Here is a 55,222-nt window from a genome sequence, read left to right on the forward strand (position 1 = left end):
GGGGAACAGCCCCCGGCGCGCCGCCGCGCCCGGCGCGTTCCGCAGCCGTCGGTCCGGCCGCGCTCGTCGCACGGACTGCGCGCCCTGCCTCCCGCCCCCCGCGCCGTGGTCGTCGTCATCGGCGCGGTCATGCTGTACGGCGCGTGCGTGCACGTCGTCGAGCTCGTGCTGTGGGGCTTCCGTTCCCGCGCCTGGGCGCCGCTGTGGCTCAACGCCTTCTGGAACTCGCTGATCCTCTTCGACTCGCTCTCCGGCGCCCTGCTCCTCAAGGCCCGCCGCGGTGGCCTCTATCTCACCTGCCTGACGATGCTCGCGGACCTGGCGTCCAACCTGTACGCGGTGTACGGGGTGCGGCACAGCGGCCTCGGCACGGGCGCGGCCGATGTCGTCGCCCTGCTCGCCTTCGGCCTGTTCGTGTTCGCGACGGCGCCCTGGCTGCACCGTCATCTGCACCGCCGTTCGTCCCGCCATCCGTCCCGCCATCCGCACCGCCCTCCGTCCCGCACGGCCCGCGTGCCATGATCGAGGCATGTCACGGGATGCGCAGAACACCTCCAACACGGGCTATCTCCTGGACAATCGGCAGGCCGAGGCGGGGGAGCGGTTCACCGCGCTGTCCGCGCTCTTCGACCCGTCGACGTTCCGGCACTTCGAGAGGGTCGGGGTCGGCGAGGGGTGGCGCTGCTGGGAGGTCGGCGCCGGCGGGCCCACCGTCCCGGCCTGGCTCGCCGAGCGCGTCGGCCCGACCGGGCACGTGGTGGCCACCGACATCGACACCTCCTGGATGCGGGAGGCGACGGGCTTCGAGACGCTGCGGCACGACGTGGCGGCCGAAGCGCCCCCGGCCGGCGGGCCGTTCGACCTGATCCACGCCCGGCTCGTGCTGGTGCACGTCGCCGACCGCGACAAGGCCCTGCGGTCCATGGCCGCGGCGCTCCGCCCCGGCGGCCGGCTGGTCGTCGAGGACGGCGACCCGGCGTTGCTGCCGCTGATCTGCCCCGACGAGTACGGGCCCGAGCAGGAGCTGGCCAACAGGCTGCGCCGCGGCTTCCGCGAGCTGATGCGGCAGCGCGGCGCGGACCTGGCGTACGGGCGCAAGCTGCCGCGGCTGCTGCGCGAGGCCGGACTCGTCGACGTCGAGGCCGACGCCTACTTCCCGGTCGCCTCACCCGCGGCCACCGTCCTTGAGGAGGCCACCGTCCGCCAGGTCCGCGACAAGCTCGTCGCCGCGGGCCTGGCCACGGACGAGGAGATCGACCGCCACCTGGCCAACCTCGCCGCGGGCGGACTCGACGTGGCCACCGCGCCGATGATCTCCGCGTGGGGCCGCCGCCCTGAGGCGTGAGGCCTGAGGCCTGACGCGTGAGGCCTCAGGCCTGAGGCCGTGTACGGGGCCGCGGGGCTCAGGCCTCGCTGCGAGCGGTCACCTCGGCGGTGGGGTGAGGGTCGGCGGCGGGATCCGGGGCGACGTGCCGAGTGCACGCCCACAGCACGAGCCCGAGGCAGCTGAACCCGGCGCCCAGTGCGCAGACGGCGCCCCAGCCGGCCGCCGTGTAGAGGGAGGTCGCGGCGATGGCGCCGGTGGCGCTGCCGATCGAGTAGAAGACCATGTATCCGCCGATCAGCCGGCTGCCCGCGTCCGGGTGCAGTGCGTAGATCAGGGTCTGGTTGGTGACGTGGACCGCCTGTACGGCGAGATCGAGAAGGATCACCCCCACAGCCAGAGCCCAGAGCGAGCTGCGGGTGAAGGCCAGGGGCAGCCACGAGGCGGCGAGCAGCGCCAGCGCTATGCCGGTGGTCCGACCGGAAAGACCGCGGTCGTTCAGGCGGCCCGCCACGGTCGCGGCCAGGGCGCCGACGACACCGATCAGACCCAGCGCCCCGATCGCGGTGTGCGACAGGTGGTACGGGGCCTCGCTGAGCGGCAGCGCGACGCTGCTCCACAGCGTGCTGAAGGACGCGAAGATCAGCAGGCAGAACAGCGCCCGGAGCCGCAGCAGCCGTTCCCGCGCGAACAGCGTGACCGTGGAGCGCAGGAGCTCTCCGTAGCGCAGGCCGGCCGACGGAGCGGCACTGTGGCGCGGCAGTACGCGGTACAGGACCAGGGAGAGCAGCGCGGTGAGCGACGCCGAGGCGAGGTAGACGGAGCGCCAGCCCGCGAGGTCGGCGATGAGGCCGGACGCGGTGCGGGCGAGCAGGATCCCGATGACCACGCCGCTGGTGACCAGGCCCACGACCCGCCCGCGCCCGGCGGCGGGCGCCAGTGACGCCGCGAAGGCCACCAGGGTCTGCGTGACGACCGCGAGCAGCCCCGTCGCGGCCATGCCCACGAGCAGGAGCGCCGCCGTGTGGGCGGCGGCCACCACGGCAAGGGCCACCACCAGGAGCGCCAACTGGGCCACGATGAGCCGCCTGCGGTCGACCATGTCGCCCAGCGGCACCAGGAAGAAGAGCCCGAGGCCGTATCCGACATGCGTCAGGGTGACCACGCTGCCGACGAGAGCCGGGCTCATGGAGAGGTCGTGGCCCATGGTCACCAGGAGCGGCTGGGAGAAGTAGACGTTGGCCACCGCGGCCCCGCAGGCGACGGCGAACAGGAGGACCACGCCACGGGACAGGACGAACGCGGGACTTTCCTCGCTCCGGGTCTGCGTGCCGCCATCTTCGGTCCGTCGCGTCACAGCCTCACCGTTTCCGGGCATGGGCTCGCTCCTTCGCAATCTGGTTTCAAGTTGCTACCAATTACGTCGGCGACGGTAGCCCGTGTTGGTAGCATGTTGCAACCAGCATGGAGAGTGCGGGAGAGAGCGAGGGACGCCATGGTGACCAGGACGCGCTTCGACGACAGCGAATGCCCCGTCGCCCGGTCGGTGGACGCGATCGGCGACTGGTGGTCCCTGCTGATCGTGCGGGACGCCTTCGACGGAAGCCGGCGCTTCGGGGAGTTCCAGCGCAGCCTCGGCGTGGCGAAGAACATCCTCACGGCGCGGCTGCGCACCTTGGTCGCCGGAGGGGTCCTCGAATCCGTCCCCGCCTCGGACGGCAGCGCCTACCGCGAGTACGTCCTGACCCCGAAGGGCAAGGCGCTCTTCCCCGTCATCGTGGCGCTGCGGCAGTGGGGCGAACAGAACTTCTTCGCCCCCGGCGAACCGCACTCGGAGCTGGTCGACCGCAGAGAGGGACAGCGCCTGCGCGCGCTGGAAGTGCTGTCCGCCGACGGGCGACGGCTGCACCCCGACGACACCGCCGTCCACAAGCTCCCCGCCGAGTGATCCGAACGGGCGCTCCCTGAAAGGGGATTCCTCGCCCGGGCTGCGCCGTTCGACACGGGCGCGATGATGAAGTCATGGCGTTGTCGACGGAGTTGACGGAGCTGGTGGGCGTGCGGCACCCGATCGTGCTGGCGCCGATGGGCGGTTCGGCCGGGGGCGCGCTGGCCGCGGCCGTCTCCCAGGCGGGCGGCCTCGGGCTGGTGGGCGGTGGGTACGGGGAGCGCGCATGGCTGGAGCCCGAGCTGGCGATCGTCGCGGACGCCACCCGAAAGCCGTGGGGGGTCGGGTTTCTGACCTGGGGAATCGATGCCCGTGCGGTGGAGCGGGCGCTGGCGTACCGGCCTGCGGCGGTGATGCTGTCCTTCGGCGACCCGGGCCCGTTCGCCGAGCGCATCCGCCGGTCGGACGCACTCCTGATCGTCCAGGTCACGGATCTGGACGAGGCCCGGCGGGCCGTGGACGCGGGCGCCGACATCATCGTGGCGCAGGGGACCGAGAGCGGCGGCCACGGCGCCCGGCACGGGCGGTCCACCCTGCCGTTCGTACCGCTGGTGGTGGATCTGGCGGCGCCGGTGCCGGTCCTTGCGGCCGGAGGCATCGCCGATGGCCGCGGGGTGGCCGCGGCGCTGGCCCTGGGAGCAGCCGGAGCGCTCATCGGCACCCGCTTCCAGGCCACCGCCGAGGCCCTCGTCGACCCGTCGATCAGCAAGGCGATCGTCGAGGGGCGCGGGCAGGACACCGAGCGCAACGGAGTCCTGGACATCGCCCGCGGTGCGGGCTGGGCGACGGAGAAGTACACCGCCCGTGCGCTCAGCCACCCCTATGTCGACCGCTGGCGCGACCGGGAAGCCGAGTTGGCCGCCGACCCCCGGGCCCGGCGGGACTACCAGGACGACGTGGCCCGCGGGGCGATCCCGCCCCTGCCCGTCTGGGCGGGCGAAGCCGTCGACCTCATCACCGACCTGCCACCGGCGGCCGACCTCGTCACCACCCTGGCCACCCAGGCGGAAGCCGCACTGGCACGGGCCGGAAGGCACCGCCCGGACAACCGGTCCTGAACCGACGGGGCACACGTGTCCGGGCCTCCACCTCAAGGCGGACCCCGGCTCACTCCGGCGGCCGACCACGATGATCTTGCGGAGGGATGTGAGCCGGGGAGCCTTCCTCGAGTCTCGAGGTGATGCCCACGCCGTTCAGGAGACGACCGTGACCCTTGAGCACACGCCCACGACCAGTGCCGCCGTCGGCCCCCATCGCACTGCCGGCCCTACGGATGCCGTGCGCCTTCCCGTGCCGCGCTGGTTGGACCGGACCGCACGTGCCGTGCCGTTGGCCGTCCTGCCGTCGGGCCTGTGGCGGATGGCCATGGCCGTAGGAATCCCCGTCGGCTTCAGCGGGCAATTGGCGAAGGACTGGCGGCCCGGCTGGGAGACCTCCTCCTACATCACCCTGCTGACCCTCGTCACCGAAGGGCTCGCCTTGCTGACGATCGGCCTGGTCAGGCCGTGGGGCGAGAGGGTGCCGAGCTGGATACCGATCCTGCGCGGCAGGCGGATTCCGGTAGGGGCGGCGGTCGTTCCGGCGACGCTGGGGGCACTCGCGGTGACCGCGGTGACGCTGCCGATGTTCTGGGGCGGCCTGCCCGCCTCCGTGGGTGGCTCCGAGGCCCCGCAGGGAGTTGCCGCCTGGATCATGAACGCCTGCTACGTTCCCCTTCTGCTGTGGGGGCCGTTGCTCGTCGTCGTCACGGTCGCCTACGCCCGGCGGCGCCGGCGCGCCGCGTGAACGTCACTGCCGTCTCACGGCTACGTCTTCCATCGCGCACGCGGCACCGCGTTCGTCGTAAACATCAGGGCTCTGTCACTGAAGGCAATCGCCGCAGCGTGCGGAGGCCCTACAACACGAGGGTGAGCACTGTCTGCGAGGCCCGCACCGCCTCCCGGCGGTCCAGCGGCCCTCGTGGCCGCTGGACCGGGGACGCCTACGTTCCCGGTGGCGTACGACGCGGACGACGGCGCGTCCGAGGCGTGTTGTCCTCGGCGATCCCCGCGCGGGCACGCACCGTCTGCTCCAGCGTCCGCCGTGCGGGAGCGTCCAGGCGCAGTGTGTCCTTCACCGACCGGGTCTCGCGCCACGCCCAGCGCTGGTGGCGGTTGAGCAGCATCAGCGCCATGGGCCAGAACAGGCCGTCGGCCCCGACCGTCGTGGTGGCCACCACGACGACGGCGCCCACGAGGAGGCCGGTCGTGCCATGGGCGGCAGCCGCGACGGCGAAGGGGGTGCCCGCGGCGCTCCCACCGATCATGCCCGCCAGACGGTTCCTGCTGCCGCGGGCCATCACACGTACCGCCCCTCTGGGACGGCGGCGCGACCGGTGTGTTCCCGGTTCCTCGATGCGATGTCCATCATCTGTTCCCTCCTCGGGCCAGAGGCCGTGTGGAGGGGCGGGGAACGGGACCGGGAAATCTCCCCCCGAGTCGCGATGTTTCTTGAAGATTCTTTACGCACGTCTCTGCGCACGTCTCTGCGCACGTCTTTACGCACGGCTTTACGCACGTCCTTCTGCACGTCGTCGGCGCCCGTCCGGGCAGGCAGGGTGGGCAGGACAGGCCGGGCAGGGGGCGCGGCCATGACCGGGAGCGCGACCGGCGACCGGCACTGGGAGGACCGGCCCGACCGGGAGCTGGTCGAGGACGCCTTGCACGCCGAAGCCATGGCCGACCGCAAAGCGGCCTTCGCCGCCGTCTTCGCCCGGCACCACCGGGGCGTCCTGGCCTACTGCGGCGGCCTGCTGCAGGATCCGCACGCGGCCGCCGACGCCGCGGCACAGACCTTCACCGACGCCTTCACCGACCTCGCGACGCTCAAGGAACCGGACAAGCTGCGCGGCTGGTTGCTGGGCATCGCCCGCAACCAGTGCCGCAAGGAGTGGAAGCGCCGGGCCCGACAGGAACCGCTGCCGGAGGCCGAGGACGAGGAGGACGAGGCCGACGCCTACCTGAAGGCCAGCAGGGCCCGGCAGGTCGAGGTCGACCGGCTCCTCGACGCCGTGGTCGCGACCTTCACCACCAAACAGCAGCAGCTCTTCCGCTACGCCGTACGCCAAGGCATGGTCGGCAAACAGCTCGGCACCGTTCTGCACACCAAACCCGAAGAGGCCAGCCGCCGGACCGGCGAGATCATCACCCTCGCCTACCAGGGGTTCGGCGCGCTCGTCCTGGCCAAGGAAGGCCGCCGCCACTGTCCCAAGCTGGCCCGCATCCTCGACCAGGCCGCCTGGCGCGGCGACAACTTCACCCCGAAACTGCGCCAGCGCATCCTGCGCCACCTCAACACCTGTCTGCGCTGCGACAACTGCACCACCTGCAACACCCAGCGCGACCGGCTGCTCAAGCCGCTGGCCCCCGCGCTCGTCCCCGTCCTGGTCACTCCCGTCGTCACGGAGAAGGTCGACAAGGACATCAAGCAGCGCACCCGGACCCGGCTCCACCGCGTCCTCGGCGAGATCGGCAACGCCTTCCTCGCCGTGCTGTCCGTGGCGGTCGTCAGCGCACTCGTCGTCGGCGGCCTGTTCGCGTACGACGCCGTCCAGAAGCAGCAACAGAACAAGGCACCCTTCGGCACCACCACCACGCTGAACGTCTGGGTGGTGGACAGCAGCCTCACCGTGACGAGCTCACCGGCGGGCCTGAGCTGCAACGCCGTCTGCCATCAGCCGTTCCCCCGCGGGACCCGCGTCACCCTCAGCACCACCGTCCCGGACGGCAGCTTCCCCGTGAACTGGGTGGGCTGCGACACCGCCACCGACAGCGCGGGCACGCCCTGCACCGTCACCCTCAACCAGAACACGGCCGTCTGCCTCGCCCCCTTCGACCCGGCGCAGCCCAGCCTGATGACCCTCGACGAGTGCCGCAGCCGAGCCGGCGGCTGATCCCTCGGCTAGCGCACACGTGGCACACGGGTCGGAGGCAGGCCGCTGGTGGCCTGGTGCAGGGAGGAGTGCCACGTGCTGCCGGTGGCGCGGGCGAGGGACTCAAGGGTGCGCCGCTGCTCGGCGGTCCAGTGCGCGGGGCGGGGCAGGTGCACGGAGATCACGCCGACCAGCGTGCCGTCGGGGGCGGCGACCGGCAGCGAGGCCACCGCGGCGACGTTCGCCTCCTCGAGGACGTCCTGCGCGGGCGTGCCCAGGAAGACGGGGGAGGACCGGACCTCCTCGACGAAGACCCCGCGCTGCTCCTGGGCGGCGATGCCGCAGGCGGACTCCCGGTCCTCGACCGTCTCGAAATAGCTCAGGAACGGCCGGTGGAAGCCCTGTTGGGCCACGATGCGCAGCACGCCCGCGTCGGGGTCGCAGAGCTGGGCGTTGCCCATCGGGGCGTCGGTGAGGCGCAGGGCGAGGGAGAGCGCGTCGCGCAGCAGCTCGTGCGCGTGCGAGGGCTCCCCGTCGTGGGCCGGGCCGTGCGGTCGGGAGAGGAGCCCGGCGGGTTCGCGGCACAGGCGCAGGGTGTGCAGGACGGCGCTGTGCGCGCGGTGCACGGTGACGCTGCGCCCGGCGGCGGCCGCCCTGTGATGGGCCTGGACGAGGAGCTCCGCCCCGGCCAGTGAGCAGAAGGTGACGCGGCCCAGATCGAGCTCGACCCGGTGTCCGCGCCCTTCGATCCGGCTCAGGGCGTGGGCCAGGGCCGGTACCGACGCGGTCTGGAGCTCGCCGGCGACATGCAGGACGGTGCGGTCGGCGGCGCGGGAGACCGTCAGACGCAGATGAGGCGATGGCGCGGTCCAGACCATGGCCATCTCCTCTGCGAGCGTGAGGCGTTGACGCGACCAGTGTAGGGGCGCGATCCGGCCCGTGGGGGGCGCGCCGGTGGGGCCGGTGCGCCGACACGCACCGGCCCGCCACGGCGTACGTCGTCACAGCCGCAGGTGGGACAGGTCGACGGCGTCCGCCATGGCGCGGACACCCGCGTCGTTGAGGTGGAGGTGGTCGCCGCTGTCGAGGTCGGCCCGGATGGAGTCGGGCGCGTCCGGGTCCCGCACGGCCGCCGCGACGTCGACGACGGCGTCGAAGGCCGCCGCGGTGCGGATCCAGTCGTTGACCTCGCGGCGGACGGACCGGCCCTCGGGGGTGTCGACGCCGGGGTAGATCGTGCCCGCGTACGGGCCCATGGTCATGCCGATCGAGGTGAGGCCCGCGGCCCGGGTCCTGCCCGCGAGCGCGATGAGGCCCGCTATCAGGTCGTCGGCCGTGGCGGGCGGCTCGCCGTACGTGCCGGGCAGGCCGAGGTCGTTGAGGCCGAAGTGCAGCAGCACGTGCGTGACTCCGGGCACGGAGAGGACGTCGCGGTGCAGCCGGGCGAGCCCGTGCGGGCCGACCTCGTCGGTGAGGAGCCGGTTGCCGCCGATGCCCTGGTTGACGACCCAGCCCCGGTCGAGCCGCCGGTTGAGCTGGTTGGGGAAGCGCTGGTTGGCGCCGGTCGTGGTGCCGGTGCCCTCGATCCAGGAGTCGCCGAACGCGACGGCGATCGCGGTGCCTTCGGGGGCGAGGACGTCGACGCCGGTGACGTAGAAGCGTGCGTCCACGGCCTCGGCGCCGTCGAGCGCGGTCGCCGCGACGTGGTCGCCGGACACCACGTAGGCGTACTGCGACGCCGTCTGGGAGAACGTCGCGAGACCGGTGTCCTCCGGCAGATACAGGCTCACGACGAGGTCGGTGCCTGCGAGCACCGCCAGGTCGACCGGATCGCTGCGGACCACCGCGCCGACCGGGACGGTCACCTCGGTCGCGCCGTCGAAGCGCAGCACGTGGTCGGTCGCCGGGAGCACGGCGGTCCCGGCGGCGCCCTCCGCGGGGCTGCCGGACCCGGCTCCGACCGCGACCCGCGCGGCGCCGATCACCAGTGGCTCCTTGCCGTACTCGTTGCTGAGCAGCACCCGCACGGCCGCGCCGCCGCCGTCGAGGTGCAGGAGCTGGCGCAGCGTCTGGTCGCGGAAGCCGCGCGAGGTGTTGATGCGGACGGTCTCGTGGGGGCTGAGCACGGCGGAACGGAAGCCTGCGACCCAAGTGGTGGCGGTCATAGTGGTGAACTCCTTGATGGATGGGGGAGGGGGCCATGGGGCTCAGTAGAGCGCGGTCGTTCAGATTCGGGTGGACCGCGCGGTGGTGGCACGGCGGGCGCGGAGCCCGGCGATGGACAGGGCGGCGAGGGCGAAGAGCGCCGCGGCGGCCCTGAAGGCGAAGGCGTAGCCGTCGGTCGCCGCCTGCTGGGGTGAGCCGCCGCCGGTGTGGGCGTCGGCGAGCGACGTGAACAGGGCCATGCCGACCGTCGGGCCGAGGAGCATCGTGGTGTTGAACGCGCCACCGGCGAGCGCGGCCTGCGCGTCCGGCACACCGCGCGTCGCCGCGACCACCGCCGACGACGCGGTCAGGCCGATCCCGAGGGGCAGCAGGAGCATGCCCACGAGCGGGGCTCCGACGTACGACGAACCGGGGCTGAGCGAGGAGAACACCGCGAAGGCGGCGGCCATCCCGCCGAGGCCGAGCACGGCCGTCGGCCAGGCACCGAGGCGGGCGACGACGAGCACGCTGACGGCGCTGACCCCGACCAGGACGAGCGTGTACGGCACGAAGCCCAGCGAGGAGCGCAGCGCGGACCAGCCGAGGACGCGCTGGAAGTACAGGGACATCAGGAACGCGGCCGTTGACCCGGCGGCGGGGGCCAGCATGCCGGTCGCGAGGGCCGCGACACGCCGCTTCGTGGCGAGGAAGGCCGGTGGCATCAGCGGCGCGGCGACGCGCGCCTCGACGGCACCGAACGCGCCGAGCAGGAGCACGCCCGCGGCCAGCGGAAGCAGCACGGCGGACGACAGCCAGCCGTGGGCGCCGACGGCCACGAGGCCGTAACTGAGCAGCGCCACACCACTGGTGACGAGGCCCGCACCCAGGACGTCGACGCGCCCGCGCGCCGGGGCCGGCCCGGTCGGCAGCCGGCGCCCGCCGAGGGCCGCGACCGCGAAGCCGGCCACGGCGAGCGCGGCGAAGGCCCAGCGCCACGACGCCAACGTCGCCGTGGCACCGCCGAGTTGGATGCCCACCGCGGCGCCGATTCCGGAGAGCCCGCCCCAGACGGCGAGCGCTCGCCTGCGCTTGTGCTCGTCGGGGAAGACGGCCGCGACGAGCGCCATCGCCGCCGGGGCGGCCGCGGCCGCCCCCGCGCCCTGGAGGAGCCGCGCCATGATCAGCCACGCGCCGCCCGGCGCGAGCGCCGCCATGAGGGACGCCGCCGCGAAGAGCGCCGTGCCGCCGCGGAAGGCGGTGCGGCGCCCGTACCGGTCGGCGATCCGGCCGCCGAGGAGCAGCAGACCGCTGAAGGCGAGCGTGTACGCGGCGCTCGACCAGACGAGCCCCGAACTGCCCAGGCCGAGGTCGGCGGCGATGTCGGGCCCCGCCGCGGACGTGACCGTGACGGACGTGTTGAGCATCGCCTGCACGGCTCCCAGCAGCGCGAACCCGGTGAGCGCACGCCTCGGTGTCACGGCCCGGTGGCTCGTCGCGCGGGTGTCCGTGCCGATGGTGCGGGTGGCTGTGTCGACGGTCATGGCGCTGTCCTCCTCTCGTGCGGCGGCCCGTGTCCGGCGCCGCGAACTGAACTGAACTGAACCATACAGTACAGTCTAGATGTACTCAACGGTTCAGTTCATGTGTACTGATCGGACTGGTTCAGTCCCCGGTAGACTGCGGTCCACGGCAACGGGAGGAGACGACGACAGTGCGCGCCAGTGAACGGACCCCCAAGCGGATCCCCTCAGGTGACCGCGCGGCGGCCAAGCGCAAGGCGATCCTGAAGGCCGCGACCGAGGCGTTCCTGAGGGAGGGCTACGGCGTGGGCATGAACACCATCGCGGCCGAGGCCGACGTCTCGAAGGTCACCGTCTACAACCACTTCGCGAGCAAGGAAGCCCTCTTCACGGCGATCGTCGGCGACATCCTCGACGGCGCGCTCGCGGAGTCGACGCGGCTGATCGAGGAGCGCCTCGGCTCCTCGACGGACGTGCGCGCCGACCTCGTGGCGATCTGCGAGGCCTGGGTGGCGGGCCACGCCACGCCCCAGGTGCTCGCGCTGCACAACGCCGTCATGGGCTCGATGTCCCAGCTCCCCGAGCTCGGCCGCACCTGGCACGAGCAGGGCCCCGAGCGCTTCCACGAGGTGGTCCGCGCCGCGCTCACCGAACTCGTCGAACGCGGTGAGCTCGCCGTCGACGACGTCCAGTTGGCGGCGATCCAGCTCTCCGGCCTGGTTCTGATGCCGCACATCGCCTACGGCTCGTCCGGCACCGTGCTCGACGCCGACCTCACGCGGCGGCTCATCGACGGGGGAGTGGACATGTTCCTCGCCCGCTACGGCCCGGCGGCGTACGGGGGTCAGTCCGCGTAGGGCGGGCTCGCCGTCAGCTGTTCGCGCAGGTAGGGGAGCAGGCCGCGCTCCAGGAGCGCCTGGTGCCAGGTGGCGCGGGCCTGTTCGGCCTCCGGGTTGTGCACGGGCAGGCAGGGCGCGGCCGGCGGGCCGGTGCGCACGCGCAGCGCCGTGACCAGGAGCGCGCCGAGCCCGATGCAGGTCGTGATCGCCGCCATGAGGCCGCTGACCCACCCCGCGGTGATCAGCGTCGCGGCCACCTGGCTCTCGGGCGTGGCGAACTGGATGCCGTACCCCAACACCAGGAAGACGGTGGCCGCGATGGCGGAGATGACCGGCGCGAGCACTCCGAGCAGAGGGAGGAGCGCCCCGGCTCCGGCCCCGGCGCCTGTGCGGCTGGACGCGGTGGCGGAGGCGGTTCCGATTCCGGTTCCGGTTCCGGAAGAGGGCTCCACGGCGGCCCGGGCGCGCACATAGGCCCCGTACTCGGCGGCCGCGGCGGCCGCGATCAGGTCCGCGTCGGCCAGGACCTGGGCGCGGAGCCGGGACGCTTCGAGGGCGTGGGGGGCCTGGTTCCGGGCCTGGGGGCGGGTCACGGTGGTGCGGATATCGGTGACGTCCAGCGCCAGATCGAGGACCCACTCGAAGTCGGCCCGGTCCTCCGGACGGAGGCGCGGTTGACCGGTCACGCCCGCCCCTGGCCGACAGCGCGGGCCTTGCCCGGCGAAACTCCCATGCTCCACTCCCGAACCGAGACGACGAAGGCGCGGTCGCGCGGCCCTCGAACCCAAGAATCTACAGCACTGTAGAACGTTCGGGTGCGGCCATGGGCGGCCATGGGTAGCCATGGGCGGCCGCCGACGACCGAATTCGGCCGTCCCGGGCCTCGGTTGCCCTCGACCGCAAAGCTCCTGTGCCGTTGAGGGAGACATGTGACGCCGCACCTCGGGCAGCGTGCGGGATCTCAACTCATCGGCACAGGAGCATGGTTGGTACGCGGAGCGGGACGGGTCAGCGCACGGCGGGCACGCGGGGCTTCGCCGCCGCGGCGGGCTTGGGCAGGGTGCAGCCGGGCCGGTTCAGGTCGATCTTGTTGCCAGTGCCGACGCAGGCGGCGACGATGTAGGTCTGCTGGGCGTAACCGATGTGCGGACGCACGGTGACGTTGCCGTTCTGGTCGACCTCGCACGGGTTGTTGTCCGTGCAGCGCTGGCCGTCCTCATTGATGGTGTTGTTGACGGCGACGACCTTGCCGGTGGCGTCGTCGATCACCGGCGAGCCGGACGTGCCGCCGATGACCTGGCAGGGCTGGGTATAGCGCAGCGAGTCCTTCCAGGTCCAGCGGCCCTCCTTCAGGCGGTACGCGAAGCCGTCGACGCTGCACTTGTACATCCGCTTCCAGTAGCCCGACGCGACCGTGATGGCCCGGCCCGCCTGCGGGTGGGCGGCGTCCAGGTCAAGGGCCTTGATGCCGTAGCGGCTCTCGATGTCGCGGTAGGTGCTGGTGAGTTGGTACAGCGACACGTCGGTGTCGGTCATCGTGCCGTACGCGATCTTGCTGGCGCGCACGGTGCCCGCGTTGCCGCCGCTCGCGTTGAGAAGCGTGAAGCTGCGGGTCGAAGGCCGGTCGACGATGACCTGTCCGGGGCCGGGGAAGCCGGTCTCCAGGCAGTGGCCGTTGGACAGGACGAGTGCGGGGTCGGTGGGCTGCGAGTTCGGTACGCGCACGACGGAGCCGGAGCAGTTGCTGAGCGCAACGGTGCCCGCGAAGGTCACGGCCTTCGTCTTGACGTCGGACTTCGCCGTGGACTTCTGGGCCGCCGCGGCGGGTTGCGCCGCCGCTGCCCGCTTGTCGGAGGTCGGCGCGTCGTTGCTCACGGCGGCCGCGGGTATCGCCGTCGCGCCGAGGAGCAGCGCGGTGAAGACGGCACCGACGAGAGGCTTCTTCATGTGGGGGTCCCCTCTGATGACTCTGTGACCGAAGGTCCTTCGGTTATGTCATGCGCATTGTTGGGGCATCCCACCGGGCAGGACAAGACCGTGCGCCCGCCAAGTGCGGGGGTGACGCGCCTCTTTGGGCGCCGAACACCTCGGGGCCGGTGGATCCCGCGGGGCCGCGAACCAGATGTAGAGGGCCGCTTGTGCCGATTCGCGCCATCTACCGCGGAACGCTGTCTTCACTGTGTGAGGACGGTCACGATCTGAACGAATTCCCCGTTCGAATCGGCCAGATGGAGCGCCCATGACGCGAACTGCTGCCCATTCGCCCGTCCTCATCGAGAGACCCGACGTCAAGTTCTCCAGTGCCCCGCAGCGTCCACCGCTGCGGCACCTGGGCACACCCTCCCTGCGTACGTCGCAGTCCGGCACCCGGCGCCGCGCCCGCGGCGAGTCGCCCCGCGTCCTGCTCCTCGTGCCCTCGTACACCCGGGTCGTGGAGCCCTCCCCGCAGCGGAGCAGCTTCCGGGCCCTCGGCCTCGACACCTTCGAGGTCATGAAGCGGGCGGGCACCCCGATCGGCCTGCTGCGCATCGCGGCGAACGCCCGCCTCTCCGGCTTCGACGTCCGCATCGTCGACTCCCCCTTCGCGGGCTGGGAACAGGAACGCCCGCTCGTCGACCTCGGGAACGGCAGCAGCCTGGTCCGCTACGGCCTCGACGACACCCAACTGCGCGCCCTCATCGAGGAGTTCGCCCCGGACGTGGTCGGCGTCCAGTGCATCTACACCGTCCAGTGGGGCAACGCACGCGCCCTCGCCGACCTGGTCAAGGACATCGACCCGGGGATCGTGACCGTCACCGGCGGCGCCCACCCCAGCGGCGACTGGCAGTACGCCGTGCCGGACTCCCCGTTCGACCACGTGGTCATCAACGAGGCGGACCAGACCTTCACCGCTCTCCTGCGGGCCCTGACCGAGGAGGGCGGCGACATCGACGCCGTGCCCGGCATCGCCTACCGGCGCGCCGACGGGGCCGTGGTCAGAACGACCGCCATGTCGCCGTACATGCGGATCCTGCCCAAGCGGCAAGGCCTCGACCAGCGGCTCGGCATGATGCCGCTGCCCGACTTCGGGATGCTGGACATGGGCCAGTACGAGCAGGGCTACCACTCGTCGGGCAAGCGGGTGCGCGACCACGGAGCCTGGGCGCAGATCTTCTCGACCATCGGCTGCAACGTCGGCTGCGACTTCTGCTACATCCCCATGGTGAACGGCCCCTGGCGGGCGCTCGGGACCGACTGGTTCGACCTGCACCTCGCGGAGATCCGCAAGCAGGGCGTGACCGAAGTCCTCATCGAGGACGACCACCTGATGCACGACCCGCTGTACGCGATGGAGATCTTCAAGCTCTTGCGCAAGCACGACCTGCCGTGGGTCGAGGAGGGCGGCCTGAGCCTGTTCAACCTCGTCCTGCTGCACCTGGGTGCCGCGTTCGCGGACGGCATGGACGAGGCCGAGCGGCGCAACCCCAACTTCCGCAACGTCCTCGCGGCGATGCGGGCCGGACTCACCTGCCGGGACCTGACCAAGGCCATGGCCGACGGCGGCTGCTACAGCGTCTACCTCGCCGTGGAGAGCGCCAACGAGGACAGCCTGGTCGAGTCCGGCAAGCCCCGCCTCAACGCCTTCCAGCAGGCGACCGGCGAGATCGTGGAGCTGTTCACCGAGTACGGCATCCAGGTCACCGGCGGCTTCATGCTCGGCTTCGTCAACCCGCCCGAACGGCCCGGGGACGAGCCGTACATCGAGTCGTTGGACCAGATCGAGAAGACCATCGACTACGCGGTCACGCTCATGGGCCACGGCATGGCGTACGCCAACCCCTTCATCGTCACCCCGCTGCCGGGCACGAAGATGTGGGACTTCCAGAAGGACTACGTCGTACGCCACTACGACAACGGCTGGTCGCACGAGAAGGCGACCATGGCCACCGACAAGTGGAGCGCCGAGGACATCGAGCGCGCACGTCTGGAACTGCTCGTGCGTGCCAACGGCGCCGACAAGGTGGTGGAGATGGTCCGCCGGGGCACCTGGCCCGTGGACGCCTGATCCGGCCGGGCCCGGCCCCTTCGCGCGGGGGCCGGGCCCGGCTCAGCTGCGGCGGTACGCGGAGCGCAGGGCGTCCGCCGATGCCAGCGTGGCGCCGCCGGCGATCAGTACGCTGGCGACGGCGACGGGCCAGCTCGCGTCGGCCCGCCCGGTCGCGACGAGCAGCGCGGTGGACAGGAGCGGCGCGAAGTACGAGAAGGTGCCGAGGAGCCGGATGTCGCCGTGCTTGGTGCCGTGGTCCCAGACGTAGAAGGCGCCGCCGACCGGGCCGAGGCCCAGGGCGAGCACGGCGAGCCACTGCCAGCCGTCGGGCCGGACCGTGTCCTCGAACAGCAGGTGGCACACGGCCGCGAGCACCGCCGTGGCCAGGCAGAAGAAAGCGACCATGTCCGTGGGGACCTGCGGATACCGGCGGTTGGCCACCGAGTACGCCGACCACACGAGGGCGCAGACGACGGCCGCCACGTACCCGAGCAGGTACGCACCGCGCAGGTGCACCCCCTGACCGCCGGTGACCAGGACGAAGGTGCCGCCGAGCCCGAGCACCGCGCCCGCCGTGTGCCACCAGCGCAGCCGCTCGCCGGGCAGCAGCGCCGAGAACACCACGATCAGCAGCGGCCACAGGTAGGCGATGAGGCCGGCGTCCACCGCGGGGGCGTTGCGCAGGGCCAGGAAGTAGAAGAAGTGGTAGCCGAACAGACCGCCGATGCCGAGCGCCCAGGCGCCGCCGGGGAGCCCGCGGGCGAGCGCCGCGCCGCCGCGGACGGCCCGGGGCAGCCCGATGATCCCGCCGACCGTGAACGCCATCGCGGTGAGCTGGAACGGCGGGATGTGCCCGGTCATCGTGGTGAACAGCGCAAGCGACGCCCACAGCAGGACGGCCACCCCACCGATCCCGGTGGCCCTCAACTGAACCGCCGGGTGCGCCGCTTCGCCGCGCTCCTGCCCCGACGCGACGACGTCGGCCCGAGTGTCCCCCGCGTCCACCAGTCCTCCAGCCCGCCACGCCCGGTAACGGTGCGTCAGTCCGTGGCTACCGGGACATGGTACTGACGCAGGTCCAACGCACCCGTGCTTTCCGGACAGCGGCGACGCCGCTCCGGTGCGAGGGGCAAGAACGGCTCAGGCGAGCGCTGGTGTGTCGGTGCGGCCCCGCGTGGTGCCGCCCCGGACCCGGTAGAGGCCCGGACCGATCTCGTCCGACTGCGCGCGGGCCGCGGCCAGCAGGCCCGGGGGCCAGCGCGTCTGGAGGTTCCAGAGGATGTCGGGCGCGAGCGTCAGGAGGGTGGTGCCGGACAGGTCGGCGTCGGTGAGGATCGCCCCGTTCAGCTGGGCCCGGCTCAGGACCGCTCCGGTCAGGTCGGCGCCGTGCAGGTTTGTGCCGTTGAGCCAGGCGGCGTCCAGGAAGGCGCTCGTCAGGTCGGCGCCCGCGAGCTCCGCGCCGAGGAGCCAGGCGTGCGAGAGGCGGGCGCCGCGCAACTGGGCCCCCGTCAGGACCGCGCTGCGCAGGCCCGCCTCGATGAGATCGGCACCGGTCAGGCAGGCGCTCTCCAGGAACGCGCCGCCCAGATCCGCCTTGGCGAGGTCGGCGTCCACCAGGCGGGCGTGACTGAGGTCGGCGTGGGTGAGGTCCGCGCCCTGCAGCTCCGCCCCGGTCAGGTCCGCGAACGAGAGCAGCGCGTGAGCGAGCCGGGCGCGGGTCAGCCGGGCGCCGCGCAGCCGGGCGTGGGCCAGGTCGGCCGCGGTGAGCTTCGCGTACGCCAGGTGCGCGCCGTCGAGCATGCGCGGGGCGTCGTCGGGCGGCCGCGTCGAGGCGAGCTGTGCGGCCGAGGGCACGGACTGCGTGGGCAGCGGGTGTGCGGCGGAGCGTCGGGCGATGGCGTCGGCCGTGGCGTCCAGGGCGGCGGACGGGGCGTCGGGGCACGCCAGAAAGAGCAGACCGCGCAGGACTTCGGTCTGACGTCCGGTCTCGGTGTCGTCCACCACGCTCTCCAAAGTAGAGATGGGTCGGGTAGGTGCCGGGCGGCGTCGCCTTCGTGGCTGCTGTGTGCCGCGTACGGACGTCATGGGTCCGGCTCGCGGAGTCGGCACACCGGGCAGTGATGGCCCGCGGCCGGGGCGAGGGCGAGGAGCAGGCCGACGGCGGCGTTCTCCGCGCGGCGCTCCCGATGGCTCGCCCGGGAGCCCGCAGGGGCCTTGGGCCGCTGCATCAGCAGGATCTGCGACTGCCGGAAGTGGGCCTCGGCCAGCTTCCAGTCCGGCTCAGGACCCGGCTGCGCCGCATCCGGTGCGGCGCTGCCCGGCTTGGGGTGCAGCCGGCCGAAGGCGGACACCGCCACGGGCCGGTCCCCGCCGTGCCGGAAGAGCTCGTGCAGTGTGATCACGAGCCGGTCCCGGGGTCGGCGGGCGGTCTCGTCAGAACGCGCAACTCGTCGACCACGGCCTCGAAGTCGGGGTTGGGCTGGGGAGGCGGTGCGTGGGGCGGCGTCGGACCCGGCGCCGGGGGCCGGGGCGGTCGCGGGGGCGTGGACACGGGAACACGCTAGAACCCACACCTGGACCAGGAAAACCGAACAGGAGCAACCAGCGTCAACCCAGTGCCATGACCCGTAAGTCGGACCCGCGTCGACCGCCCTACGCCGCCGTCTGCGCCCCGGGCCGCTTGAAGACCTGGAGCCCGTGCCAGAGGACGAACTGCGGGTCCACCGCGGGCCTGCCGGGCCGGGGCGCCGTGACCGGCTGCCCGTGCAGGGCGTCGACGGCCTGCCCCGCCCGGCCGCGGGCCACGTACAACGGGGACACCTGGATCCGCAGATCGGGCAGCAGCCCCAGCGCCCCGAGGTCGAAGAGCGCGTGGTGCAAGGAGCACAGCGCGAGGCCGTTGTGCACCTCGTCCGGGCCGTCCTGGCTGTGCCAGCGCACATGCGCCGCCTCAAGACCCACGGGATGGCGGCCGAGGGCGCCGTCGAAGCCGCAGAAGGCACAGGCATACGCGTACGCGTGCAGCACCTCCTCGGCGAACCCGGCCCGCCGCTTGCGCCGCTTCCGCTCCGCCGCCCCGTACGCGGTCTCGTCGATCCCGGCCAGATCCAGGCCGACGGCGGCGCAGATGGGATCCTCCAACGCCGGGGTGAAGTGCTGCTCGAGCAGGAGCCGGGCGGCCGCCGCCAGCGTGCCCGGGTCGGCGAGGAGCGTCTCCACCTCCCGGTGCAGCCGTCCATGGGCCCCCGCGGCCCGGAGCGCACTGCCCCGCTCCGGGGCATCCGAGCCGATGGGCCGTCCGTCCCGGTCCCGCAGATCCCACAGGCCGCGCTCCAGGTGCACGAACGGCATCGCGGCCCGCTCCCGTGCCCTGGTCCGGCTCGTCACGGCGGGACCGAAGTCGTTGATCAGCCGGCTGACGGGCTCCTCCGCCTCGTCGTAGGCGACCGCGGTACTGCCCTTCTCCACGAACCGGCCCAGGAGCCACAGCACGAGCAGCGGCTTGTGGGGAGCGCGGCGGCGCCCGATCTGCGCCCGCCGCAGTCCGGACAGGGCGCTCATCAGTTCGTCGGGCGTCATCACGGGAGCCACCTTGCCACTCGGCGGGGCGACGGGTGGAGGCGGGCTCGAGCGAGAGCGGCGGGGCGGCGGCCGCGCCAAAACCAGTTCACCCTGAAACGACCAGCGTCGTACGGTGACGCCATGCCGCACATCCGGGAGATGAACGAGGCCGACGTGGAAGCCGTCTCGGCGATTCGGGTACGGGGCTGGCAGTCCGCGTACGCGGGGATCGTGCCGCAGCCGTACCTGGACGCGATGACCGTCGCGGCCGACGCCGCCCAGCGGCGCGCGTGGTTCACGCACCCCGGCAGACAGTCGACGGACCTGGTGGCCGTCGACGCGGGTGCTCCCGTCGGCTGGATCAGCTTCGGACCGTGCCGGGAGCAGCCGCCCGGCATGCGTGCGGCCGGGGAGATCTACGCGCTCTATGTGCTTCCGGGTCTGACCCGCCGGGGGACGGGCCGGGCGCTCCTCGCCGAGGCTCACAGTCGCATGGTGACGCACCCCTTCCCGCTGTCGGTCCTGTGGGTCCTCCGTGACAACGGCGGCGCCCGTCGCTTCTACGAACGGCTGGGCTACCGGGCCGACGGCGGCACCCAGGACGACGACTACGACGGCGTCGTGCTCACCGAACTTCGGTATCAGCGCCCGCTGTAGCGCGTGCCGGACCGCTGGGCGGATTGCGACGACGGCCACAAGGTGATCAACGGCCGGTAGAGACATCCTGATCTGCGATCACCGCGGCCTGATCCTGCTGCTCATGGTCACCCCCGCTGACGCCCAGGACGCGCTCATCGCCAGGGCGCTGCTGGTCCGCCTCGCTCTCCTGCATCCGGAGATCGCCATCGTCTGGGCTGATGCCGCCTGTGCCAAGAACGATCGGGTGCCCTTGTGCACGTCGCCGGTTCTTCACACCGGGTGGCCGTCCGGGGCCGGTGCCGCGGGGTTTGGGAACACGTGCTGGACCTAGTGTGTGGGGACGGATGTCCCTGAACCCTCGGCGGACACGGGCCGGGGGCAACTGCGCGGCCGGGGTGGGTTTCTCCTAGGTCGTGTCCGCAATGTGGGGGAGCCAGAGTTGTAGGCAGGCGAGGGTGACCAGGGCGCGGTAGTGACGGGCGCGTTTGTCGTAGCGGGTGGCCAGGGCTTTGTTGTGTTTGAGCTGGTTGAAGCAGCGCTCGATGACGTTGCGGCGCCGGTAGGCGGCCCGGTCGGGTCGGCAGCGGCTCTCGCCTGGGCGGAGACGGCCGTTGATCTGGTCGGTCCGCTCGGGAATGGCTGCTTTGATGCCGCGTCGTCGCGGGTAGGTGCGGATCTTCGCAGACGAGTAGCCCTTGTCCGCCGCGATGCGGGCGGGCCGGGTCCGGGGGCGTCCTGGGCCGGGCGGCACCAGCAACGGCGCGATCACCGCCCACGACTCATCGGTCAGCTCATGACGACGCACCATGACAGACACGACTACCCACCAACATTGCGGACACGACCCAGGGCAGTTGCCGCGGCACGGCCGGGTTCATGTCGCTGACCTGAACGTGACGGCTACGACACCTCACCACGAGCGGAAATAGGATCGCCACGAGCGGAGTTGGTGAGGGAAGTTTGCCGTTTCAGGAGGGGTCATGAGAGCGATTCAGATATCCGAAGTGGGCGGTCCCGAGGTGCTGCGACTGGTCGACATCGACCAACCGATGCCGGGCCCGGGCCAGGCGGTCGTGGAGGTCGCCGCGTCCGGCGTCAACTTCCTCGACGTATACCACCGCCAGGGCCGGTACACCCTCCCGCTGCCCTTCACCCCGGGCACTGAGGGCACGGGCACGGTCCTCGAGGTTGGCCCCGGCGTCACCCACGTCGCTGTGGGAGACCGGGTCGGCTGGGTGGAGATTCCCGGCACCTATGCCGAGCAGGCCGTCGTGGACTCCTCCCGGCTCGTGCCCCTGCCCGACGGCGTCGACTTCGAGGCCGCCGCCGCCGTGCTGCTGCAGGGCATGACGGCGCACTACCTCGTCAAGGACGCCTACCCGGTCCAGCCGGGCGACACGGTGCTCGTGCACGCTGCTGCCGGCGGCATGGGGCTTCTGCTGACCCAGCTCATCACCCATCTCGGCGGCAGAGTGATCGGCACAACCTCGACACCGGAGAAGGCCCAGCTGGCGCGGCGCGCCGGGGCCGCCGAGGTGATCCTCTACTCAACAGTGGACGATCTCGCGGCCGAGGTGAAGCGGCTCCATGGCGGCCAGGGCCTGCCTGTGGTCTTCGACGGCGTCGGCAGGGACACCTTCGATGCGAGCCTCGCCAGCCTGCGAACCCGCGGCCATCTGGTGCTCTTCGGCGCCGCGAGTGGTGCGGTGCCGCCCTTCGACCCCATCCGGCTCGCCCAGGGCGGTTCGCTGACCCTGATCCGGCCAAGCCTCGGGCACTTCATCGCCGATCGGTCCGAGCTGCTCCGACGCGCCGCCGACGTGCTCGAATTGGTGCGCACCAAGGCGCTTGAGACCACCGTGACGGCCCGCTACCCACTCGCCGAGGTCGCCCAAGCTCACCGCGATCTGGAGGCTCGGCGTACCACCGGCAAGCTACTCGTCATCCCGTAGGCACGGGGTAGGGAAAGCAGCCGGTAGCGGATGTCCCCAGGGAGACGCCTACCGCACCAACATCGGCTCCGAACCAGACGGGCCAGCACGACGGTCACGGTGGATCGTCACATACAGCTCAACCTTGGACACGGATACCCGCATGAGGGCTCCCAACGGGACAGCACACCGAAGCGACGAAGTGTTCTCGTGGGCGGTCTGGGGCTCCCTGAGCCGGGACAACTTCTCCCGTGCCGCAGGCCTCTGGGACAGTCCACACTGCCGCAATACCGCGATGAGGTGACGTAAATCGCCGTGCTTGTCCGGCCGTTGATGCCGCCGCATCTGAGCCCGCGTCACCTCGTCCAGCGGGTAGAGCCACGTCCACTATCCGTCCCGGCGCAATGGCAAGCACAAAGGTGTTCGGCCGTAGAGACCCCTGCCTGCCTGCACAGGCAACCCTTGCTTGTGTCAGGTCCTGGCTGAGCGAGTAGACCCGCCGTTGCGCTCGACGTACGGGCGCAGGCTGTTGACAAGGCCCTCCCTGTCAACGTCTTGCGGAATTGACAGGGGGGCGTTGTCCTCAACGAGGACATCGCGTGGACATCCGCCAGAACCATCGACCTGGAATGTGGTGACCAGCCTGGAAGTCTTGGCTTCGTACAGCCGATACGTGTACTTGGCTTTCTCAACCCACACTGTGAGGTCGTGTATGCCGGCGCCGGTGTAGCGGCAGTCTTCTTCCACCGTCTCACCTGTCAACTCGCCGTACTCGCAGAGCACGAGTTGAGTCGAGACCGGCCAGCTCTTGCCATCTGCTTCCCAGCCATCTGGAAGATGTCCAGCGGAAGGCTCCATGCTGTCGGTGCCCTGTTCAGGAGAGAAGCGCACGACGACCACCGGATGGGGGCCACGGCCGGCATAGGGCGGTGCCCGTTTGGTGAACTCCGTGGGATATCGCGCCTTCTCGTCGGCACGATTCATGGGACAGGGGTGTTCTGGGAGGTCGGACGGGGAGTCGGTGGTGCTGTGCTCATACGCGATCAGGACTCCTACGGTCACCGCAGGAATGATGATCAAGGGAGCAAGGACTGCCGGCCGTATCGCATGAAGCATCCGTATCGCCCCCAGCCATTGACTCGGTGTAAGGAATCATAGCCAGGCACCTGCACGCTAAGTAGCTCAGGCGAAGTTGTCCGCTGATCCTCGGATCTGGTTTCGTCGCTGGACCATGGCCTGGTGGACGGCTTCGCCGAGGGGGCGGTCGGCGAGGAAGCCGGCCGAGGCGTGGGGCGTAGCCCAGGCGCAGGATCACCTGCGGGGCTCGCCCCCCGGCGATCCCCGCCCGGACGCGCGCCCGCAGACGCGGCTGTTCGAGGGGTTGGGTAGGGAAGGCGGCCATGACCTGGTGGGCGGCCGCGTACAGCAGGACGCGCTGCAGGGCCTGCCCGGCGCGCAACCAGTCCAGCCGGTTGTCGTGCGCGGTGGTGAGCACACACACCAGACCGGTCCGCGGCGCGTCGTGCCACAGCGGTGGAAGGACGTCGCGGGTGAGGCGGGTGTAATCGCGTAGGGCGAAGGGCGTGCAGTCGGGGTGGAAGGCGCAGGCGTCGTCCGGGATCCCGTCCAGGCGCCGTTGGCCGGACGGCCAGGACCACTGGGCGAGTTCGGCTGTGTGTCCGGGCGTGGTCCGGTGCACGTGCTCGGCGGCCCGCACGATGTTCGCGAGCCTGTGTTCGTCCGGCCCTGCGAGGACGCGGAGGGCGGCACCCTCTGCGTGGGCCTGTTCGCGCAGCGCGCGGATCAGGGGTACGGGCAGGGGGTCGGGCCGCAGCGGGCCGCGGACGGTGTGCCGACGCGGCAGCGCCGCGAACATCAACGCCTCGTCAGCTGTGGGCGCGGCGCAGACACCCCAGCCGACTCGCGCCAGGAACGCCGGATCGCGGGGGCGCGGGAGGCACGCGACGCGTGGGGCGAAGCCCAGGCGCCGCATGGCCAGGCGGAGGGTGAACAGTGCGGCCCCGCAGCTGATGACCAGCTCACGCCCGTAAGGGTCGGTCAGCGGCAGCTGACGGGAGGTATCGGCGTGCAGTTCCAGGCCGCGGTCCTGTTCCTCGCCGACGAAGAGCCAGGGCTGGGTGTTGTGGAGTGAGGGCGCGGTGGTGGCCGCGCGCACCAGGTAGTACGCCGCGTGCCCCGGGTGAGCGAAGTCGGACATGGCACTGCCCTCTCTGCGGGCTTCCCGATTCCAGGGTGACCCGGTCGTCGTATCCGGTGCACAGGCCGGAAGTCCCGGGCTTGGGGCCACGCGGCACCCACCACGGAATCGCAGCACAGCATCGGACCGATCGGCCCTGCCTATGGGCTGTACGGCCTCTGGACCGGCCTACCCGTTCGCCCCGCTGCCCGGCCACAAGCGCGACGGCCCGCTGGAACTCCAAGCGAAGGTCACGCTCCACGACGATCTGTGCATCGAACAGGATCGGGCGTGTCCTGTCGATCCGACTGGCTGTGCAAAACCAGGTGCGGCCGGTCGCCTCGACGGTGTGAGATGCGGGACATGACGATCGTTCTGAACGAGCCCGGTGTCGACGGGCTGGCCGGGGCAGTGGATGCCCTCCGCGTATGGCAGGACGACCGCACACCCCTGCAACTCCATCCCGGAGACCTCGGCTGGGCCTGGGCGCTGGGCGCGGAGAGGCTGGCCGCGGCCGTCCGCACCTGGAGCGTGGACGGACGGATCATTGCCGTCGGATACCTGGACGCCCCTGATGTGCTGCGCCTGACGACCGCGCCGGAGCTGCGACAGGACGGTGATCTGGCGCGCCGGCTGCTGGCGGACCTCAATGATCCGGAGCGCGGGGTTCTGCCGCCCGGGAAGGTCGGCCTCGAAGTGCCGAACGGCGCCCTGCTCCGCGAGGTTCTCTTGGAGGCGGGCTGGAACCCGGATGAGCCGTGGACGCCGCTGCGCCGCGACCTCTCCGAGCCGGTGCAGGACTCCGGCCTGCGGATCGAGGTAGCCGGTCCGGAGACGGCGGGGGTGCGGACCGCGGTGCACCGGTCGGCGTTCGGCAGCCCGAGGTTCACCGAGGAGATCTGGCACGTCCTCGCGGCCGGGCCGGTCTACGCCGACGCCCGCTGCCTGATCGGCTACGACGACCAGGACAACGCGGTGGCCGCGGCGACGGTCTGGTCGGCAGGGCCCGGCAAGCCCGGCCTGCTGGAGCCGGTGGGCGTGCACGCCGACCATCGCGGTCGCGGTTACGGGACCGCGATCAGCGTCGCCGCTGCGGCAGCGCTGCGTGAACTGGGTGCGTCGAGCGCACTCGTCAGCACCCCGAGCTCGAACGCTGCCGCCGTCGCCACCTACAGGGCGGCCGGATACGAGCCGTCGCCCGAACGGCTGGACGTCAGCCGAGCCGCCTGAGAACGATCAGGCGGCGGTATCGGACAGGCCGCGTCGCCGACCCTGGCCGGGGCCGAACGCCCATGGCAATGGGACCTGGGATCGGATCCTCACGCAGGTCCAGGTGCACCATGATGCGGTCGGGACGATCGCGTGGGCGGTACCGGTCGACTCCAGCATCGTCCGGGCCCATCAGCATGCGGCAGGAGTCCGGACAGGGGGCACTGTGTCGACGACATCCGCCTGGCGGTCCCGCACGCGAGGATGGGGAACGCCCGTGGGTGCGTATCGGTGCCCTGACACCGGTTACGCACCCACGGCACCCGACTACTTCACTGTGATCTCGTAGCGGGCGCCACCGATGTCAACGTTCGACCGGTCGGCCTGCCACGCGTCCACGACGAACCGGCCGGTCTGGTCACCGGCGGTGAAGCTCAGCCTGGTCTCGAATTTCTCCCGCGGAGTGAGGGGCAGGTTCTTGATCCGCGCCTGCCCCGGGTCGACGATCTCCACCTGGGTGGCGCCGACCTGCCGCACTCCCACTCCCGGCGATCCGGCCTGCTTCCAGCGCGCGGCCAGGGTCGGGCCGAGGTCGACGATCACTCGGCCGGCGAACGGCTTGTCCGGCTGGGCGAACACGAGGTCGGTCAGCAACGTCTCGTTGCCCGGGTTGCGGACGGTGAACGGCCGCGTCTGCGCCGTGAACCTGTCCATCGCCACGGTGGTCAGGTTCTTCCAGGCGATGTTGTTGTTGTTCTTGGTGTTGGTCACCGTGTTGGCACCCTCGGCGAACGTCATCGGGTCGTCGTTGGAGACCCACCGCGCCAGTAGGCAGAAGTGGCCAGGGCCCGGCACATTCGGCCAGGGCAGGATCACTGTGGTCTGCCCAGGGGGCACGGTGAGGCCGGCGATGGTGTTGATGTCGTTCCAGTCGCCCGGCCAGTTCGCCGCGCCGCCCAGCGCGGTGTAGTACAGCTTCAGGTTGCCGAACACGTTGCCCGCCGGCGCTCCGGGGCCGGGGTTGTTGAGCGTCACGACGATGTAGCTGGTGCCGCCGACCTTGGGGTCGGCGGGTACGCACGCCGGGTTGGCGACGTTGCATACCTTGATGTCCGGGCTGTTCCAGACCGAGCCGTTGAACGGCTCGAATCCGAAGTCCGAGTTCTGGTCGCGCATGTAGACGTCGCCCTCGCGTCCGCCGGGGACCGCGCTGTTCGCCGGGACTGCCGCGGCGGTGAGCGCCATCACCACCGCACCCAGCACCGCCACGATCCTGCGTACCGCGCGAAACTGTCTGCTACGTCTGGCAAGCATGTCATTCCCTTCTCTGACGGTGCTCCTTGAAACGGGGTCTGGTCGGAATTCCGTGACGGTCACGATCGCAGCAGGACGCGGGTACGGAGGAGTGGGAAGGATCCCCGGCCATACATCTGCGAGCAAGCGCGATGGTCCGCCGAAGTGCCTTCACCCCGGGCATGGCGGGAGGTCAGCCCGGAGACATGCTCGACGAACGTGCGTCGTTCACAGCCGACGGCATCACAGGAGAACCTCCGAACCTCCTGCTTCACCGCCCCACGACGACCGCCGGCAGAACACTCGGCAAGCCGCCGCCCGTAACGACTGTGCACCCGACGCGAGACCGTTGCGCCGTCCGGACAGGTGAACTCCGGTACGACGCCATGGACTTCAGTCACCGCGACCCCATCCACCTGGGTCAGCCTGTCCAGCATCAGCCCCAAGGCCTTCGGGAGCAGCGCGTCCTGCAACGCTGATGAAACCCCTATGACCTGGGCGTTCCCGGCGGCCCTCTTGATCGCTCCGGTCGGCGATCGTGACCGTCACGAAATTCCGACCAGACCCGATTTCACGGATCCGCATCATCTCGAAGAGGAGTTGCTGCGTCACCCTGGCCGGCGCGGGTGCGGCGCGGTTGCGCACCACAACCGGCCACAACCAGGCCGGGCCCACAACGGCCACGTGGTGTCGTGTCCGAGGTGACTGCCGCGTGATGTGGGCCTGCTGCTGCCCGTGCACTACCAGCGGGAACGCGGTCAGCCGGCCGGGCGCCGCAAGGCTGTGAGTTCGATCGGTCAGTGGCGTCGCTACTCCCGCGTGGAAGGGTGCCGTCTCGTACGGCGCCGAAGGCCACTGCACGATCCTGCGCCACTCTCACACATGGCCAAATGAGCAGCGGCAGCGGCGAGCCGTCGGGTGTCCCGAATGGCCGCCCCGTTCTCAATCGGCTTCTTGGAGTGCTTTCTTGAAACCACGTCACACATGAAGCTTTTGAACAGGACCGACGCGGAGTTCGACGCCCCCACCGCCATCGAACGTCAGCCCTGCCCGACCTGCGACGTATCCCCCCTGTTTCTGGCGGGAGGATGCTGAGGTACGGCCAGGTGCAAGTGGTGGTAGCTGACCTTGGGCGTTCGCCGGAGTCGAGGTGGGTGCCGCTTCACTGCGCGGGGCCATACTCGGCGATGACCCCCTCCACGAGCCAGAGGTGCGTCCTGCCCAGGCTCGGCCCGGGGTCGGCGGTGAGGACGTCCAGATGCTGCCAGTAGCGACGGAACGGCGGCACAGTGATCTGCATGTCCGTGGCCATGAACGCACGGAACTCGGGCGTGTCCTCCCTCTCCCAGGCACGGGCGCAGACACGGCAGAACGACTCCATCGCCTCGCATCCGTGCGGTGCGTGCCCGGTGACGACGGCGGGTGCGACACCGGCCGAGGCGTCGAGGAGCCCCGCGTACATCGACGCCTTGTCCTGAACGTGGGGCGCGGCCCAGTAGCGCAGGAACGCGGGCTCCGTCACGAGGCAGTGGAGCTCGGCGTAGGCCAGGACGGCATCGGGCGTGGGATCGCGCGGTGGCTCGGGAACGGCCTGCGCGATGATGCCATCGGCCAGGCGGACCGGCAGCCCCGACGGCAGGACGTGCTGCCACGCCCGGGCGAGGTCCACAGGGGCCTGCGGTCGGCACTTGACCCTGGCCAGCACGCGCAGCCGACGCAGCCGCTCCGGGCCGGAGCACTCCGCCAGGGCCTGCAACGCCGCCTCACGCCACCGCAGTTCCGCAAGGCGTGTCTGCGTAAGCTCCAGCTGCTCGGCCACCAGCTCGCCGAGACGGCGCCCGTCCGTCGCGACGTCGACGATGGCCGCGATCGGCACGTCCAGCGCGCGCAGCTGCCGCACGAGCTGCAGCTGCTCCAGCGCCTGCGGCGGGTAGCGGCGGTGGCCGCCCTCGCTGCGCGGGGCCGTCGGCAGCAGGCCGATGTCGGTGTAGTAGCGGATGGCCTTCACCGACAGGCCCGTGCGCGTGGCGAGTTCCCCGATCGACCAAGTGACGTCCATCTCACCCCCTTGAATCTCCCGTGCGGTGGAGGTCCTAGCGTACGAAGCGACGGCCCGACGGCACGGGGACGTGGGCCGGATACCGGCTCCGGTGGATGTGGGGGAGCCCACCGGAGCCGGGCCGCACCCCATGGAGGATCGATATGACGCTTCCCCCAGGTCAACGTGCTGTTGACGGGTTCCCGCGCTTCGGCACGCACCTGCATCACCCGCCTCCGCCGGTCCCCGCCGACCCGGTCATCGACATCGGTGGAGCTCTGGCCGAGACCATCACCCTGTCCGTGGCCGACCTCGCGAAGCTGCCACGCCGAGAGCTCGGGGCCGACTTCCACTGTGTCGCCGGATGGTCGGCAACCGGCCTGCTGTGGGAGGGAGTCGCGTTCCGGGACCTGTATCGCACGCGGGTCGAACCGCTGCTCGCGCCGGACGCTTCGGTCAGCCATGTCGTCTTCGAGGGCCTCGACGGCTACCGGTCGATCGCGTTGCTCGAGGACGCCTTGGGCGATGACGTGCTCCTCGCCGACCGGCTCGACCGGCGGCCGCTCGACGGCGACCACGGCGCTCCGGTGCGGCTGGTGAGCCCCAGTCAGTACGGCTTCATCAGCACGAAGCACCTCTGTCGCATCGAATGCCACACATCCCGGCCCCCGGACTTCGACCGGTGGTCGCCCATCGCGGCGCACCGCAGGGCCAGGGTCTGGCAGGAGGAACGGCACCGCCGTCTTCCCGGCCGCGTGGTGCGGCCGGTCTACCGGGCGCTGATCGGACCGATCCGCGCACTGAGTGCGCGCGGCAGTCGCGGCAGATGGTGATGAATGGTCTAAAAGGTGCATTACGTCTTCCTGTGTGGGGGAGTTGAGAGGAATGTGTCCCGTTGGACGGGACGATCCGGGGTGACGTATGCATCGCCGGTGTAGTGGGCAACGGTTGGGGCAGCGGGCAATCGGCGAGGAGTGCCCCCGGTCCGGATCGAGGTGAGGGTCTGTGGTGACGCGCCGTACGGTGATCAAGGCCGCGGGTGCCGGAACGCTGGCGAGCGGTCTTTCCCTCTCTGCCGCGGGTGCCGCGGGTGCCGCGCGGGCCGCGGAGGCCGACACGCTCGTGGTGGTGGAGAAGAGCAGCCACGCGGTGAGTTTCTACGACACCGCGTCGGGACAGCGCCTGCGGACGGTCCAACTGCCGGACTACCCGCACGAGATGGTCGTCGACTCGCGCAGACGACTCGCCTATGTCGGGCACTACGGAGTCCGCATGTCCTCCACCGAGGGCGAGGGCGGCGCCGCGGTCTTCGTCATCGACCTCGTCGAGCGGTCCCTGGCCCGGACCATCGACACGCGGCCGTTCCGACGCATCCACGGCATGGGCATCGACCGTGACGACCGGCTGTACGCCCTGAGCGAGGCGCAGGCGGTACTGCTCGGCTTCGACGCCCCGGCCACCGACGAGGCGCCGTCCCGAGCGGTACCCACGCACGGGGTGAAGACCCATCTGTTCACCCTCAGCCGCGACGGCGAACGCGCCTATGTCACCGGCCTGCTGTCGCACACGGTGAGCCTCGTGCGCCCTCACGACGCCTCTGCCCCGCCGCTCCTGGTGACTCCGGGACAGCTGCCCGAGAGCAGTTGTCTGAGCGGGGACGAGAAGACGCTGTTCGTCGGCGCCCGCAAGAGCTCTGCCCTGGTCGCCATCGACGCGCGCACCATGAAGGTGCGGCAGAGCCGGGAGATGGGCGGAGACCCGCTGCGGCTCTACACCCTCGACGACGAACGGCTGTTGGTGACGGACGTCGCCGCCAACACCCTCACCCTCTGGAGCACGGACCTGCGGCCGATCCGTTCGCTGAAGCTCGACGGGACCCCGGCCGCGGTGTCGCTCCACCCCGCGAAGCCGATGGCGTACGTGTCCCTGCTGGGCGCCAACCGCGTCGCCGTCGTCGACCTGGAACGGCTCGCGGTCGTCGGCGGCTTCGGCACCCAGCTGGAACCGGACTCCTCGGCACTGCTGCCCGCTGCCGCCTGAGACGGTCAGGGGCGGCGGGCAGCGGCGATGTCAGGCCCCGCTCTCGCGGAGCATGTCCTCGCGCTCGACGATCTTCACGCGTTCCCGGCCCTGGGGCTCGCCGAGCGCCTTCTCGGCGGCGTCGAGGCGGTACCAGCCCTCCCACGTCGTGAAGCGGACGCCGCGCTCGGCGAAGAAGGCGTCCACGGCCTCCGGGGCGGGCGCGGCGGGCTCCGGGAGGCGGCCGTGCGCGTGGTCGTCCAGGAGGTTGGCGACCGTCTCGTTGGCGTCGCCCTTGGTGTGGCCGATGAGGCCGACGGGGCCGCGCCGGATCCAGCCCGTGACGTACGTCGACTGCAGGTGAGCCCCGGACTCCTCGATCACGCGGCCGCCCTCGTCCGGCACCGTGCCCGACTCGACGTCCCAGGGCAGCTTGGGCAGCGCGTCGGACAGGTAGCCCACCGCGCGGTAGACGGCGGTGACGTCCCAGTCCTTGAAGGTGCCGGTGCCCTTGACGTTGCCGGTGCCGTCGAGCTCGGTGCGTTCGGTGCGCAGGCCGACGACCTTGCCGTCCTCGCCCAGGATCTCGGTCGGCGACTCGAAGAAGTGCAGGAACAGCTTGTGCGGGCGGTCGCCGACGTCGCGGATCGCCCAGTTCTCCAGCGTCTTGGCGACCATGTCGGCCTGCTTGTTGCCGCGGCGGGTCGCGATCGAGCCGTCGTCGTAGTCGATGTCCTCGGGGTCGACGATGACCTCGATGGTGGGGGAGTGGTCCAGCTCCCGCAGCTCCATCGGGCTGAACTTGGCCTGCGCGGGGCCGCGCCGGCCGAACACGTGGATCTCCCGGGCCTTGTTGGCCTTCAGGCCGTCGTGGACGTTCGGCGGGATCTCCGTCGGGAGCAGCTCGTCCGCCGTCTTGGCGAGGACGCGCGCCACGTCGAGGGCGACGTTGCCGACGCCGAGGACGGCGACCTTCTCCGCGTCGAGCGGCCAGGTGCGCGGGACGTCCGGGTGGCCGTCGTACCAGGAGACGAAGTCGGCCGCGCCGTAGGAGCCGTCGAGCTGGATGCCCGGTATGTCGAGGGCGCGGTCGGCCGTGGCTCCGGTGGAGAAGATCACCGCGTCGTAGAAGGTCCGCAGGTCGTCCAGGCTGATGTCGCGCGGGTAGTCGACGTTTCCGAAGAGGCGGATCTGCGGCTTGTCGAGCACCTGGTGCAGGGCCGTGACGATGCCCTTGATCCGCGGGTGGTCGGGGGCCACGCCGTAACGGATCAGTCCGAACGGGGCGGGCATCCGCTCGAAGAGGTCGATGGACACGCCGGGGTCGGCGGTCACGTCGGACTTCAGGAGCGCGTCGGCGGCGTAGATCCCAGCGGGTCCGGCTCCGACGATGGCTACCCGCAGGGGGCGGTGCATGATCAGGTTCCCTTCGAGCGGTGAGGACTGACTCGACGGCAACCGTAAACTAAGGTGACCCTAACTCGGCACGCGGGGTCTACGGAAAGATCAGTGTCCCGTCCACCGGGACCACGAGGTGCCAGCGGACCGTCACGTCGTCGTACGGGCCGCAGGCCAGGACCCGGACGTCGACGGGGTCCCGGGCGACCAGGGGGAAGAACATCGGGCGGACGTCCTCGGAGGGCGGCTGCTCCGCGGGGGCGGGGGCGGAGGAGTCCCAGAGCGTCGTGACGCCCGGCTGCGCACGCACCTCCCGGACGACCTCGTCGAGGCGCGCGTTGGCCGGCCAGCGCTGCCAGGCCAGGCGGAGGCGGGTGAGGAGGGGGACGGCCCAGCGGTCCTCCCAGTCGCGCAGTTGGTAGCGGGCCTCGGGGGAGAACGCCCAGGTCATGACGTTGGCGCCGGGGCGGACGAGCCAAGGGCAGTGCCGGGCGGCGACCGCGTTGGCCTCGATCACGTCCCACGCCTGGTCGCAGAGGTAGCTGACGTACCGCTGCTGGTGCATGAGCTGGACGAGCGCCGGATCGAGGTCGCCGCGTGTGCCGGGCTGGGACCCGGCGGGCGCGGTCCCGGTGGCCGGAGGCTCGTGGCCGGTGCTGCGGTAGAGGGCGGCGGCCTGGTGCCGGGAGAGGCCCAGGATCCGGCAGACCCCGGCGATCATCTCGCGGCTGTACCGGCGGTCCTCGCCCTTCTCCAGCGCCCGGTACCAGCGCTCGGAGACGCCGAGCTGCAGCGCCACGTCGAGCTGGGTGAGGTAGGTGCGGTGCCCGCGCGCGGGTGCGGAGCCGAGCGCAAGGCCGGGATCCCGCGCCCTGCGCCAGGTGCGGAGCATGCGGCCGAGGTCCTCGCGGCGGGCGTTGGTCACGGTAAAGATCTCGCAAAGATGGTGGGGCTGATCAGGGGTTTTCCGGCACGGCGGGTGCGTTGGCGCCCTTTCGGTGCTGGTGGCAGGATCGCATGCCGGAGCTCCTGCCGGAACGTCGGAGTTCCGGTACCCGGGCGTTCCGGCCTTGGGCGCCGCCCGGCGTCCAGGGTGGGCGCACGTCCAGGGTGGGGCGTGGTCGACGCGGTGGGCAGCGCGGCGCCCGGGCCGGCCCTCGACCTCTGATCGCCGACCTCGACCCTGACCCACGGAGAATCGACAGATGAGCTACTTCCTGCCGGAAACCGCCCCCGTGCTGACCGCCGCGCGCGGTCTCGCCCTGGCCCACCCCGGCATCGTCGAGGTCAACAGCGCCCCGCTGTACCTGCGGGCCCGCGCCGCGCACCCCGACCGTCGCGTCGGACTCGTCTCCGGCGGCGGCTCCGGGCACGAGCCGCTGCACACCGGTCTCCTCGGGCGCGGCGGCCTGGACGCGGTCTGTCCCGGCGAGGTGTTCGCGTCGCCGCACAACCGGCAGATCTACGAGGCGAGCGCGGCCGCGGCCAAGAGCGCGGGCGTGCTGCTGATCGTCAAGAACTACACGGGCGACGTGATCAACTTCCAGATCGCGGCGGAGCGCCTGCGGCACGACGGCATCCCCGTCGCGACCGTCCTGGTCGACGACGACCTCGCCACCGATGGCGCCGACAGCGCGACGGGCCGCCGGGGGACGGCGGCGACCGTGGTCGTGGAGAAGCTGCTCGGCGCCGCGGCGGACCGGGGCGCCTCGCTGGAGGAGCTCCAGGAGCTCGGCACCCGCGTCGTGGCCCAGTCGCGCAGCGTCGCCGTGGCGGCGCGCGCCCAGACCTCGCCCACGACGGCCGCCCCCGCCTTCACCCTGGAGCCCGGCGTCCTCGACTACGGCGTCGGCATCCACGGCGAACGCGGGACCCGCACCATCGCCCGGCCCTCCGTCGACGACCTGGTCCGGCGGATGACCGACGACCTGCTCGACGCGCTGCCTGCGGGCTCCGAGGACGTCCTCGCGCTGGTCAACGGCCTCGGCGCCACCACCGAGCTCGAACTGCACGCCATCAGCGCGCTGCTGCACGACCGGCTCCTGGAGCGCGGCCTGCGCCCCGCCGTGACCGTCGCCGGGACGTACACCGCCGCGCTGGACATGGCCGGGTTCTCGCTCACCCTCACCCGCCTCGACGAGGGCTGGGTCGACCTGTGGACGGCACCGACCGAAACGCCGCTCATGCTGCCGCGGACCGTGCGCGCCGCGGACGCGGAGGCCGCCGCCCCGGCCTCTGCCTCCACCGCCCCCGCCACTCCCACTGCGTCCACCGCCGCCGCGCCCGCCGAGACCGCCCGTACGACCGGCAGCCGCATCGTCCTCGACCGGTACGCGGAGGTCGTGGCGCAGGTCCGCGACAACCTCACCAAGCTCGACCAGCTGGTCGGCGACGGCGACTTCGGGGACAACCTCACCGGCGGTGTGCGGCGCGCGGTGCGCATCGCCGACGAGACGGGGTCCGAGGGCACGGCCGCGCTCGCCGACGCCTTCCTGAACGACGTCGGCGGCACGAGCGGCCCGCTCTTCGGGCTGCTCTTCAAGGACCTGGCGTCCGCCGAGCCCGGCGACGGGCAGGCGCCGTCCGTCGCGGCACTGGCGGAGGCGGCCGCCGCCGCGAGCGCGGCCATCCACCGGGTGGGCGGCGCGCGCGTGGGCGACTGCACGCTGGTCGACGCGCTGGTTCCGGCCGCCGAGTCCCTTGCCGCCTCGGCGAAGGGGGAGCCGACGGGCGAGGGCGATGCCGAGTCCGCGGAGGCCCCGCTCACCACCGCGGCGCAGGCCGCGATCCGAGGTGCCCTCTCGACGGCGTCCCTGCGTCCCCGGCGCGGCCGCGCGAGCTACGTCGGCGATCACGCCCTCGGCGTCCCGGACCCGGGCGCACTCGCCGTCGCCCTGCTCTTCACGTCACTGGCCGACGTCCACGAGCCGACGTGGGCGACCCGCCTGCCGGCGCCGGGTTACCTGACCGCGATCTGACCGGCCCTCCCCGGCACCTGTCCCGTGGGCGGAACGGTCCGCCCACGGGGCAGACCTGCGAGCGCGGACTTTGTACAGTGATCAACTGTGCTGTCCGAGCAACGCGAGGGAGAAGCAATGGAGTTCGTGCCCCACAACCCGACCGAAGGCGTCTACGCGGCCACGGACGACTACGTGCACGCCATGGAGGTGCGCGGCGCGGGGCGTCTCCTCTTCGTCGCCGGCACCATGGGCCTCGACCCGGCCGGGAAGCCCGGCGCGGACCTCGCGGAACAGCTCGACCTGATCTGGTCGAACATCCGGGCCATCCTCGCCTCGGCCGGAATGACCGTCGACAACATCGTGCGCCTGACCAGCTATCTGCGGGATCCCGCGTACGCGGAGGCCAACGCCGCCGCACGGACGGCCGCGCTCGGCGGCAGACCCGTGCCGACCACGGCGATCGTCGCCACCACCCTCGTCAGCGACTGGCTGGTGGAGATCGAGGTCATCGCGGCGGGGTGACGCGCTGCCCCGACCCGGCCCCGGTGCTCAGCAGATGCGCGGCAACAGCTCACCCAGCGGCATGTCCACCACCCGCCGGGCGCCGACCAGCGTGCGCAGGGTCACCCGCCCGGCCGGGCCCTCCGTCACCCTGCCGATGCGTACCGCCGCCGCGCCTTCCGGGTGGCCGCGCAGCGCCGCAAGGGTGCGCTCCTCGGCCGCGGGCGCGACGAAGGCCACCATGCAGCCCTCGTTGGCGACCGTCAGCGGGTCGAGGCCCAGCATGTCGCAGGCCGCGGCCACCGGTTCGGGCACCGGCACGGCGCGCTCGTCGATCTCCACGGACACGCCCGCGGCGCGGGCGATCTCGTTGAGCGCGGCGGCGAGGCCGCCGCGGGTCGGGTCGCGCAGGGTGTGCACGGCCGGGCCGAAGGGCCGCAGGGTTTCGACGAGACGGTGCAGGGGGCGGGTGTCGGAGGCGATGGCCGACTCGAATCCGAGGCCCTCGCGGGTGGACAGGACGGCCGTGCCGTGCAGGCCGACGGGGCCGGACAGCACCACCGCGTCGCCGGGCCGGGCCCGCGCCACGGACGGGGTGAGGCCGGGAAGGAGGCGGCCGACGCCGGTCGTGATGAGGAACAGCTTGTCCGCGGCTCCCCGGCCCACCACTTTGGTGTCGCCCGTGACCACGGGGACCGGCACGGCGCGGGCCGCCTTGCCCGCGGAGGCCAGGACGGCCCGCAGCTCGTCCAGGGGCAGCCCCTCCTCGGCGATCACCGCGCAGCTGAGCGCGAGCGGCAGGGCTCCGCGCATCGCCAGGTCGTTGACGGTGCCGTGCACGGCGAGCGCGCCGATGTCGCCGCCCGGGAAGACGAGCGGGCTGACCACGAACGCGTCGGTGGAGACCACCAGTTGGGGCTGGCCGGGTACGGGTGCGGCATCCTCCAGCGGGCTGTCGGCCTGTTCCGTCAGGGCGGGCAGGACCAGGGTGTCCAGGAGCTCCGCGGTGAGCTTGCCGCCCGCCCCGTGGCCGAGCAGGAGACAGTCGCGTTCGTGGTGGGGGAGGGGGCAGTCCGGGGTCATGCCGGGCTCCCTTTGGCCGATGCGGGCATACGGGCAACGGGTGCAGGGACCCGACCTGCCGCGTGGAACGCGGCGCACGTCCCCTCCGCCGACACCATCGGCGCCCCCAGCGGCGTACGCGGCGTGCAGCGCACCCTGTAGGCGGGGCACTGCGTCGGCAGCAGGGCGCCGGTGAGGACGGCGCCCGCGACGCACTCGGGGTCTTCGGCGGAGCGCAGGTCGGTGAGGTCGAAGCGGCGGGCGGCGTCGAAGCGGGCGTAGCGCGGGGCCAGGTCGAGGCCGCTGGCGGGCAGGGTGCCGATGCCGCGCCAGGCCCGGTCGGTGACGCGGAAGACGCGGCGCAGCACGTCCTGCGCGGTGGTGTTGCCGGTGCGGCGCACGGCCCGCGCGTACTGGTTCTCCACGTCGTGGCGGCCGCACTCCAGTTGGCGCACGGCCATGAGGATGCCCTCGACGAGGTCGAGGGGTTCGAAGCCGGTGACCACGATGGGGACCTGGTGGTCGGCGGCGATCGGCTCGTACGCGCGCCAGCCCATGACCGCGCACACATGTCCCGCGGCCAGGAACGCCTCGACCTCGCAGTCCTCCGAGGCCAGGAGCGCCGTCATCGCCGGGGGGACGAGGACGTGGCTGACCAGGAGCGAGAAGTTCTCCAGGCCCAGACGTTCGGCGTGCAGGACGGCCATGGCGTTGGCGGGCGCGGTCGTCTCGAACCCCACGGCCAGGAAGACGACGTGGCGGTCGGGATGCGCGACGGCGGTGCGGACCGCGTCCATGGGCGTGTACACCACCCGTACGTCCGCGCCGCGTGCCCGCAGCGACAGCAGGTCCGTCGACGTGCCCGGCACGCGCAGCATGTCGCCGAAGCTGGTGAGGATCACCTCGGGCCGCGCGGCGAGCGCCGTCGCGCGGTCCAGGGTCTCCAGCGGGGTGACGCAGACCGGGCAGCCGGGGCCGTGGATCATGCGGATGCCGGCCGGAAGGAGCTCGTCGATGCCCTGGCGGACGAGGGTGTGCGTCTGGCCGCCGCACACCTCCATGATCCGCCAGGGGCGGGTCGCGGCGCCGCGCAGCTCGTCCAGGAGACGGCGGGCGAGTGCCGGGTCGCGGTACTCGTCGAGGTACTTCACGATCCGCTCTCGGGTGGGGCGAGGTCGACGCGGATGTCGACGACGCCCTCGACGGCGCGGGCGGCGCGGGCGAGGACGGGGACAAGGGCCGTGTCGCGCAGGGTGCCGCCGAGGGTGACGATGCCGTCGCGGACACGGACTTCGACCCCGGCCGCGGCAGGCAGCGCGGCGAGGACCTTGTGGTGGATCTCGTCGGCGATCTCCTCGTCGGCGCGCAGGAACACCTTGAGCAGGTCGCTGCGGCTCACCACGCCCTGCAGAAGGCCGGAGGCGTCGACGACCGGAAGGCGCTTGATGCGGCGGTGCGCCATGATGCGGGCGGCCTCGGCGAGGGTGGCGTCGGGGTGCACGGTGACGGCCGGGCTCGACATCAGCTCGCCCGCGGTGACCGCGCCCGCCTTGGCCAGGTCCGACAGGCGGCGCACCACGTCGTAGCGCACGGGGTCGGCGTCGCGGAACTCCTCCTTGGGCAGCAGGTCCGCCTCGGAGACGACACCCACGACGCGGCCCTCGCCCTCGAGGACCGGCAGGGCGCTGACCTTCCACTGCTCGATGAGCTCGACGAGTTCCTTGAAGGACGCGTCGCGGCCGATGGCGATGGTGGTGTGGGTCATCACGTCGCTGACGGTGTACGGGGAATGGGTGCGCGGCGCCTCGGCGTGCGGGGCATCCGTCTTCGCGGGCTTCCCGGGCGCGGCGTGCGTGCGGGGCGCGTCAGGCATCGGGGCCTCCGGTGGTGCGGACGACGGTGAGGTCGAGGAAGTGGGTGGAGCAGGAGATGCACGGGTCGTGGTTGCGGATCGTCCGCTCGCACAGGTCCGTCAGTTCCGCGTCGGACAGGTCCGGTCGGGCGAGGGCACGGGTCGCGGTGCGGCGCAGGTCGTCCTCGATCGCGCCCTGGTTCTGCGCGGTGGGCGGCACCAGCAGCGCGTCGGTCACGGTGCCGTCGGCGTCCAGGGCGTAGCGGTGGTAGAGCAGCCCGCGCGGCGCCTCGGTCGCGCCGTGTCCGGTGCGCGCGGCGGGCGGCACGTCGACGAACGGGTGCGGGGGCGGCTCGTACGTGTCGATGATCCGCAGCGCTTCGGAGATCGCGTACACCACCTCCACGGCCCGCACCAGGATCGAGCGGTGCGGGTTGCGGCAGACGACACCCTCCCAGGGGTCGCCGAGTCCGGCCGCGCGCGCCGCCTCCACCGCCGTGCGGGACAGCCAGCGCCCGCTGATCGCGAACCGGGCGAGGGAGCCGGTGAGATGGCGCCGCCCGTCGAGGCGGGAGTGCAGGGCGGTGGAGTGCGGCACCTGCTCCTCGCGGACGCGCAGCGGGAAGTCGTACACGGGGAAGGTGGTGAAGCCGCCGTCGGTGCGCAGCACGGCCGGGGTGCCCGATTCAATCGCGTACGTCCCCGGGGCGGCGAGCGCCAGGAAGTCGGCGTCCACCTGCGCGTCGGGGAAGTCGAAGCCCGCGACCCAGCGCACGGTGTCCCAGGCGTCGTCCAGGGCGCGGTGCAACCGCTCGGCGAGCGGGCGCAGTTCAGCGGGCGCGGGGACGCGGTGGAAGCCGCCCAGGCGTACGTTCACGGGGTGGATGGCGCGGCCGCCGAGCTGTTCGAGGAGCGCGTTGCCCGCCTGCTTCAGGCGCAGGCCGCGCTCGACGTCCGCGCGCCGGGTGCGGGCGAGCTCGATCGCTCCGTCGCAGCCCAGGAAGTCCGGCGCGTGCAGGAGATAGATGTGCAGGGTCTGGCTCTCGATCCACTCGCCGCAGTACACCAGGCGGCGCAGCGCGCGGATCCGCGAAGGAATGTCGACACCGCAGGCGTCCTCGACGGCCGCGCAGGCGCTCATCTGGTACGCGACCGGGCAGATGCCGCACACCCGGGCGGTGATGTCGGGCGGCTCGGTGTGCGCGCGGCCGCGCAGCAGCGCCTCGAAGAAGCGCGGCGGCTCATAGATGTTCAGCTGCGCCTCGGTGACCTCGCCGTCGTGCACGCGCAGGCGCAGGGCGCCCTCGCCCTCGACCCGGGACAGCGAGCCGACGTGCAGAACGCGGGATCCGCGGTGCGTCACGGCCGTAACTCCTCGTCGAGAACATCGGGTGCGCCGAGGGCGTCGAAGGCGGGCGCGTTGAACGTGCGCAGGAAGCGCTCGGTGGCCCGCCCGTCGAGGCCGTCGCGCCGCAGCACCGGCAGCAGGGCGGACAGGTTCGCCGAGCCGGACGGGCCGAAGCAGCCGAAGCAGCCGCGCCCGTACGCCGGGCAGATCGCGCCGCAGCCCGCGTGCGTGACCGGCCCCAGGCAGGGCGTGCCGTGGGCGACGGTGACGCACACGGTGCCGCGCCGCTTGCACGCGAAGCACACGCTGTGGCTCGGGATGTCGGGCCTGCGGCCGGCGAGGTGGGCGGTGAGGACCTCCAGGAGCTGGCCGCGGTCGACGGGGCAGCCGCGCAGCTCGAAGTCGACGTCCACATGCGCGGAGACAGGGGTGGAGGTCGCGAGGGTGTCGATGTGGTCGGGGCGCGCGTACACGGTGCGGCAGAACTCCTCGACGTCGGCGAAGTTCCGCAGCGCCTGGATGCCGCCCGCCGTCGCGCAGGCGCCGATCGTGATCAGGCGCCGGGACTCGGCCCTGATGCGCCGCACCCGTGCGGCGTCGTCCGGCGTGGTCACGGATCCCTCGACGAGCGCCACGTCGTACGGGCCCGGACGGACCGCGCTGGACGCCTCCAGGAAGTGGGCGATCTCCACCCGGCCCGCGAGGCCGAGCAGCTCGTCCTCGCAGTCGAGCAGCGTCAGCTGGCAGCCGTCGCAGGAGGCCAGCTTGAACACGGCCAGCGTCGGCACGGCCGCCGGACGGTCGGACATCACAACTCCCTCACGCTCAGCAGGGGTTCCGCCCGGTCCCACCCCACGACCGGGCCGTCCCGGCACAGCAGCAGCGGGCCGAGCTGGCAGTGCCCGCACGTGCCCGTGGCGCAGCGCATGGTGCGCTCCAACGACACCCGGACGCGGTGGGCGGGCACGCCACGGTGGACCAGGTCGCGCGCGGTCGCGCGGATCATCGGCTCCGGACCGCAGACGAACGCCGAGCAGTGCGACGGCGCGAAGCGCGCGCGGTCCAGGAGCCGGGTCACCAGGCCCACCTCACCACCCCAGCCGCGCGGCGCCCGGTCGACGGTGACGCCCGTGTACGCGGTCGCCCAGCGCCGCGTCTCGCACGTGGACAGCAGGTCGTCCGGAGTGCGCGCGCCGATCAGGACGTTGACACGGCCGAACCGCAGCGGTGCGGCGACCGCGGCACGGATCAGCGGGAGCAGCGGGGCGAGCCCGATGCCGCCCGCGACGACCAGCACGTCCTGCCCGAGCGCCCGCTCCGGCTCCCAGCCGGTGCCGTACGGGCCACGCAGGCCCAGGACGTCGCCGACCCGCGCCGCGCACAGCCCCGCGGAGACCGCGCCGACGGCCCGCACGGTGTGCGCGAGCCCGCCGGTGGCCGGAAGGGCGCTCACCGAGACGGGAATCTCACCGCGGCCGAAGCAGTGCACCATGGCGAACTGGCCGGGAGCGAACCGCGGCAGCGCCGCCGCGAGGGGGTCGAGCCGCAGCGTGACCGTGTCGGGCGTCTCGCGCCGACGGGCGATCACCCGGTACGGCACGGGCAGGCGCGGCTCGGCCGGTGGTGGTGCCGCCATCGGAGCGGGTGCCGGGCCTGTGGTCATCGCGGACTGCCGCTGCCGTAGGGCGCGTACAGGTCGAGCAGGCGGGTGCGGGCCGACTGCAGGCGGTGGGCGAGGACCTTGCCGACCCACTGGCCCACAGCCGCGCCGAGCTCCGCGTCGTTCTCGCACATCAGCCGCACCGCCGTCGCGTCGAACTCGTAGGCGCGCACCGGCGTGGTCGCCTCCGCGCCGAGCTGCCACACGTAGGGCGGGAACAGCCAGGACCAGCCGACGAGTTCGTCGAAGCCGATCGTCTCGATGGCGGGCGCGCGGTGCCCCGGCACGTGCATGTCGAGCGTCACGGTGCCGGTGCGGACGATCCAGAACCGGTCGGCGCGCCGGCCCTCCTCGAACAGGCGGGTGCCCTGCGGGATGTTGACCTCACGAGCGACGCGCAGCAGGCGGGTGCGGTGCTCGGGGGCCAGGGCCTGGATCATGCGGGTGGTGGATGTGGACGTCGTGTTCATCGCTGTTCCTCCCTGTCGCGGCGCGCCGGTCGGCCGCCGTCGGTTGCCACCGCCTCCTGCGGCGTCCGGCCGTCTGCTGCCGCCGCGTGCTGCTCGGCCGCGAGCGCGGCCACCTCTGCGGTGATGTCGATCCCGGCCGGGCACCAGGCGACGCACCGCCCGCAGCCCACACAGCCCCCGCTGCCGAACTGGTCGTGCCAGGTGCCGAGTTTGTGAGTGAGCCACTGGCGGTAGCGGCTGCGCGCGGAGGCGCGCACCGGCCCGCCGTGGAGGTAGGAGAAGTCGAGATCGAAGCAGGAGTCCCAGCGCTGCCACCGTTCGGAGTGATCCCCGGTGAGGTCGGTGACCTCCTCGGTGGTCGTGCAGAAGCACGTGGGGCACACCATGGTGCAGTTGGCGCAGGTCAGGCAGCGGGACGCGACGTCGTCCCAGCGCGCCGCCGTCAGGCTCGCGCCCATCAGCGCCCGCAGGTCGACCGGCGGCAGCGCGCGGCCCATGCGGTCGCGGGCACCGTCGACCGCGCCCCGCGCGACGGACTCGGTCGCCACGTCCGCCTCCCGGTGCGGCACGTCGCCGAGCAGTCGCGCGCCCTCCTCGCTTCCGGTGCGGACGAGGAACCGGTGGCCGTCCGCGTCGACGACCTCGGTGAGCGCGAGGTCGAAGCCGGCGTCCGCCGCGGGGCCGCCGCCCGCCGACACGCAGAAGCACGTCGCGCCCGGTTCGGTGCACTCGACGGCTATCAGCAGCGCCGTCCTCCGCCGCTCCTGATAGCCCTGTTCCGGGTGGCGCCCGCCCGCGAGGACACGGTCCTGGATCGCGATGGCGCGCAGGTCGCAGGGGCGTACGCCGAGAAAGGCGTACGCGGGCACCTCGGGCCGGGTGGCGGTGAACTCAGGGACGCCGTCCGGCCCGCGCCGCGCGCTCCACAGCTGCTCGCGCTGCGGGTGCAGGAAGGTCTTCCAGGACTGCGGTCCGGCGCTGTGGGCGAACGCCGCGCCGTCCGCGCGGGGTGTCAACCGGTAGCGCCCGGCGTCGAGTTCGACGCCCCAGCCGAACGGGAGCTCGTCGGCGGAGGCCAGTGCGGCGAGGACGATCGCACCGTCGCGGACCGTGGGCCCCACGACGGTGCGGCCCTCCGCCACCAGAGCGGCGACCAGGGCGGCGAGCCCCTCCCGGTCGATCACTGCCGTGACTCCGGTGGCGACCATGGAATCCTCCTCGGCGTCCGTGCCGTTGCGGCCGCGTCCGTGTCGTGGTGCCGGGCCGTCGTGCCGGGCACCCGCTGGGAACCTCCTACGACCACCGTCGAGCACGGGAGCCCGGCGAGGCAGGGGCCGATCGGCCCGTGACGGGGACCGGTGGGGGACCGATGACGGGACCGGGCGGTCCCTTCGGCGGCAGGTCACGCCCTGCGGCTGGTCCACCCGGGCCCGGTGCGCTGCCACGCGCGGTCCCACGCGGCGATGCGGCGCCGGTCGAGGGCGCCGCGCACGGCCTGGAGGACGAGGAGGGCGAGTGCGGCCATGCCCGCCGCCGCGGCGGCGCCCGCGCACACCACGCGCGCCGTGACGTCGTCCTCGCCCAGCGGCTCGTCCGTGGCGTCGCCGTTCTCGTCGACCCAGATGCGGATGACGTTCCCGCGCCGGCTGCCCGCCGGGGCGTCGGCGGCTCCGGTGTGCTCGGTGCCGTCCAACGCCGTCCAGCGGGCCGGCACCTGGTGCGGGGCGAGCGAGCCGTCGACGGACGGCACCGCACGGGGCGCGTCGGCGGTGAGGGTGGCCCGCACCTGGTGCCGTGCCCGCTGCTCGGCTCCCGCCTCCGCGCGGGCATCGGAGCGCACGACCGCCCCGGCGACGAACCCGGCGGCGGGCACGCCCAGGATCAGCACGGTGCCGACCAGCAGCACCGCCCACGCCTCGACCACGTCCGAGCGCCGCCGCAGCGGACTGCGGCGCCAGCGCCACCCCAGCTTCCGGGTCCGCATGGCATCAGCCTCCGCACTCCGCGACGGAGGCGATCTCCCGCGCGATGGCGTCGGCCCAGGCCGTCACCGCGTCGAAGTCGCGGAAGTCGCCGCCCTTCCCCGACCGGACGATCATCCGGGCGACGGGGCCGCGGGCCTGCTGGTCGAGCCGGCCCCCGAAGGTCGCGTGCCCGCGGGCGTCGAGCCGCACGGCCATGCGCCGCACGGACGGCGGAGGCGGCACCTCCCGGTCGGACGCGGCGGAGTCCAGCGGCCCGCTGCTGAACAGCCACACAGGCCGCCGCGCGAGCGCACGCCGGTGACGGCGAGCGAAGCGCCGGGCATCACGCTGCCAGCGCCCCGCGTACACGGCGCCGCCGAGCACCACCGCGTCGTACGCGGTCACCTCCCGTACGTCCGCGGCCGACCGCACGTCGACGGCCAGCCCGGCCTTGGTGAGCGCGGCCGCAACCGTCCGGGCCAGCTCTGCGGTGGATCCGTACGTCGACCCGTAGGCGACGAGGACGGTGAGTGCCATCGCCGTACCCTCCTCACAGCCTGCGCAGCCAGTCGTCGGCGACGCCCTGCAGCGCCTCGTCCGTGGGCCGCAGGTGGGAGTCGTCGAGGCGGTAGGTGAGGTGGTCGACGACCGCGACCACGCCGTCGATCTGCCGGGTCATGCGGACGGCTATCGGCACGTCGCTGCGCCGCTCCAGCCGCCCGCGCAGCGTCACCACGCCGTCGACGACCTCCACCGCGATGGACTGCGGGGCCAGCCACAGCGTGCGGACCAGGACCTCGTCGACGACTTCGAGGCGTATGTCGGCGTCGGGCCGCAGGAAGACCTGGAGCAGGTCGCGGCGCGTGACGATGCCGACGAGCCGGTCCTCGTCGTCCACGACGGGGAGCCGTTCGACGCGGTGGCGGGCCATGGTGCGGGCGGCCTGCGCGATGGTGTCCTCGGCGTGCACGAGGACGGGGGGCTTTGACATCAGCTGTCCCGCGGTGCGCGCCGCCGCCTTGGCGGTGCGCTTGCGCCCGCCTGGCAGGAACCGGCGCCAGCGGACGGCGGGTGCGGGCGCGTACGGGTCGTCGGCCTCCGCCTGCCGGACCATGAGGTCCGTCTCGGACAGCACGCCGATGACGTGCTCGTCGTCGTCCACCACCGGAAGACCGCTGATGCGGTGCCGGTCCAGGAGCCGGGCCACCTCCTTGAACGACGAGTCGCGGACGGCTTTGACGACCTCGCTCGCCATGACCGAACCGACCTTGCTGTGCTTCATGTCCTTCGCCTCCTCGGCGCGCTCGGAGTACGTGAAGTACGCGAAGTACGCGGAGTACCTGGCGCACTCGGCGTGTCAGTCGTCTCGGGCGGCTTCAGCGAAGCCGTCGCAGTTGTCGCAGATGGGGGTCCTGGGCCGGGCGCGGAAGCAGCCGGACGCGGACGTCGAGCGCGGTGACGCGGTCGGGCCGGGCCAGGACCGGGTTCAGGTCGGCCTCGGCGAGCTGCGGCAGATCGCTCGCGAGCCGGGAGAGGCGAAGCAGCAGGCTCTCGAGGCCTTCCAGGTCCACCGGGCCGTTGCCCCCGTGTCCGAAGAGCAGCGGCGCGCAGCGCGGCGCGGTGATCAGGTCGTGCACGTCGTGGTCGGTGAGCGGGGCGAGCCGGGCCGCGTGGTCGGCGAGCACCTCGGTGGCGGTGCCGCCGAGCCCGAACAGGACCAGCGGTCCGAAGATCTCGTCCTGCACGACACCGGCGAACAGCTCGGTGCCGCGCGGCGCGAGGGGCTGCACGACCACGCCGGTCATCACGTGCCCGAAGCGGGTCTCCAGGTCGCGGTAGGCGGCGCGGACCTGGGCGTCGCCGCGCAGGTCGAGGTGGAGCGCGCGCTGTTGGCTCTTGTGAAGGAGGCCCGGCCAGTGCGCCTTGAGGACGACGAGCCCGTCGGGCCCCTTGAGGCGTTCGGCCGCGAGCACCGCGTCGTCCTCCGTCTCGGCCCACTCCCACGGCAACTGACGGATGCCGTAGGCGTCCAGGAGCTCGGCGACCTCGCGCGGGCCCAGCCAGCCGCCCTCGGGATGCCGGTTCAGGTAGGCGTCGACGGCCGCCTGCGCACGGGCCGTGTCCACGTCGTCCAGGACGGGGACGGTGCCGGGCGGCCGGGCGAGCCAGCGGCCGCGCGCGGCGGCGTGGGCCAGGGCGCGGGCGGCCGCCTGCGGATCGGCGTACGCGGGTACCGCGCCCGTCCCGGCAGGCAGCAGCCGCACCGGCAGGTCCTGGTCGAGCAGTACCGCGGCGACCGTTCGGTCACGACGTCGGTCCGGGGCGCAGGTGAGGGACCGGATGAGGTCGTCGCCGGTCGCCGCGGCGACCGCGGTGGGCACGAGCGCCACCAGGACCGCGTCGACGCGTCCGCTCGCGACGAGCCGGTCCACGCAGGCGCGCAGCTGCTCCTCGCCGACGGCGGCCGTGACGTCGACCGGGTTGGTGACGCTCGCCCCGTCGGGCAGGACGGCGAGCAGCTCGTCGACGAGATCGGCGCCGAGCGGCGGCAGGTCGAGCCCGGCTTCGGCGCAGGCGTCGGCGGCCAGGACCCCGGCGCCGCCCGCGTTGGTGACGACGGCGACGCGTGGCCCTGCGGGCAGCGGCTGCGCGTGCAACAGGGCGGCGGCGTCGAGGAGTTCGGACACGGAGCGGGTGGCGGTGATGCCGGCCTGCGTGAACAGGGCCTGCCGCGTCATGGTCGCGGTGGCGGCGGCCGCGGTGTGCGAGGCGGCCGCGGCCCGGCCCGCCTCGGTGCGGCCCGCGTCGACCGTCAGGACGGGCAGCCGTCGGCTCACGCGCCGCGCGGTGCGCGAGAAGGCGCGCGGGTTGCCGAACGACTCCAGGTGCAGCAGCGCGAGGTCGGTGCGCCCGTCGGACTCCCACCACTGCAGCAGGTCGTTGCCGCTCACGTCGTACTTGTCGCCGAGCGACACGAAGCTGGACACGCCGATGCCGAGCCGGGCGAGCCCGCCGAGCAGCGCGATGCCCACGCCGCCGGACTGCACGGCGACCCCCGCCGAGCCGGGCGCCGGACACGCGGCGGCGAACGTCGCGTTGAGCTGGATGCGCTCCTCGGTGTTGGCGAGCCCCAGGCAGTTGGGCCCGACCAGGCGCATCCCGTACGTGCGACAGCTGTCGAGCAGGGCCCGCGCCTGCGGGGCGTCGAGCCCGGCGGAGACGGTGAGCAGGGCGCGTACGCCGAGCTTGCCGCACTCCTCGGCGACAGCCGGCACCTGCGCGGCGGACACGGCGAGCACCGCGAGATCGGGGACCTGCGGGAGGTCGGCGACGCTGGGGTGGGCGTGGACGCCGAGGACCGTGGCGGCGGTCGGATTGACCGCGTACAACCGGCCGTTGAAGCCGCCGGTGCACAGGTTGCGCAGCACGGCCCGGCCCACCGACCCCGGTCGGCGGCCCGCGCCGATGACGACCACCGACGCCGGCTGGAGCAGCGGACGCAGGCTCGCCACGCCCGCCGTACGGCCGCGCGCCTCCACCGACGACAGATACGCCTCGGTCTCGTCGAGGTGGACGACGCAGTGCACCTGGGAGCCGTCGAAGCGGCGCGCGGTGCGCAGGCCGAGGTCCGCGAAGACCTTCAGGACCTCGTGGTTCTCGGCCAGCGCGTCGGCGGTGAACGCGGTGATCCCCGCGGTGCGCGCGGCGGACACCAGGTGTTCCAACAGGAGCGTGCCGACGCCGCGGTGGTGCCAGTGGTCGTCGACGGCGAGCGCGATGTCGGCCTCCGCCGGGTCGGCGGGGGCGGCTTCGTACTCGGCGATGCCGATGAGGCGTCCGTCGTGCTCGGCGAGGAGGGCGCGATAGCCCGTGCCGCGGGAGGCCGCCGTGCCCGGGGAGGCCGCCGGGTTCCGGGAACTGCCCGGCACCGTGCGCCCCGCCACACGGGCCGCGGCCTGCTTGGCCGCCCGGCGGCTGGCCACGAAGAACCGCAGCCGCAGATGCTCCGGTGACATGCCCTCGTACAGCCTCAGCACCACGTCCTGATCGCCTGGTCCGCCGGGCCGAATGCGCACGGTGGTGCCGTCGGAGAGCAGGGCGTGCGTGCCGCCGTCGGCCGGAGCCGGGTCGGGGGCGGTGGAGCTCGGAGCGGCGCTGCCGGTCATGGCCTACCTCGCGCTTCGGTTCGGTCGATGGACGTCTTCAGCGTCCGTCCCGACGGCCGCCCGCCACAGCGGCCGACCGGGCACGAGCCGGGACCGGGCGGCGCCCACGCCGGGGCCGAACGGCCCTCACGGCAGCGGCTCGCCGAGCTCGCCCTCGACCGCGTCGGCCATCGCGCGCAGCACGCCGAGCGTGCGCTCCGCCTCCGCCTCGTCGACCTCGGTGATCGCGAACCCGACGTGCACGATCACGTACGTGCCGACGGCGGCGTCCGGCGTGTAGCTCAGGCACACCTCACGCCGTACGCCACCGAAGTCGACCGTCGCCATGCGCAGCCCCGCGTCGTCGCGGATGTCCAGCACGCGGCCGGGAATCCCCAGGCACACGGCGGTTCACCTCCCCTTGCGTTCGGCGGCCAGACGCGCGGCGGCGACCGCCGCCTGGCCGTAGCTGATGCCCCCGTCGCCGACCGGCACCTCACGGCTGACAAGAACCCGCAGCCCCTGTGCACGCAGCCGTTGGCGCACCTGAGTGAGCAGCGGGACGTTCACGAAGCAGCCGCCGCCCAGGCACACCGTGCGCGGGGCACCCTCCTCGACGGCCCGGGCCACCAGCTCGGCGGTGACGGCGGCCAGGGTGGTGTGGAAGGCCGCGGCCAGCCGCGCCACCGCCTCGCCGCTCGCCTGCCGCTCCAGCAGATCGGCGAGGGTCGCCGCGGAGTCGTACACCCACAAGTCCCCGACCCGCACGACCCGGTGGCGCAGCGGCACCGCGCGGCCCCGGCCCGCACGGCCCGCCGCGGCCTCCAGGGCGACGGCGGCCTCGCCTTCGTAGCTGACGGTGTCGACGAGCCCGAGCAGACTCGCCACGGTGTCGAAGAGGCGCCCCGCGCTGGAGGCACGCGGACAGTTCAGCCCGCGCCGGACCATGGCACGCACGAGGTCCGCCTGCCGGGTGTCGACCCGGCCGAGGAACGCCCGGCCCGCCGCGGTGAGCGAGGCCGAGCCGAGCGCCTCCGCACCGAAGAGCTGCCCGAGCGCCATCCGGTACGGATGCCGCACCGCCGCCTCACCACCGGGCAGCGGCGCCGTGGCGAACCGCCCCACGCGCCGGTAGCCCGTCAGGTCCGCGACGAGGATCTCCCCGCCCCACAACGTCCCGTCGTCCCCGAGGCCGAGCCCGTCGTAGGCCACCCCGAGGAACGGCCCCCGCACCCCGTGCTCCGCGGCACATGCGGCCAGATGCGCGTGATGGTGCTGCACGGGCATGTGCCGCACAGGCTGAGCCAGCGCCCACTGGGTGGACAGGTAGCCGGGGTGCGGATCGTGGGCGATGACGCGGGGGGTGATGCCGGTGAGACGGGACAGGTCCGCGTACGTCCCTTCGAACGCTTCGTACGTGGCCACGTCCGCCAAGTCGCCGGTGTGCGGCCCGAGCTGGGCCACGTCCGCGTCGGCGAGTGCCAGGGTGTGCTTGAGCTGTGCGCCCGCGCCCGCGAGCGGGATCGGTGCGGGCGGCGCCAGGGGCAGTGGCGCAGGAGCCAGGCCGCGCGCTCGGCGCACGGTGAGCGGGACCCGCCCGGCGGCGAGGACCACGGAGTCGTCGTAGCGGGCGCGGATGGGCCGGTCATGGGTGAGGAACCCGTCGGCGACAGCGGCCAGCGCGCGCCGGGCGGCGGTGTCGTCGATGGCGATGGGCTCGTCGCAGAGGTTGCCGCTGGTGACGACGAGCGGCCGGTCGAGGTCGCGCAGCAGGAGGTGGTGCAGGCCGGTGGTGGGCAGGAACAGGCCGAGGCGGCCGGTGGTGGGCGGCGCTTGGGGAGCGCCGGGCTCCGCGTGCCCCGGGCCGGCGGGGTGGACGCCGGGTGCGACGTGAAGGGTGGCCCCGGTGTACGTGCGCAGCAGGGTCACGGGACGCGCGGGAGACGTGAGGAGTGCCAGCTCCGTGCCGCTGAGCCGGGCGAGCCCGCGCACCGCCGCCACGTCCCGCACCATCACGGCGAACGGCTTCACCGGCCGCCGCTTGCGCCGCCGCAGCTCCGCCACCGCCGCCGGATCGGTCGCGTCGCACACCAGCTGGTACCCGCCGAGCCCCTTGACCGCCACGATCCCGCCCGCGGCGACGGCGGCGACCGCCGCCTTCAGCGCCCGCTCCCCGCGCAGCTCGCCCCAGGCGAGCGTCGGCCCGCACGCCGGGCAGGCCACGGGCTCCGCGTGGAAGCGCCGGTCACCGGGGTCGGCGTACTCAGCGGCGCAGTCCGCGCACAGCGGGAACCGGCGCATGGTGGTGCGGATCCGGTCGTAGGGCAGGGCCTCGACGATGGTGGCCCGCGGCCCGCAGTCGGTGCAGTTGATGAACGGATACCGGTAGCGGCGGTCGGCCGGCGCGAACAGCTCGCGCAGGCAAGCCGCGCAGATCGCCGCGTCGGGCGGGATCTCGCGGGAGGCGGCGGTGCGGGGGCCGGGGCCACTGCGACGGACGTGGAAGGCGGTGACGTGCCCGGTCGCGCGGACGTCGGACGCGGTCGCAGGGACCCCCTCCGAGGCCGCAGGGGCCCCCTCCGTCCACACCACCCTCCGCACCCGCGCGAGCACCGGCGCGTCCGCGCGCAGCCGCCGACCGAACTCCACGACCGCCTCACCCGGCCCCGCCACCTCGCCCTCCACATGCCCGGCCACGTTCGCCACCCAGCCCGTCAGGCCGAGCCCGGAGGCGAGCCGGTGCACGAACGGCCGGAAGCCCACGCCCTGCACGGTCCCGTGCACCACGAACCCGCGCACCACGTCGGCCACGCGCTCACCCCCGCGCGGCGGCGTCACGATGGCGCACGATCTCGTTCTCGACGGCCTCGACGAGCGGGCCGACCGCGTCCGCGACGGGGGCGGAAAGGCCGGTGCCCAGGGCGTTGTCGGCGCCCTCGACCGCGTACACGATCAGCCGACCGGGCAACCGGCCAAGGACGCGCGCGAGTTCGACCGCCTCACCGAGGCCGAGGCCGTGGGAGCTGGTCGTCGGGGGCCGCGCGAGCCGCGTGGAGTCCAGCTCGATGCGGTGGACCCGACCGGGAGTGGCCGGGTGCGCGTGCGCGGCGTCCACGAGCACCGCGAGGTCGGCGCCCTCCCACAGGGCGATGAGCCGACCGGGGTCGCCGTCACAGACGGCGAGCGTCGTCCCACGCGGCAGCGGCCTCGCCGCGGCACGGTCCCGCAACCGCGTGACGACCTCCAAGCCCACTCCGTCGTCGCGCCGGTACTCGTTCCCGACGCCGACGACGGCGATGCGTGTGCGCTCCTTCATGCCTCCCACGCTCGGCCCTGGCACCGCGCGCCGCGCAGGGGCCGGACGACCCTGGGCCGGGACCGACCGGCTCCCGCCGAAGCGCTCACGTGCGGGGGCGCAGCGTCGTGGTGTAGTTCTCTCCTTCGCACAGGGACTCATAGCGGATCGTGAGGGTGAGCCGACGATTGATGAGGTCCAGGAACTCGGCGTGGTTCTTCGGGTCGTAGTCGGTGACGCCCAACACGTACTGTTCGTAGCCGGTGGCGATGACCGCCCCCGGTCGGCGGTGCCCCCTGTCCCAGCCACCGATCACCGCGTCGTCCACGACGAGCGCGCTGTCGACGACGATCGGGGGACCGAGCAGCAGTTCCGCGATCGGGCCGCGCCCGCGGTGCCCGACGACCAGGGCGCTCGCGTTGCGTGCCTCACGCAGCAGCGCGACCTCGGTGTCGCCGAGGAGCACCTCGGCGGTGACCATCACTTCGGGGTCGCGCCGCCTGGCGCGCTCCGCGGCCGAGGCCACGACATGCTCGGCGAGCGCGCGTTCGGAGGGATGAGCCGCGTCCTTCACCTCCGCGCCGATCGGCTCGGGAAGGTCCACTGTCCACACCGCCTCTCGCCTGCAACGCACGCGGGCAACTGGAAGGTTCGGTCGTCCTGCCCGCTCGGACTGCCACGGTGCACCGCGCGAACCACCGGGGCCGTCCGGTCATTCCGCGGGACGTTCGGCCCGTGGCGCGGCCTGGGCCCGGGCACTGAGGTGGAAGTGCCGGATCGTCGGCGGCACAGGAACCGAACGGACGCGTCACGTCGAACGGACGACGCACGACGCACGACGTACGACGTACGACGAAGTGCGTGAAGGAGGCACGGAGATGAAGAACGAGGCCATCGTCCGCGCGGTACGGGAGTCCCCTTCGGCACCCGCGCCGCAGCACGTCGACGTCACCCATGTCGCCGGGCAGGCGTACGCGGTGTACATCCGTGACCACGAACTGACCGTCGACCAGCCCATCCTGGCCGGTGGGGACGACGACGGGCCCACCCCCGTCGAACTGTTCGTGTCCTCGCTGGCCACCTGCGTCGCGTACTACGCGGGCCGGTACTTGCAGCGTCACCATCTGCCGTGCGACAACCTGCGCGTGCGGGCGGAGTTCGAGATGGCCGAGGACCGGCCCACTCGGGTCGCGGCCGTCCGCATGCGCGTCCTGCTGCCCCTACGGCTCAGTGAGACCCGGCAGCGAGCGCTGCGCGCCGTGGTGCATCACTGCACGGTCCACAACTCGCTGCGCCAGCCCCCTGAAGTGACGGTCCAGCTGGACTGAGCGCTCCGTTTCGCGTGGCGCAAGGATCAACAGCACGGGGACGGAGCGTCATTCCGGTGTTGATCATTTGTTGACCGGTGGTCGGTCTACTGCCTGCGTTGATCCCATCGAGACCTCGGAGGATTCTCATGATCAAGCGTGTGGCAGTGGGTGTGGCGGCGGCCGCCCTGTGTGTGTTCGGCGGCAGCGCGGCGGTGGCTGACACGGGCGGGAACGCTACCGCCCGTCCGGCCGGTTCTTCCCCGGCAGCCTCGACCGGGCAGGGCTCCGCGACCGGTTCGGGCATCACTCCGGATGCGTGGGAGCTCCGCCTGGACAAGCACACCGTGACCACCTCGGGCTGGTTCGACAAACACCGCGAGGACGTTCTGTAGTCGAGTTCTGGTTCAGAGGGTTCGCCCCGTCGGCAGAGTGTTGCCGGCGGGGCGTGTGCGTTTTCCTGGCGGCACGCGGCACGCGGCACGCGGCACGCGGCACGCGTCGCACGGCGCACGGCGCACTGCGCGTAGCGCGGCCGATGCGGCATACGTCCGGACGGGCCGGCTTCCGTGCCGATGGTCCCGGTGTCGGGGCCGGGTGGCCTCTGCCCACCCGGCCGGGGCCACGCGACGCTTGCGGCACTGGGAGGTGAGGACGATGCTCCGGTCGATCGTGGTGGGCCTGGACGGCTCACGTGAGAGTGTCGCCGCCGCTGACTGGGCGGCCAGGGAAGCGCTGCGCCGCGGGCTCCCGCTGCGTCTGGTGCACGCCTGGGAGGGGATGCCGGGGGATGACGAACCGGTCAGCCTCCCGGAGCTCAAGGTGCCGCAGTACTGGGCGCGCCGCATCCTGCGCGGCACCGTGGACCGGCTCTGCGAGCAGTATCCGCAGCTGTACCTGAGCGCCGAACAGCTCAGGCGACCGCCCACGCCCGCACTCCTCGACGAGGCGGAGTCCGCGGAGCTGCTGGTCCTCGGCAGCCAGGGCTTCGGTGGTCTGGGCGGGCTCCTGGCCGGGTCGGTGGCGATGGCGGTGGTCGCCCACGCGCGGACACCGGTCGTGCTGGTGCGCGCGGGCTACGACGCCGTGGACGAGCACGTGCCCAACGGCGCCGGAGAGACCTCGACGGGCACGCCCTACCGGCCCGTCGTGCTCGCCGCCGACCTGGGGCACGCCTGCGACTCCCTGCTCGGCTTCGCCTTCGAGACCGCGAAGCGCCGCACGGCGCCGCTGCACGTCGTGCACGCCTGGCGACTGCCCAACACCCGCTCCGGCACGGACGAACAAGGCCACATGCCCACGCAGCGCGACGCCCAGTGGGCGCTGGAGTGCGTCCTCGAACCGTGGCAGGACAAGTATCCCGACGTCGCCGTCCACGCCGACGCGGAGCACGGCCGTCCGGTGCACGTGGTGATGCGGGCGGCGGAGCACGCGGGCCTGCTGGTCCTGGGGCGCGAGCCCCGCCGGGGCGCGGTGGGCAGCCGCATCGGACACGTCACGCACACGGCCATCCGCCAAGTGAGGTGCCCGGTCGCCGTGATCGCCCACGGCTGAGGCACCACGACCGGTCCGTGCGCCGCGGCTTCTCCCATCGGCGCCGCCGCCTTCTCCCATCGGCGAGCCGCGCGCCGCCTGCTCCCGCCGGGTCGTCCGGCACCCAACTCAGGAGTCACAGGAGTCCCGTATGACCGTACGCGTAGGCATCAACGGATTCGGCCGCATCGGCCGCACCTATCTGCGGTGCGCCCTGGAGCGCGGCGCGGACATCGAGGTCGTCGCCGTCAACGACATCGCCCCCGCCGGGACGCTGGCGCACCTGCTGGCGTACGACTCGACGTACGGACGCCTCCGCGGGGACGTCACGCACGACGACACGTCGATCACCGTCGACGGGCACCGCGTCGCCGTCACCGCGGAACGCGACCCCTCCGCCCTGGACTGGCGCGGGCAGGGCGTGGACGTGGTCGTCGAGTCCACCGGCCGCTTCCGCGAGCGGGACGCCGCCGCCCTCCACCTGAAGGCGGGGGCCCGCAAGGTCCTGCTCTCCGCCCCCGGCAAGGGAGCCGACGCCACGGTCGTCATGGGCGTCAACGAGAGCACGTACGACGCCGATCGGCACCAGATCGTGTCCGCCGCCTCCTGCACCACCAACTGCGTCGTCCCGATGGTCCGGGTCCTGCACGAGCGGTTCGGCGTCGCGCGCGGCCTGATGACGACCGTGCACGGCTACACCAACGACCAGGCCCTGCTGGACGGCCCGCACAAGGACCTGCGCCGGGCCCGCTCCGCGGCGCTCAGCATCATCCCCACCAGTACGGGCGCCGCACGTGCCGTCGGCCAGATCGTGCCCGAGCTCGACGGCGCCCTGAACGGCCTGGCCCTGCGCGTGCCCGTCGAGGACGGATCGCTCACCGACCTGACGGTCGTGCTGCGGCGCGAGGCGACCGCCCAGGAGGTCAACGCGGCGTTCGACGAGGCGGCCGCTGGCGCGCTCCGCGGTGTCCTGCGAGTGGCCACCGCGCCGATCGTCTCCCGCGACGTCATCGGCGACCCGGCTTCCTGCGTGTTCGACCCCGACCTCACCCAGGCGCACGGCGACCTCGTGAAGGTCTCCGGCTGGTACGACAACGAGTGGGGCTACGGCAACCGGCTGCTCGACC

At 72.6% G+C, this 55,222-nt stretch carries 52 protein-coding genes and 2 pseudogenes (1 of these 54 cut by a window edge); 19 read left to right on the plus strand and 35 right to left on the minus strand.

Translation table 11 applies throughout. The features are described 5' to 3' along the window. Both ACFWZ5_RS02295 and ACFWZ5_RS02300 read left to right on the plus strand, forming a co-directional pair. Nucleotides 1–522: hypothetical protein (locus ACFWZ5_RS02295; protein ID WP_384890097.1), on the plus strand; the 522-nt coding region annotated here is incomplete at its 5' end. A gap of 7 nt (nt 523–529) precedes the next feature. Then, complete coding sequence (locus tag ACFWZ5_RS02300; RefSeq protein ID WP_384794004.1) at nt 530–1,345, plus strand: methyltransferase domain-containing protein; 816 nt, start codon at nt 530–532, stop codon at nt 1,343–1,345. Nucleotides 1,346–1,403: 58 nt separating this feature from the next. Here ACFWZ5_RS02300 and ACFWZ5_RS02305 read toward each other — a convergent pair whose 3' ends face one another. Further along, nucleotides 1,404–2,702 carry an MFS transporter gene (locus tag ACFWZ5_RS02305; RefSeq protein WP_384794007.1) on the minus strand — a complete coding sequence of 433 codons (1,299 nt, stop codon included), beginning with the start codon at nt 2,700–2,702 and terminating at the stop codon, nt 1,404–1,406. Nucleotides 2,703–2,819: 117 nt separating this feature from the next. Here ACFWZ5_RS02305 and ACFWZ5_RS02310 point away from each other — a divergent pair, with 117 nt between their 5' ends. From ACFWZ5_RS02310 to ACFWZ5_RS02320, 3 genes are all read left to right on the plus strand, one after another. Beyond that, complete coding sequence (locus ACFWZ5_RS02310; RefSeq protein WP_384794010.1) at nt 2,820–3,272, plus strand: winged helix-turn-helix transcriptional regulator; 453 nt, start codon at nt 2,820–2,822, stop codon at nt 3,270–3,272. Between the two features lie 74 nt (nt 3,273–3,346). Beyond that, nucleotides 3,347–4,330: an NAD(P)H-dependent flavin oxidoreductase gene (locus ACFWZ5_RS02315; RefSeq protein WP_384794013.1), complete on the plus strand. Its 984-nt coding sequence runs from the start codon at nt 3,347–3,349 to the stop codon at nt 4,328–4,330. A gap of 148 nt (nt 4,331–4,478) precedes the next feature. Continuing rightward, nucleotides 4,479–5,057, plus strand: a complete 579-nt coding sequence (locus ACFWZ5_RS02320; RefSeq protein WP_384794016.1) for a hypothetical protein — start codon at nt 4,479–4,481, stop codon at nt 5,055–5,057. 196 nt (nt 5,058–5,253) lie between these two features. On the opposite strand, the gene ACFWZ5_RS02325 is transcribed toward ACFWZ5_RS02320, so the two are convergent. Then, nucleotides 5,254–5,577: a hypothetical protein gene (locus tag ACFWZ5_RS02325; RefSeq protein ID WP_384794019.1), complete on the minus strand. Its 324-nt coding sequence runs from the start codon at nt 5,575–5,577 to the stop codon at nt 5,254–5,256. Nucleotides 5,578–5,901: 324 nt separating this feature from the next. Here ACFWZ5_RS02325 and ACFWZ5_RS02330 point away from each other — a divergent pair, with 324 nt between their 5' ends. Next, entirely contained in the window at nt 5,902–7,203 is a 1,302-nt protein-coding gene (locus ACFWZ5_RS02330) for an RNA polymerase sigma factor (RefSeq protein WP_384794022.1), read from the plus strand. Between the two features lie 8 nt (nt 7,204–7,211). On the opposite strand, the gene ACFWZ5_RS02335 is transcribed toward ACFWZ5_RS02330, so the two are convergent. The 3 genes from ACFWZ5_RS02335 to ACFWZ5_RS02345 all read right to left on the minus strand — a co-directional run bounded on the left by ACFWZ5_RS02335 (nt 7,212) and on the right by ACFWZ5_RS02345 (nt 10,868). Next, nucleotides 7,212–8,060 carry a GAF domain-containing protein gene (locus ACFWZ5_RS02335; protein WP_384794025.1) on the minus strand — a complete coding sequence of 283 codons (849 nt, stop codon included), beginning with the start codon at nt 8,058–8,060 and terminating at the stop codon, nt 7,212–7,214. A gap of 123 nt (nt 8,061–8,183) precedes the next feature. Then, nucleotides 8,184–9,347 (minus strand): GDSL-type esterase/lipase family protein, encoded by a 1,164-nt coding sequence (locus ACFWZ5_RS02340; RefSeq protein WP_384794028.1) that lies wholly within the window; start codon nt 9,345–9,347, stop codon nt 8,184–8,186. A gap of 60 nt (nt 9,348–9,407) precedes the next feature. After that, a complete protein-coding gene (locus ACFWZ5_RS02345) occupies nt 9,408–10,868 on the minus strand; it encodes an MFS transporter (RefSeq protein ID WP_384794031.1) in 1,461 nt (486 codons plus the stop codon). A gap of 170 nt (nt 10,869–11,038) precedes the next feature. Here ACFWZ5_RS02345 and ACFWZ5_RS02350 point away from each other — a divergent pair, with 170 nt between their 5' ends. Further along, nucleotides 11,039–11,704, plus strand: a complete 666-nt coding sequence (locus tag ACFWZ5_RS02350; RefSeq protein ID WP_384794034.1) for a TetR/AcrR family transcriptional regulator — start codon at nt 11,039–11,041, stop codon at nt 11,702–11,704. On the opposite strand, the gene ACFWZ5_RS02355 is transcribed toward ACFWZ5_RS02350, so the two are convergent. Continuing rightward, the gene (locus ACFWZ5_RS02355) at nt 11,692–12,372 is read right to left on the minus strand and encodes a hypothetical protein (protein ID WP_384794037.1); all 681 of its coding nucleotides are present in this window, start codon (nt 12,370–12,372) and stop codon (nt 11,692–11,694) included. The genes ACFWZ5_RS02350 and ACFWZ5_RS02355 overlap by 13 nt on opposite strands. 322 nt (nt 12,373–12,694) lie before the next feature. Further along, a complete protein-coding gene (locus ACFWZ5_RS02360) occupies nt 12,695–13,633 on the minus strand; it encodes a serine protease (RefSeq protein ID WP_384794040.1) in 939 nt (312 codons plus the stop codon). 292 nt (nt 13,634–13,925) lie between these two features. On the opposite strand from ACFWZ5_RS02360, the gene ACFWZ5_RS02365 reads away from it, so the two are divergent. After that, nucleotides 13,926–15,731, plus strand: a complete 1,806-nt coding sequence (locus tag ACFWZ5_RS02365) for a B12-binding domain-containing radical SAM protein (RefSeq protein WP_384794043.1) — start codon at nt 13,926–13,928, stop codon at nt 15,729–15,731. Nucleotides 15,732–15,773: 42 nt separating this feature from the next. Here ACFWZ5_RS02365 and ACFWZ5_RS02370 read toward each other — a convergent pair whose 3' ends face one another. From ACFWZ5_RS02370 to ACFWZ5_RS02385, 4 genes are all read right to left on the minus strand, one after another. Then, a complete protein-coding gene (locus tag ACFWZ5_RS02370; protein WP_384794046.1) occupies nt 15,774–16,718 on the minus strand; it encodes a DMT family transporter in 945 nt (314 codons plus the stop codon). A 135-nt stretch (nt 16,719–16,853) separates the two neighbouring features. Beyond that, nucleotides 16,854–17,717, minus strand: coding sequence for a pentapeptide repeat-containing protein (locus tag ACFWZ5_RS02375; RefSeq protein WP_384794049.1), 864 nt, complete (start codon nt 17,715–17,717; stop codon nt 16,854–16,856). A 77-nt stretch (nt 17,718–17,794) separates the two neighbouring features. Next, a complete protein-coding gene (locus ACFWZ5_RS02380; RefSeq protein WP_384794051.1) occupies nt 17,795–18,115 on the minus strand; it encodes a hypothetical protein in 321 nt (106 codons plus the stop codon). Nucleotides 18,116–18,365: 250 nt separating this feature from the next. Continuing rightward, on the minus strand, nt 18,366–19,292 hold the full coding sequence (locus ACFWZ5_RS02385; RefSeq protein WP_384794054.1) for a phosphorothioated DNA-binding restriction endonuclease: 927 nt from the start codon (nt 19,290–19,292) through the stop codon (nt 18,366–18,368). A gap of 123 nt (nt 19,293–19,415) precedes the next feature. Here ACFWZ5_RS02385 and ACFWZ5_RS02390 point away from each other — a divergent pair, with 123 nt between their 5' ends. Next, nucleotides 19,416–19,931, plus strand: a complete 516-nt coding sequence (locus ACFWZ5_RS02390) for a GNAT family N-acetyltransferase (protein WP_384794057.1) — start codon at nt 19,416–19,418, stop codon at nt 19,929–19,931. Nucleotides 19,932–20,151: 220 nt separating this feature from the next. Here ACFWZ5_RS02390 and ACFWZ5_RS02395 read toward each other — a convergent pair. Next, nucleotides 20,152–20,319 (minus strand): annotated as a pseudogene (locus tag ACFWZ5_RS02395) (transposase); the annotation flags it as partial. After that, nucleotides 20,320–20,655, minus strand: a pseudogene (locus tag ACFWZ5_RS02400) (transposase); the annotation flags it as partial. It lies immediately after the preceding pseudogene. A gap of 238 nt (nt 20,656–20,893) precedes the next feature. Here ACFWZ5_RS02400 and ACFWZ5_RS02405 point away from each other — a divergent pair. Further along, complete coding sequence (locus ACFWZ5_RS02405) at nt 20,894–21,865, plus strand: quinone oxidoreductase family protein (protein ID WP_384794060.1); 972 nt, start codon at nt 20,894–20,896, stop codon at nt 21,863–21,865. 450 nt (nt 21,866–22,315) lie between these two features. Here ACFWZ5_RS02405 and ACFWZ5_RS02410 read toward each other — a convergent pair whose 3' ends face one another. Both ACFWZ5_RS02410 and ACFWZ5_RS02415 read right to left on the minus strand, forming a co-directional pair. After that, nucleotides 22,316–22,828, minus strand: coding sequence for a hypothetical protein (locus ACFWZ5_RS02410; protein ID WP_384794062.1), 513 nt, complete (start codon nt 22,826–22,828; stop codon nt 22,316–22,318). 49 nt (nt 22,829–22,877) lie between these two features. Continuing rightward, the gene (locus tag ACFWZ5_RS02415; protein WP_384794065.1) at nt 22,878–24,062 is read right to left on the minus strand and encodes an Acg family FMN-binding oxidoreductase; all 1,185 of its coding nucleotides are present in this window, start codon (nt 24,060–24,062) and stop codon (nt 22,878–22,880) included. Between the two features lie 342 nt (nt 24,063–24,404). Here ACFWZ5_RS02415 and ACFWZ5_RS02420 point away from each other — a divergent pair, with 342 nt between their 5' ends. Further along, nucleotides 24,405–25,271: a GNAT family N-acetyltransferase gene (locus ACFWZ5_RS02420; RefSeq protein WP_384794068.1), complete on the plus strand. Its 867-nt coding sequence runs from the start codon at nt 24,405–24,407 to the stop codon at nt 25,269–25,271. Nucleotides 25,272–25,577: 306 nt separating this feature from the next. Here ACFWZ5_RS02420 and ACFWZ5_RS02425 read toward each other — a convergent pair whose 3' ends face one another. Next, nucleotides 25,578–26,627: a hypothetical protein gene (locus ACFWZ5_RS02425; RefSeq protein WP_384890099.1), complete on the minus strand. Its 1,050-nt coding sequence runs from the start codon at nt 26,625–26,627 to the stop codon at nt 25,578–25,580. A 1,078-nt stretch (nt 26,628–27,705) separates the two neighbouring features. Next, nucleotides 27,706–28,602 (minus strand): MerR family transcriptional regulator, encoded by an 897-nt coding sequence (locus tag ACFWZ5_RS02430; RefSeq protein ID WP_384794074.1) that lies wholly within the window; start codon nt 28,600–28,602, stop codon nt 27,706–27,708. 143 nt (nt 28,603–28,745) lie between these two features. On the opposite strand from ACFWZ5_RS02430, the gene ACFWZ5_RS02435 reads away from it, so the two are divergent. Next, complete coding sequence (locus tag ACFWZ5_RS02435) at nt 28,746–29,414, plus strand: molybdopterin-dependent oxidoreductase (protein WP_384794077.1); 669 nt, start codon at nt 28,746–28,748, stop codon at nt 29,412–29,414. A gap of 175 nt (nt 29,415–29,589) precedes the next feature. After that, nucleotides 29,590–30,621, plus strand: coding sequence for a YncE family protein (locus ACFWZ5_RS02440; protein ID WP_384794080.1), 1,032 nt, complete (start codon nt 29,590–29,592; stop codon nt 30,619–30,621). Between the two features lie 30 nt (nt 30,622–30,651). Here the strand turns inward: ACFWZ5_RS02440 and ACFWZ5_RS02445 are convergent, their stop codons facing one another. Both ACFWZ5_RS02445 and ACFWZ5_RS02450 read right to left on the minus strand, forming a co-directional pair. Beyond that, nucleotides 30,652–32,016, minus strand: coding sequence for an FAD-dependent oxidoreductase (locus ACFWZ5_RS02445; RefSeq protein WP_384794083.1), 1,365 nt, complete (start codon nt 32,014–32,016; stop codon nt 30,652–30,654). A gap of 79 nt (nt 32,017–32,095) precedes the next feature. Then, nucleotides 32,096–32,923 (minus strand): helix-turn-helix domain-containing protein, encoded by an 828-nt coding sequence (locus ACFWZ5_RS02450; protein ID WP_384794086.1) that lies wholly within the window; start codon nt 32,921–32,923, stop codon nt 32,096–32,098. 280 nt (nt 32,924–33,203) lie between these two features. On the opposite strand from ACFWZ5_RS02450, the gene ACFWZ5_RS02455 reads away from it, so the two are divergent. Together ACFWZ5_RS02455 and ACFWZ5_RS02460 are read left to right on the plus strand one after the other, a co-directional pair. Next, nucleotides 33,204–34,976 (plus strand): dihydroxyacetone kinase family protein, encoded by a 1,773-nt coding sequence (locus tag ACFWZ5_RS02455; protein WP_384794089.1) that lies wholly within the window; start codon nt 33,204–33,206, stop codon nt 34,974–34,976. A gap of 117 nt (nt 34,977–35,093) precedes the next feature. After that, nucleotides 35,094–35,480 carry a RidA family protein gene (locus ACFWZ5_RS02460; protein ID WP_384794092.1) on the plus strand — a complete coding sequence of 129 codons (387 nt, stop codon included), beginning with the start codon at nt 35,094–35,096 and terminating at the stop codon, nt 35,478–35,480. Nucleotides 35,481–35,507: 27 nt separating this feature from the next. Here the strand turns inward: ACFWZ5_RS02460 and hypE are convergent, their stop codons facing one another. The 16 genes from hypE to ACFWZ5_RS02540 form a co-directional block, all read right to left on the minus strand. Next, on the minus strand, nt 35,508–36,542 hold the full coding sequence (gene hypE, locus ACFWZ5_RS02465; protein ID WP_384794095.1) for a hydrogenase expression/formation protein HypE: 1,035 nt from the start codon (nt 36,540–36,542) through the stop codon (nt 35,508–35,510). Continuing rightward, nucleotides 36,539–37,672: a hydrogenase formation protein HypD gene (gene hypD / locus ACFWZ5_RS02470; protein WP_384794098.1), complete on the minus strand. Its 1,134-nt coding sequence runs from the start codon at nt 37,670–37,672 to the stop codon at nt 36,539–36,541. Before hypD ends, hypE begins: the two co-directional genes overlap by 4 nt. Then, the gene (locus tag ACFWZ5_RS02475; protein WP_384794116.1) at nt 37,669–38,286 is read right to left on the minus strand and encodes a CBS domain-containing protein; all 618 of its coding nucleotides are present in this window, start codon (nt 38,284–38,286) and stop codon (nt 37,669–37,671) included. Before ACFWZ5_RS02475 ends, hypD begins: the two co-directional genes overlap by 4 nt. A 100-nt stretch (nt 38,287–38,386) precedes the next feature. Beyond that, the gene (locus tag ACFWZ5_RS02480; protein ID WP_384794102.1) at nt 38,387–39,736 is read right to left on the minus strand and encodes a Ni/Fe hydrogenase subunit alpha; all 1,350 of its coding nucleotides are present in this window, start codon (nt 39,734–39,736) and stop codon (nt 38,387–38,389) included. Next, nucleotides 39,733–40,530: an oxidoreductase gene (locus tag ACFWZ5_RS02485; protein ID WP_384794105.1), complete on the minus strand. Its 798-nt coding sequence runs from the start codon at nt 40,528–40,530 to the stop codon at nt 39,733–39,735. Before ACFWZ5_RS02485 ends, ACFWZ5_RS02480 begins: the two co-directional genes overlap by 4 nt. Further along, on the minus strand, nt 40,530–41,384 hold the full coding sequence (locus tag ACFWZ5_RS02490; protein ID WP_384794108.1) for an FAD/NAD(P)-binding protein: 855 nt from the start codon (nt 41,382–41,384) through the stop codon (nt 40,530–40,532). Before ACFWZ5_RS02490 ends, ACFWZ5_RS02485 begins: the two co-directional genes overlap by 1 nt. After that, entirely contained in the window at nt 41,381–41,851 is a 471-nt protein-coding gene (locus tag ACFWZ5_RS02495; protein ID WP_384794111.1) for a Crp/Fnr family transcriptional regulator, read from the minus strand. The genes ACFWZ5_RS02490 and ACFWZ5_RS02495 overlap by 4 nt, the downstream gene beginning before the upstream one ends. Continuing rightward, nucleotides 41,848–43,059, minus strand: a complete 1,212-nt coding sequence (locus tag ACFWZ5_RS02500; protein WP_384794114.1) for a 4Fe-4S dicluster domain-containing protein — start codon at nt 43,057–43,059, stop codon at nt 41,848–41,850. Before ACFWZ5_RS02500 ends, ACFWZ5_RS02495 begins: the two co-directional genes overlap by 4 nt. 194 nt (nt 43,060–43,253) lie before the next feature. After that, entirely contained in the window at nt 43,254–43,835 is a 582-nt protein-coding gene (locus ACFWZ5_RS02505) for a hypothetical protein (RefSeq protein ID WP_384890101.1), read from the minus strand. 4 nt (nt 43,836–43,839) lie between these two features. Continuing rightward, entirely contained in the window at nt 43,840–44,352 is a 513-nt protein-coding gene (locus ACFWZ5_RS02510; RefSeq protein WP_384787970.1) for a flavodoxin domain-containing protein, read from the minus strand. 13 nt (nt 44,353–44,365) lie between these two features. Then, a complete protein-coding gene (locus tag ACFWZ5_RS02515; protein WP_384787967.1) occupies nt 44,366–45,097 on the minus strand; it encodes a CBS domain-containing protein in 732 nt (243 codons plus the stop codon). Between the two features lie 94 nt (nt 45,098–45,191). Further along, on the minus strand, nt 45,192–47,981 hold the full coding sequence (locus ACFWZ5_RS02520) for a GNAT family N-acetyltransferase (protein WP_384787964.1): 2,790 nt from the start codon (nt 47,979–47,981) through the stop codon (nt 45,192–45,194). A gap of 126 nt (nt 47,982–48,107) precedes the next feature. Continuing rightward, on the minus strand, nt 48,108–48,365 hold the full coding sequence (locus tag ACFWZ5_RS02525) for a HypC/HybG/HupF family hydrogenase formation chaperone (protein WP_384787961.1): 258 nt from the start codon (nt 48,363–48,365) through the stop codon (nt 48,108–48,110). A gap of 6 nt (nt 48,366–48,371) precedes the next feature. After that, nucleotides 48,372–50,798, minus strand: coding sequence for a carbamoyltransferase HypF (gene hypF / locus ACFWZ5_RS02530; RefSeq protein WP_384787958.1), 2,427 nt, complete (start codon nt 50,796–50,798; stop codon nt 48,372–48,374). Continuing rightward, nucleotides 50,776–51,276, minus strand: coding sequence for a hydrogenase maturation protease (locus ACFWZ5_RS02535; protein WP_384787955.1), 501 nt, complete (start codon nt 51,274–51,276; stop codon nt 50,776–50,778). The genes hypF and ACFWZ5_RS02535 overlap by 23 nt, the downstream gene beginning before the upstream one ends. A gap of 85 nt (nt 51,277–51,361) precedes the next feature. Next, nucleotides 51,362–51,868 (minus strand): universal stress protein, encoded by a 507-nt coding sequence (locus ACFWZ5_RS02540; RefSeq protein ID WP_384890103.1) that lies wholly within the window; start codon nt 51,866–51,868, stop codon nt 51,362–51,364. 265 nt (nt 51,869–52,133) lie between these two features. On the opposite strand from ACFWZ5_RS02540, the gene ACFWZ5_RS02545 reads away from it, so the two are divergent. From ACFWZ5_RS02545 to gap, 4 genes are all read left to right on the plus strand, one after another. Then, a complete protein-coding gene (locus ACFWZ5_RS02545; RefSeq protein WP_384787949.1) occupies nt 52,134–52,583 on the plus strand; it encodes an OsmC family protein in 450 nt (149 codons plus the stop codon). Between the two features lie 128 nt (nt 52,584–52,711). Further along, nucleotides 52,712–52,957: a hypothetical protein gene (locus tag ACFWZ5_RS02550; RefSeq protein ID WP_384787946.1), complete on the plus strand. Its 246-nt coding sequence runs from the start codon at nt 52,712–52,714 to the stop codon at nt 52,955–52,957. 262 nt (nt 52,958–53,219) lie between these two features. Then, complete coding sequence (locus ACFWZ5_RS02555; RefSeq protein WP_384787943.1) at nt 53,220–54,116, plus strand: universal stress protein; 897 nt, start codon at nt 53,220–53,222, stop codon at nt 54,114–54,116. A gap of 130 nt (nt 54,117–54,246) precedes the next feature. Further along, a protein-coding gene (gap, locus tag ACFWZ5_RS02560; protein ID WP_384787940.1) for a type I glyceraldehyde-3-phosphate dehydrogenase crosses the window boundary here: on the plus strand, nt 54,247–55,222 show its 5' portion. The gene runs 29 nt beyond the window's last position; only the first 976 of its 1,005 coding nucleotides appear in the window; its start codon is at nt 54,247–54,249; its stop codon lies beyond the right edge, outside the window.

The organism is Streptomyces sp. NPDC059003 (assembly GCF_042740445.1).
Taxonomy (GTDB): Bacteria; Actinomycetota; Actinomycetes; order Streptomycetales; family Streptomycetaceae; genus Streptomyces.

What these genes read in the sequence shown, in the direction of transcription:
- ACFWZ5_RS02550 (WP_384787946.1), top strand. Translation starts at nt 52,712, where the DNA reads ATGATCAAGCGTGTGGCAGTGGGTGTGGCGGCGGCCGCCCTGTGTGTG.
- ACFWZ5_RS02535 (WP_384787955.1), bottom strand. Translation starts at nt 51,276, where the DNA reads ATGAAGGAGCGCACACGCATCGCCGTCGTCGGCGTCGGGAACGAGTAC.
- ACFWZ5_RS02360 (WP_384794040.1), bottom strand. Translation starts at nt 13,633, where the DNA reads ATGAAGAAGCCTCTCGTCGGTGCCGTCTTCACCGCGCTGCTCCTCGGC.
- ACFWZ5_RS02500 (WP_384794114.1), bottom strand. Translation starts at nt 43,059, where the DNA reads ATGGTCGCCACCGGAGTCACGGCAGTGATCGACCGGGAGGGGCTCGCC.
- ACFWZ5_RS02340 (WP_384794028.1), bottom strand. Translation starts at nt 9,347, where the DNA reads ATGACCGCCACCACTTGGGTCGCAGGCTTCCGTTCCGCCGTGCTCAGC.
- ACFWZ5_RS02555 (WP_384787943.1), top strand. Translation starts at nt 53,220, where the DNA reads ATGCTCCGGTCGATCGTGGTGGGCCTGGACGGCTCACGTGAGAGTGTC.
- ACFWZ5_RS02475 (WP_384794116.1), bottom strand. Translation starts at nt 38,286, where the DNA reads ATGACCCACACCACCATCGCCATCGGCCGCGACGCGTCCTTCAAGGAA.
- ACFWZ5_RS02420 (WP_384794068.1), top strand. Translation starts at nt 24,405, where the DNA reads ATGACGATCGTTCTGAACGAGCCCGGTGTCGACGGGCTGGCCGGGGCA.
- ACFWZ5_RS02345 (WP_384794031.1), bottom strand. Translation starts at nt 10,868, where the DNA reads ATGACCGTCGACACAGCCACCCGCACCATCGGCACGGACACCCGCGCG.
- ACFWZ5_RS02300 (WP_384794004.1), top strand. Translation starts at nt 530, where the DNA reads ATGTCACGGGATGCGCAGAACACCTCCAACACGGGCTATCTCCTGGAC.
- ACFWZ5_RS02515 (WP_384787967.1), bottom strand. Translation starts at nt 45,097, where the DNA reads ATGAAGCACAGCAAGGTCGGTTCGGTCATGGCGAGCGAGGTCGTCAAA.
- ACFWZ5_RS02310 (WP_384794010.1), top strand. Translation starts at nt 2,820, where the DNA reads ATGGTGACCAGGACGCGCTTCGACGACAGCGAATGCCCCGTCGCCCGG.
- ACFWZ5_RS02505 (WP_384890101.1), bottom strand. Translation starts at nt 43,835, where the DNA reads ATGCGGACCCGGAAGCTGGGGTGGCGCTGGCGCCGCAGTCCGCTGCGG.
- ACFWZ5_RS02390 (WP_384794057.1), top strand. Translation starts at nt 19,416, where the DNA reads ATGCCGCACATCCGGGAGATGAACGAGGCCGACGTGGAAGCCGTCTCG.
- ACFWZ5_RS02405 (WP_384794060.1), top strand. Translation starts at nt 20,894, where the DNA reads ATGAGAGCGATTCAGATATCCGAAGTGGGCGGTCCCGAGGTGCTGCGA.
- ACFWZ5_RS02325 (WP_384794019.1), bottom strand. Translation starts at nt 5,577, where the DNA reads ATGATCGGTGGGAGCGCCGCGGGCACCCCCTTCGCCGTCGCGGCTGCC.
- ACFWZ5_RS02460 (WP_384794092.1), top strand. Translation starts at nt 35,094, where the DNA reads ATGGAGTTCGTGCCCCACAACCCGACCGAAGGCGTCTACGCGGCCACG.
- ACFWZ5_RS02490 (WP_384794108.1), bottom strand. Translation starts at nt 41,384, where the DNA reads ATGACCACAGGCCCGGCACCCGCTCCGATGGCGGCACCACCACCGGCC.
- ACFWZ5_RS02435 (WP_384794077.1), top strand. Translation starts at nt 28,746, where the DNA reads ATGACGCTTCCCCCAGGTCAACGTGCTGTTGACGGGTTCCCGCGCTTC.
- ACFWZ5_RS02410 (WP_384794062.1), bottom strand. Translation starts at nt 22,828, where the DNA reads ATGAATCGTGCCGACGAGAAGGCGCGATATCCCACGGAGTTCACCAAA.
- ACFWZ5_RS02495 (WP_384794111.1), bottom strand. Translation starts at nt 41,851, where the DNA reads ATGAACACGACGTCCACATCCACCACCCGCATGATCCAGGCCCTGGCC.
- ACFWZ5_RS02385 (WP_384794054.1), bottom strand. Translation starts at nt 19,292, where the DNA reads ATGACGCCCGACGAACTGATGAGCGCCCTGTCCGGACTGCGGCGGGCG.
- ACFWZ5_RS02335 (WP_384794025.1), bottom strand. Translation starts at nt 8,060, where the DNA reads ATGGTCTGGACCGCGCCATCGCCTCATCTGCGTCTGACGGTCTCCCGC.
- hypE (WP_384794095.1), bottom strand. Translation starts at nt 36,542, where the DNA reads ATGACCCCGGACTGCCCCCTCCCCCACCACGAACGCGACTGTCTCCTG.
- ACFWZ5_RS02415 (WP_384794065.1), bottom strand. Translation starts at nt 24,062, where the DNA reads ATGTCCGACTTCGCTCACCCGGGGCACGCGGCGTACTACCTGGTGCGC.
- ACFWZ5_RS02305 (WP_384794007.1), bottom strand. Translation starts at nt 2,702, where the DNA reads ATGCCCGGAAACGGTGAGGCTGTGACGCGACGGACCGAAGATGGCGGC.
- ACFWZ5_RS02430 (WP_384794074.1), bottom strand. Translation starts at nt 28,602, where the DNA reads ATGGACGTCACTTGGTCGATCGGGGAACTCGCCACGCGCACGGGCCTG.
- ACFWZ5_RS02315 (WP_384794013.1), top strand. Translation starts at nt 3,347, where the DNA reads ATGGCGTTGTCGACGGAGTTGACGGAGCTGGTGGGCGTGCGGCACCCG.
- ACFWZ5_RS02330 (WP_384794022.1), top strand. Translation starts at nt 5,902, where the DNA reads ATGACCGGGAGCGCGACCGGCGACCGGCACTGGGAGGACCGGCCCGAC.
- ACFWZ5_RS02485 (WP_384794105.1), bottom strand. Translation starts at nt 40,530, where the DNA reads ATGTCCGACCGTCCGGCGGCCGTGCCGACGCTGGCCGTGTTCAAGCTG.
- ACFWZ5_RS02510 (WP_384787970.1), bottom strand. Translation starts at nt 44,352, where the DNA reads ATGGCACTCACCGTCCTCGTCGCCTACGGGTCGACGTACGGATCCACC.
- ACFWZ5_RS02445 (WP_384794083.1), bottom strand. Translation starts at nt 32,016, where the DNA reads ATGCACCGCCCCCTGCGGGTAGCCATCGTCGGAGCCGGACCCGCTGGG.
- ACFWZ5_RS02545 (WP_384787949.1), top strand. Translation starts at nt 52,134, where the DNA reads ATGAAGAACGAGGCCATCGTCCGCGCGGTACGGGAGTCCCCTTCGGCA.
- ACFWZ5_RS02365 (WP_384794043.1), top strand. Translation starts at nt 13,926, where the DNA reads ATGACGCGAACTGCTGCCCATTCGCCCGTCCTCATCGAGAGACCCGAC.
- ACFWZ5_RS02520 (WP_384787964.1), bottom strand. Translation starts at nt 47,981, where the DNA reads ATGACCGGCAGCGCCGCTCCGAGCTCCACCGCCCCCGACCCGGCTCCG.
- ACFWZ5_RS02455 (WP_384794089.1), top strand. Translation starts at nt 33,204, where the DNA reads ATGAGCTACTTCCTGCCGGAAACCGCCCCCGTGCTGACCGCCGCGCGC.